The sequence below is a fragment of the Massilia genomosp. 1 genome (genome assembly GCF_011682185.1).
GTDB lineage: Bacteria > Pseudomonadota > Gammaproteobacteria > Burkholderiales > Burkholderiaceae_D > Telluria_A > Telluria_A rubra.
On sequence record NZ_WHJF01000065.1, the window covers coordinates 1 to 40,401 of the forward strand.

The 40,401-nt window shown below is 63.5% G+C and carries 38 protein-coding genes and 1 pseudogene; 23 read left to right on the forward strand and 16 right to left on the reverse strand.

Translation table 11 applies throughout. The features are described from left to right. Positions 1-178: 178 nt before the first annotated feature. Positions 179-349, reverse strand: a complete 171-nt coding sequence (locus F1735_RS21680; protein ID WP_167238883.1) for a hypothetical protein — start codon at positions 347-349, stop codon at positions 179-181. Between the two features lie 269 nt (positions 350-618). On the opposite strand from F1735_RS21680, the gene F1735_RS21685 reads away from it, so the two are divergent. Continuing rightward, positions 619-3,480, forward strand: coding sequence for a class I tRNA ligase family protein (locus F1735_RS21685; RefSeq protein ID WP_167238884.1), 2,862 nt, complete (start codon positions 619-621; stop codon positions 3,478-3,480). Positions 3,481-3,703: 223 nt separating this feature from the next. Here the strand turns inward: F1735_RS21685 and F1735_RS21690 are convergent, their stop codons facing one another. Beyond that, positions 3,704-4,198, reverse strand: a complete 495-nt coding sequence (locus F1735_RS21690) for a GAF domain-containing protein (RefSeq protein ID WP_167238885.1) — start codon at positions 4,196-4,198, stop codon at positions 3,704-3,706. A 226-nt stretch (positions 4,199-4,424) separates the two neighbouring features. On the opposite strand from F1735_RS21690, the gene F1735_RS21695 reads away from it, so the two are divergent. The 7 genes from F1735_RS21695 to F1735_RS21725 all read left to right on the forward strand — a co-directional run bounded on the left by F1735_RS21695 (position 4,425) and on the right by F1735_RS21725 (position 11,443). Then, a complete protein-coding gene (locus F1735_RS21695; protein ID WP_167238886.1) occupies positions 4,425-5,126 on the forward strand; it encodes an NUDIX hydrolase in 702 nt (233 codons plus the stop codon). Between the two features lie 25 nt (positions 5,127-5,151). Then, entirely contained in the window at positions 5,152-6,129 is a 978-nt protein-coding gene (locus F1735_RS21700) for an SPFH domain-containing protein (RefSeq protein WP_167238887.1), read from the forward strand. 7 nt (positions 6,130-6,136) lie between these two features. After that, positions 6,137-7,099 carry an inactive serine/threonine-protein kinase VRK3 gene (locus F1735_RS21705; protein WP_167238888.1) on the forward strand — a complete coding sequence of 321 codons (963 nt, stop codon included), beginning with the start codon at positions 6,137-6,139 and terminating at the stop codon, positions 7,097-7,099. Positions 7,100-7,117: 18 nt separating this feature from the next. Then, complete coding sequence (locus tag F1735_RS21710) at positions 7,118-8,095, forward strand: VWA domain-containing protein (protein WP_167238889.1); 978 nt, start codon at positions 7,118-7,120, stop codon at positions 8,093-8,095. 8 nt (positions 8,096-8,103) lie between these two features. Further along, positions 8,104-9,492, forward strand: a complete 1,389-nt coding sequence (locus F1735_RS21715; RefSeq protein ID WP_167238890.1) for an adenylosuccinate synthetase — start codon at positions 8,104-8,106, stop codon at positions 9,490-9,492. 154 nt (positions 9,493-9,646) lie between these two features. Next, positions 9,647-10,609: an SDR family NAD(P)-dependent oxidoreductase gene (locus F1735_RS21720; RefSeq protein WP_222853051.1), complete on the forward strand. Its 963-nt coding sequence runs from the start codon at positions 9,647-9,649 to the stop codon at positions 10,607-10,609. A gap of 72 nt (positions 10,610-10,681) precedes the next feature. Continuing rightward, a complete protein-coding gene (locus F1735_RS21725; RefSeq protein WP_187364319.1) occupies positions 10,682-11,443 on the forward strand; it encodes a DeoR/GlpR family DNA-binding transcription regulator in 762 nt (253 codons plus the stop codon). A 137-nt stretch (positions 11,444-11,580) separates the two neighbouring features. On the opposite strand, the gene F1735_RS21730 is transcribed toward F1735_RS21725, so the two are convergent. The 5 genes from F1735_RS21730 to F1735_RS21750 all read right to left on the reverse strand — a co-directional run bounded on the left by F1735_RS21730 (position 11,581) and on the right by F1735_RS21750 (position 17,194). Then, on the reverse strand, positions 11,581-12,639 hold the full coding sequence (locus tag F1735_RS21730; RefSeq protein ID WP_167238891.1) for an alpha/beta hydrolase: 1,059 nt from the start codon (positions 12,637-12,639) through the stop codon (positions 11,581-11,583). 94 nt (positions 12,640-12,733) lie between these two features. After that, positions 12,734-13,201: a hypothetical protein gene (locus F1735_RS21735; protein WP_167238892.1), complete on the reverse strand. Its 468-nt coding sequence runs from the start codon at positions 13,199-13,201 to the stop codon at positions 12,734-12,736. A gap of 111 nt (positions 13,202-13,312) precedes the next feature. Beyond that, positions 13,313-13,888, reverse strand: coding sequence for a TerD family protein (locus tag F1735_RS21740; RefSeq protein WP_167238893.1), 576 nt, complete (start codon positions 13,886-13,888; stop codon positions 13,313-13,315). 103 nt (positions 13,889-13,991) lie between these two features. Then, a complete protein-coding gene (locus F1735_RS21745) occupies positions 13,992-16,037 on the reverse strand; it encodes a c-type cytochrome (RefSeq protein ID WP_167238894.1) in 2,046 nt (681 codons plus the stop codon). Between the two features lie 152 nt (positions 16,038-16,189). Continuing rightward, positions 16,190-17,194, reverse strand: a complete 1,005-nt coding sequence (locus F1735_RS21750) for a site-specific integrase (RefSeq protein WP_167238895.1) — start codon at positions 17,192-17,194, stop codon at positions 16,190-16,192. Positions 17,195-17,379: 185 nt separating this feature from the next. Between F1735_RS21750 and F1735_RS21755 the strand changes: the two genes are divergently transcribed. After that, positions 17,380-18,462, forward strand: coding sequence for a DNA-binding protein (locus F1735_RS21755; RefSeq protein ID WP_167238896.1), 1,083 nt, complete (start codon positions 17,380-17,382; stop codon positions 18,460-18,462). Positions 18,463-18,538: 76 nt separating this feature from the next. Here F1735_RS21755 and F1735_RS37905 read toward each other — a convergent pair whose 3' ends face one another. Then, positions 18,539-20,266, reverse strand: coding sequence for a methyl-accepting chemotaxis protein (locus tag F1735_RS37905; RefSeq protein WP_167238897.1), 1,728 nt, complete (start codon positions 20,264-20,266; stop codon positions 18,539-18,541). A 732-nt stretch (positions 20,267-20,998) separates the two neighbouring features. Here F1735_RS37905 and F1735_RS21765 point away from each other — a divergent pair. Then, positions 20,999-21,367: a glyoxalase superfamily protein gene (locus F1735_RS21765; RefSeq protein WP_167238898.1), complete on the forward strand. Its 369-nt coding sequence runs from the start codon at positions 20,999-21,001 to the stop codon at positions 21,365-21,367. Between the two features lie 270 nt (positions 21,368-21,637). Here F1735_RS21765 and F1735_RS21770 read toward each other — a convergent pair whose 3' ends face one another. The 3 genes from F1735_RS21770 to tmpT form a co-directional block, all read right to left on the reverse strand. Continuing rightward, positions 21,638-22,354, reverse strand: coding sequence for a glutathione binding-like protein (locus tag F1735_RS21770; protein WP_167238899.1), 717 nt, complete (start codon positions 22,352-22,354; stop codon positions 21,638-21,640). A gap of 72 nt (positions 22,355-22,426) precedes the next feature. Further along, positions 22,427-23,836 carry an MFS transporter gene (locus tag F1735_RS21775; protein ID WP_373888563.1) on the reverse strand — a complete coding sequence of 470 codons (1,410 nt, stop codon included), beginning with the start codon at positions 23,834-23,836 and terminating at the stop codon, positions 22,427-22,429. Then, on the reverse strand, positions 23,833-24,465 hold the full coding sequence (gene tmpT / locus F1735_RS21780) for a thiopurine S-methyltransferase (RefSeq protein ID WP_167238900.1): 633 nt from the start codon (positions 24,463-24,465) through the stop codon (positions 23,833-23,835). The genes F1735_RS21775 and tmpT overlap by 4 nt, the downstream gene beginning before the upstream one ends. Before the next feature lie 144 nt (positions 24,466-24,609). Here tmpT and F1735_RS21785 point away from each other — a divergent pair, with 144 nt between their 5' ends. From F1735_RS21785 to F1735_RS21800, 4 genes are all read left to right on the forward strand, one after another. Continuing rightward, a complete protein-coding gene (locus F1735_RS21785) occupies positions 24,610-25,509 on the forward strand; it encodes a LysR family transcriptional regulator (protein WP_167238917.1) in 900 nt (299 codons plus the stop codon). Positions 25,510-25,559: 50 nt separating this feature from the next. Then, positions 25,560-26,174, forward strand: coding sequence for a DUF3885 domain-containing protein (locus F1735_RS21790; RefSeq protein ID WP_167238901.1), 615 nt, complete (start codon positions 25,560-25,562; stop codon positions 26,172-26,174). A gap of 84 nt (positions 26,175-26,258) precedes the next feature. Further along, positions 26,259-26,732, forward strand: a complete 474-nt coding sequence (locus tag F1735_RS21795; protein WP_167238902.1) for a MarR family winged helix-turn-helix transcriptional regulator — start codon at positions 26,259-26,261, stop codon at positions 26,730-26,732. Between the two features lie 11 nt (positions 26,733-26,743). Continuing rightward, entirely contained in the window at positions 26,744-27,619 is an 876-nt protein-coding gene (locus F1735_RS21800) for a CPBP family intramembrane glutamic endopeptidase (protein WP_167238903.1), read from the forward strand. A gap of 27 nt (positions 27,620-27,646) precedes the next feature. Here F1735_RS21800 and F1735_RS21805 read toward each other — a convergent pair whose 3' ends face one another. Then, the gene (locus F1735_RS21805) at positions 27,647-28,420 is read right to left on the reverse strand and encodes a hypothetical protein (protein ID WP_167238904.1); all 774 of its coding nucleotides are present in this window, start codon (positions 28,418-28,420) and stop codon (positions 27,647-27,649) included. Between the two features lie 305 nt (positions 28,421-28,725). Here F1735_RS21805 and F1735_RS21810 point away from each other — a divergent pair. Beyond that, positions 28,726-28,839 (forward strand): annotated as a pseudogene (locus F1735_RS21810) (helix-turn-helix domain-containing protein); the annotation flags it as partial. 73 nt (positions 28,840-28,912) lie between these two features. Here the strand turns inward: F1735_RS21810 and F1735_RS21815 are convergent. Continuing rightward, complete coding sequence (locus tag F1735_RS21815; RefSeq protein WP_167238906.1) at positions 28,913-29,350, reverse strand: hypothetical protein; 438 nt, start codon at positions 29,348-29,350, stop codon at positions 28,913-28,915. Then, complete coding sequence (locus F1735_RS21820) at positions 29,338-29,796, reverse strand: hypothetical protein (protein ID WP_167238907.1); 459 nt, start codon at positions 29,794-29,796, stop codon at positions 29,338-29,340. The genes F1735_RS21815 and F1735_RS21820 overlap by 13 nt, the downstream gene beginning before the upstream one ends. A gap of 154 nt (positions 29,797-29,950) precedes the next feature. Between F1735_RS21820 and F1735_RS21825 the strand changes: the two genes are divergently transcribed. Continuing rightward, the gene (locus F1735_RS21825) at positions 29,951-30,358 is read left to right on the forward strand and encodes a cupin domain-containing protein (protein WP_167238908.1); all 408 of its coding nucleotides are present in this window, start codon (positions 29,951-29,953) and stop codon (positions 30,356-30,358) included. Positions 30,359-30,385: 27 nt separating this feature from the next. Further along, on the forward strand, positions 30,386-30,931 hold the full coding sequence (locus F1735_RS21830) for a GNAT family N-acetyltransferase (RefSeq protein WP_373888564.1): 546 nt from the start codon (positions 30,386-30,388) through the stop codon (positions 30,929-30,931). On the opposite strand, the gene F1735_RS21835 is transcribed toward F1735_RS21830, so the two are convergent. Continuing rightward, positions 30,928-31,338 (reverse strand): hypothetical protein, encoded by a 411-nt coding sequence (locus F1735_RS21835; RefSeq protein WP_167238909.1) that lies wholly within the window; start codon positions 31,336-31,338, stop codon positions 30,928-30,930. The genes F1735_RS21830 and F1735_RS21835 overlap by 4 nt on opposite strands. A gap of 192 nt (positions 31,339-31,530) precedes the next feature. Continuing rightward, positions 31,531-32,751 carry a phosphate ABC transporter substrate-binding protein PstS gene (gene pstS / locus F1735_RS21840; RefSeq protein ID WP_373888565.1) on the reverse strand — a complete coding sequence of 407 codons (1,221 nt, stop codon included), beginning with the start codon at positions 32,749-32,751 and terminating at the stop codon, positions 31,531-31,533. An 88-nt stretch (positions 32,752-32,839) separates the two neighbouring features. Between pstS and F1735_RS21845 the strand changes: the two genes are divergently transcribed. The 6 genes from F1735_RS21845 (at position 32,840) to F1735_RS38600 (ending at position 40,280) form a co-directional block, all read left to right on the forward strand. Beyond that, a complete protein-coding gene (locus tag F1735_RS21845) occupies positions 32,840-33,178 on the forward strand; it encodes a hypothetical protein (protein ID WP_167238910.1) in 339 nt (112 codons plus the stop codon). 277 nt (positions 33,179-33,455) lie between these two features. After that, positions 33,456-34,715 (forward strand): TolC family protein, encoded by a 1,260-nt coding sequence (locus F1735_RS21850; RefSeq protein WP_373888566.1) that lies wholly within the window; start codon positions 33,456-33,458, stop codon positions 34,713-34,715. A 3-nt stretch (positions 34,716-34,718) separates the two neighbouring features. Further along, on the forward strand, positions 34,719-36,248 hold the full coding sequence (locus F1735_RS21855; RefSeq protein ID WP_167238911.1) for an efflux RND transporter periplasmic adaptor subunit: 1,530 nt from the start codon (positions 34,719-34,721) through the stop codon (positions 36,246-36,248). 8 nt (positions 36,249-36,256) lie between these two features. Then, positions 36,257-39,382 carry an efflux RND transporter permease subunit gene (locus F1735_RS21860; RefSeq protein ID WP_167238912.1) on the forward strand — a complete coding sequence of 1,042 codons (3,126 nt, stop codon included), beginning with the start codon at positions 36,257-36,259 and terminating at the stop codon, positions 39,380-39,382. A 284-nt stretch (positions 39,383-39,666) separates the two neighbouring features. After that, positions 39,667-40,158, forward strand: coding sequence for a DcrB-related protein (locus F1735_RS21865; RefSeq protein WP_167238913.1), 492 nt, complete (start codon positions 39,667-39,669; stop codon positions 40,156-40,158). Between the two features lie 65 nt (positions 40,159-40,223). Beyond that, a complete protein-coding gene (locus F1735_RS38600; protein WP_445081576.1) occupies positions 40,224-40,280 on the forward strand; it encodes a hypothetical protein in 57 nt (18 codons plus the stop codon). Positions 40,281-40,401 lie beyond the last annotated feature (121 nt).

Below are 40,401 nucleotides of genomic sequence, written 5' to 3' on the forward strand. Positions count from 1 at the left end.
ATCCTTTTCCGCGGCGGAAAGCTTGGAAAGATCTGGAAGGGGGCGCAGTTTTGTCATGATCAGCATCATGGACCGATTTCAAGAAACGAACAACTCTGGCACGTGCTCGCTCAGGCTAAACAGTTACAGAAATTTTTCCTTGATTAGCGCTGATTTTGGCGCAGCGCTGAAAATATTGCTACTCGAAAAGCCGGGCGGGAGCCAGCCAAGCCAAGTTGATGCTCATATTGCAGTCCGGATTTGCCGATCCCGGCAGTCCGGACACCGCCTCGACGTGCAGCGCGTTGTGTTCGCTGGCGGTGCTCGTCTTGATCTTGCTAATGAGCTTGTACACTTGCAGGTCGTACATGTATGCCTTGCATAAAATGTGCAAGTGCAATATATTGAAGCCATGAACCCGCACACCTCCCCTCTCCTTCGCACCCGCCCGGCACGCCACGCCGACGCCGGCCTGCGTGCGGGCGCAGGTGTTGCACGAATTATCCGAGCGGCTGCACGCGTCGCTCGCTTTCGTGTGCCGGTCGTCGAATAAATTTCAAGCGAGCACTTGGCGGCAATTCGCGAAGCGTTCCGCGCAAGTCTCACCGAGCTTTGCTCCCGACTTTATCGGAGCATTCCATGACTACCTCGTTTTCCCCATCGCACGACCACGCCACCGTCGCGCCCGCGGCGCCTACCGCCGTGCCTACCGCCGTGCCTACCGCAGCACCCCAGTACGCACTGCGCCTGAAGCAGCCCGCCTTCTGGAACACGCCCAATCCGGCGATGGAAGAGCGCCTGCTGGCCCACTGGCGCGCCACCGGCCAGCGCCAGCAGGTGGACGCCGAACGCCAGGGCCAGCCGCGCTACTGGCTGCTCGACGGCCCGCCCTACGCCAACGGTAACGCCCACTTCGGCCACCTGCTCAACAAAACGCTCAAGGACGTCCACGTGCGCTACGCCAGCGTGTGCGGGCACACGGTGACCTGGCGCGCAGGCTGGGATTGCCACGGGCTGCCGCTCGAACTGGCGGTCGAAAAACGCCACGGCCCGCAAGCCAAGCAAGATCCTCTGCGCTTCATGCGCCAGTGCCGCGACGAAGCGACGCACTGGAAGGATCTGCAGGCCAGCGCCATGTCGCGCCTGGGCCTGATGGCCGATATGGACCAGCCCTGGCTGACCATGGACCCGGCGCGCGAAGCGGCATCGCTGTCGCTGCTGCTCGAGATGTGGCAGGCCGGCCTGCTGGTCGAACGCCACTCGCCGGTACACTGGTGCCCCGCCTGCCGCAGCGCGCTGGCCGCCAGCGAACTGGAAAAGACCAGCAAGGAGCGCTTGGAGACCTTCTTCAGCGTACCCTTCGCGCCGGCGTCGTGCGAGGCGATGACGCGGCGCGCGCGCGAACAGGGCGCGGCCTGGCCGGACGGCCCGCTGCATCTGCTGTCGTGGACCACCACCCCGTGGACCTTGTGGGCCAATGCCGGCTTCGGCCACCCGCAGGCGGGCGCCTTGAGCGTCGCCACGCTCGCCGGCGGCATGCGGGTGGTGCTGGCCGTGCGGGCGCGCGAGCGCTTGCTGCGCGATTATCCGGCCATGTTCAGCCATGCCGGCCATGAATTCGATGGGGCGCTGGACTTTGCCGGGCTGCGCGGCTTGTCGCTGGCCGCCGTCAGTCCGCTGACTGGCCTCGCGGCCCCCTTGCTGGCGGCGGATTTTGCCAGCGAGAGCGAGGGCTCCGGTTTTGTCCACCTGGCGCCGGCGTTCGGGCCGGACGACTTTGCGCTGCACGAAACCAACGGCGTGCGCCTCGACTGCCACGTGGGCAAGGATGGCCGCCTGATGGACGTCGGCGACGTGCCGATGCCGGCCGCGCTGCAAGGCGCCACGCTGGAAGTGGCGTCGCAGGTCTCGTGCGACCTGCTGGCCCAGGCCGGCCGGCTGGTCCACATGGAGCGCAAGAGCGTCGAAACGACGATGTGCTGGCGCCACAAGAAGGCTGTGTTCTACCGCGCCAGCGGGCAGTGGGCGCTCGACATGCACAAGGGCTTCGATGGCTGCCCCGAGGGCCTGGCGCAACGCGCGCTGGCCGCATTGGACGCCACCGTGTTCCTGCCGGACGAGAAAGCCCGTGCGCCGCTGGCCCTGATGATGTCCACGCGCCGCTTCTGGACCTTGTCGCGCGACCGCCTGTGGGGCGTGCCGCTGCCGTTCTTCCGGCATGCAGCGAGCGGCGAGCTGCATCCCGATACGGCCGCCATGTGGCGCGAACTGGTCGAGCGCGTGCGCACCGGCGGGGTCGAGGCCTGGCAGGCGTTTGCGGCACCGCCCGGCTACACCAAAAGCGCGCAGAGCGTCGATGTCTGGTTCGACGCCGGGGCCGCGTGGCACAGTGCGGCCGAGGAAGGCGGCGCCCAGGCCGACATGGTGGTCGAAGGCCAGGACCAGACGCGCGGCTGGTTTCTATCGTCGTTCCTGCTGCATGCCTTCAAAAGTCCCCTGCCGCCGTTCAAGAAGGTGATGACCCATCGCTTCGTGGTCGATGAACAAGGGATGAAATTTTCCAAGGAAAAGGGCACCGCGCCCGACAGCGGCGCGCTGTTCGCGCAGTCGGGCGCCGATGTCTTTCGCCTGTGGGTGTGCAGCCAGGATGTGGGCGACGAAATGAAGTGGTCCGGCACATCGCTCAAACAGGCGACCCAGGACGCCAAGGACTGGCGCAGCTTCCTGCGCTTTCACCTGGCGAACATGGAAAACCGCGCCGACGCCGCGCGCCCGCCGGCGCTGCGTGAGCTCGACCGGCTGGCATTGCACAAACTGCAGGAGGCGCGCAGCCAATGGCATGCGTGCATGGAGGGCGGGCGTTTCTACCAGGCGCTGAGCTGCCTTGCGCAGTTCCGCCAGTGGGCCAGTTCGGAGTGGTTCGAACTGTCCAAGCGCACCCTGTACTGCGCGAAGGACGGCAGCGCCGACCTGGCGAGCGCGCAGTGGGCGCTGCGCGAATCGTTTTTGCTGTGTACGCAGATGCTGGCGACGGTGATGCCGTTCGCCTGCGAGGAGGCGTACCTGGCCTGGCCCGGCCACCCCAAGGCGTCACTGTTGCTGCACGCGCTGGCCGCACACGATGTGCCGCCCGCCATGGACGCGGCGCTGCGCCAGGCCGAGTCGATGCTGGCCTGGCGCCGCTCGCTGCAAGCGCTGGTCGAACGCGCGCGCGGGCTGGTCGAGAAGGGCACGCCGGTGTGCCTGGCGTTCGGGGCCAGTCCCGACCCGCACAGCGAGGAACAGTTGCGCGCCCTCTTCCCCGGTTGTTTCGTGCTGCCGGACGACCATGCGAATGCGCTCGACGCGTGGGAAGCAGGACCGGCCGGCGATGCGGCGCCGGTCCGCGCCGGCAAGCCCGCCGTGCGCCCGCACCGGTGCGGCCGTTGCCGCGATTATGTGAGGGCGTCACTGGACGATCAAGGCCTGTGCCATCAGTGTACCGTCGAGGTGGTGCGCTAGCGAGGCCCAATGAGGCCCAATGAGGCCCGAGTTGCGCGCCGCCGGCTAAAGAAGTCCGTCAATACAGGTCTTCGCTGATAAGCGGCGAGCAGCGCGTTATCGTGGGCGCTCCATCACCGCTGGAGAGACCCATGACCTACCCACGCACGGCCGGCATTCGCCTGCTCGCCCTGACTGCCGCCTTGACGCTGTCCGCTCATTCCAGCTTGCCACGCTTCTGAAATCAGTGCATGTCGGTCGCGTCGAGGAAGGCCTTGACCATCGCTTCGAGGCCGACGCGGTCTTCTTCGGTAAAGCGGTTCAACAGCGGGCTGTCGATGTCGAACACGCCGTACAGTTGGCCATCCTTGATCAGCGGGATGACGATTTCGGCGTTCGAGGCGCTGTCGCACGCGATATGACCGTCGAACGCATGCACGTCGGCGACCACGATGGTGCGGCGCTCCTGCGCGGAGGTGCCGCACACGCCCCGCCCAAGCGCAATGCGCGCGCACGCCACCTTGCCCTGGAACGGGCCGACCAGCAGTTCCTGGGCGTCGCCCTTTTTGCCCGGACGGAGCAGGTAGAAGCCGGCCCAGTTCAGGTCCGCGATGGCGGAGTACACCAGGGCGGAAAATTGCGCGGCGTTCGCGGTCAGATCGCGCTCGCCTTCGAGGATGCTGCTGACCTGGCGCGCGAGCAGGGAATAGTCGCCTGAGTTGTTGTCGATGTTGTGCATACGGCTGCTTGCATGTGGAGTGAAGGATGGGCCGTATTGTACGCGTAGCCGCGCGCACGCGCTTCCCCAAGCGCATCGGTCCCTTGCGCCGGCCGTCGCCTGCGCACGTTTCCCCCACGTACACCATCTTCGGTCACAAATGCATTTAACACCGTGAAATGAAGCGATCTCAAGGTACATATCAAAAAGTACTTGGATTCATTTTGAAACTAAGTATAATCAAGCCATGCCAGAGAACCTCATACCCCCACCGCAGCACTACCCGAACGACGTCATTTGCACGGTCGATACCGTCCTGCTCACGCTGGCCGACGACGGCTTGTGCGTCGCCCTGCTCAAGCGCGAGCGCGAGCCGTACAAGGGCGTGGCCGCCCTCCCCGGCGGCTATATCCACGCCGACAAGGATATCGACGGCTACGGCGCCGCCCTGCGCGTGCTCAAGACCAAAACCGGCATCGACGTGCCCTATCTGGAACAACTGGCCGCGTTTACCGGCGCGGCGCGCGATCCGCGCGGCTGGTCGGTGTCGCTGACGTATTACGCGCTGGTGCCGCACGCCGTCATCACGGCGGCGGGCCACCCCGGCGTGAAGCTGGTCGGCGTCGACCGCCTGCACACCCTGCCGTTCGACCACGGCGTGATCGTGGCGGCGGCCGTCGAGCGGCTGCGCAGCAAGAGCCAGTATTCGTCGCTGCCGTGCTTTTTGGTCGGTGAGCTGTTTACGCTCCCGCAACTGCAGCGCGTGTACGAAGCGCTGATGGGCGAAGCGCTGAACAAGGTGAGTTTTCGCCGCAAGATGGCCGAACTCGATGTGCTCGAAGCGGCCGAGGGCCAGATGGACACGTCGAGCCCCAGCCGCCCGGCGCAGTTGTACCGGCTGCGCCCGGAATTTCGCGACCGCCTGGGCCTGCTCAAGCGCGGCCTGTAAGCAATCAACCAAGGAGAATACGATCATGGCCATTATCGACAGGGTGAAGTGGGACGGCAGAGCGAGCCAGTTGGCATGGAAGTACCCCTCGCAGGCGTTGTCGACCGGGACGCAGCTGATCGTCAACGAGTCGCAAGTGGCTTTCGTGGTGCGCGACGGCGTGTACGAAGGGCCTTTCGGGGCCGGTCGCCACACCCTCTCGACCAGCAACCTGCCCTTGCTGCGCAAGCTGGTGGGCTTGCCGTTCGGCGGCCAGTCGCCGTTTTCAGCCGAAGTCTGGTTCGTCAACCTGGCCAGCACGCTCGATGTGCGCTGGGGTACGCCCGATCCGGTCCAGCTGCAGGATCCCAAATTCGGGATCATGGTGCCGGTGCGCGCCTTCGGGCAGTACGGCATCCGCATCGACGATCCCAAGCTGTTCCTGATGGCGCTGGTGGGCACCGCGCGCAGCATGGACGCGGCCACCCTGGCCGAGTACTTCCGGGCCATGAACACCACCCGCATCAAGACCGCGATTGCCGGCGCCGTTGGCGAGAGCGGCGTCTCGGTGCTGGACATCTCGACCCGGCTCGATGCGCTTTCGAACACCTTGAAGGGCGCGCTGGCGCCTGACATGGCCCTCTACGGCGTGGCGCTGACCCAATTTCAGATCGAATCGATCAACGTGCCCGAGGCCGATCCGGCCGTGCAAACGCTCAAGGCGGCGCTGGCGCGGCGCGCCGAAATGAATATCGTCGGCTTCGACTACCAGCAGGAGCGCCGTTTCGACGTGCTGCAAACCGCCGCCGGCAATCAGGGCAGCGCCGGGACGGTGCTCGGCGCCGGCATGGGCCTGGCGATGGGCGGCGCGCTTGGCGCCAGCATCGGCCAGATGAGCGAGACCATCGCACCCGCCGCCCACGGCGAGCGCATTGCCCTGCTGCGCGACCTGGCGGCGCTGCGCGAACAAAACATCCTGACCGACGCCGAATTCGACGCCGAGAAAAAACGCATCCTGGCTTGATTCCCTCATGACGCCGCTCACCCTCCTTTGCCCCCAGTGCGGCAGCCCATTGCCCCGGCAGGCGCTGTGGCGCATCGTCACCTGCATTTACTGCGGGGCGGACGTGACGCACAGCGAAGATCTGGTGCATGCCGCCGATTTTCATGCAGCGTACGTACGCTCGCGCGCCGGCGACGCGGCCGCCGATATTGCCTGCGGCGGGCAGCACTACAACACCATCGCCCACCTGGGCGCCGGCGGCAGCGCAACCGTGGCGCTGGCCAACCGCAGCGGCGCCATGCCACGGCGCGTTGTCATCAAGCTCGCCCACGCCGGCGCCCCCGCCGGCCATCTGGCGCGCGAAAAGGCCATCCTCGACCAGTTACAGGCCGACGACCTGCCCGGAGCCGCTTACTTTACCCAGCGCCTGCCGCAAGCGGTGGCCGTGGGCAGCAGCGCCAGCGTACACGGGCAGCCGCGCGAGGTGCTGGTGCTGCGCCACCCCACCGGCTTCTGGGGCAGCCTGGCCGACGTGCGACTGGCCTACGGTCGCGCGATCGACGCGCGCCATGCGGTGTGGATGTGGCGCCGCGTGCTCGAAGTACTGGCCTACGTTCACACCGGCGGCTGGAGCCACGGCCGGCTCTCGCCCGAGCACCTGCTGGTGCATCCGGCCGATCATGGCGTGTTGATCATCGGCTGGTCCGGCGCAACCCGCAGGCACGATCGCGCCGCCCAGGCGCGCGACCTGGTGCAACTGGCCTGGGCCATGCGGGCGATGTTGTCCGACTGGTTCGACCCTGCGGGCGAGCCGGTTTTTTCGGGCGCCACGCCGGCCGCGCTGGTGTGGGTGCTGGAGCGCGCCAGCCAGGACGCCGCATGGTGCGCCTCACTCGGCGCGGAAGGCCTGCGCCGGGCCGTCGGCGACGCGGCGAAAGACGCGTTCGGCCCGGCCAGATTCATCGATTTCAGTCCCACCCCATCCAGCTAAACCAATAAAGGAATCATCATGGGTCAAGGTAATTACTCCCACGCTGCGCACGCAGCCCTGGTCGCCGACCGCGCGTCGGCCTCCCGCTCCGAAGTGTTCACCCAGCGCGGATGCCACGCGCTGATGAACCCCAACGGCCTGAAAATGCGCGAATCGCGCGACAGCGCCGATCATCCCAACTCGCTGGGGATCGTATTCGCGCTCGACGTCACCGGCTCCATGGGCGACATTCCGCAAAGCCTGGCCACCAAAGAGCTGCCGACCTTCATGGCGCTGCTGGGCGCGGTCGGCGTGCCCGATCCGCAACTGCTGTTCATGGCCATTGGCGACGCCACCTCCGATCGTGCGCCGCTGCAGATCGGCCAGTTCGAATCGACCGCGGAACTGATGGACCAGTGGCTCACGTGGAGCTACCTGGAAGGCGGCGGTGGTGGCAGCGGCGAAGAAAGCTACGAGCTGGCCTTCTATATGGTAGCGCAGCACACCGACATCGATTGCTGGGTCAAGCGGCGCAAAAAGGGCTACCTGTTCATCACCGGCGACGAGCTGCCTTACCCGGCGGTGTCGCGCCACCAGATCGGCAGCCTGGTGGGCGACACGCTCGACGAGGACGTGCCGATCGCCGAAGCGATTGCGGCGGCGGCCGAAACGTATCACGTGTTTTTCCTCATTCCCGACCTGGGCCGGCGCGCCCGCTGCGAAAAGCGCTGGCGCGAGCTGCTGGGAGACCATGTGATCTGCATGGAAGAACCGGGCGACGCCTGCGCGGTGGCCGCCGCCATCGTCGGCCTGACCGAGCGCGCCATTGCCGACATGGATACGCTGGTGTCCACCCTGTCCGCCAACGCCATCGAGCCGCAGCGCGTGTCGGCCATCGTGCGCGCCCTGCGTCCGTATGCGGACCTGCTCGATCCGGCCGCCGCCAGCGGCGTGCATGTGCCGGCGGCGGGCACGCCGGCAACGCCGTCGGCGTGGTGGAAACGCATGTTCGCATAAGGATGCCCATGTCTTCGACCCGTCTGGTGTCCCTGCTGGGGCTTGGCTTTGGCGATTGCGGCAAGGGCCTGTTTACCGATTACCTGTGCCGTCAATGGGGCGCGCATACGGTGGTGCGCTTCAATGGCGGCGCCCAGGCCGGCCACAATGTGGTGTTGCCCGACGGGCGGCATCACACCTTCGCGCAGTTCGGCGCGGGCAGCTTCGTGCCGGGGACGGTCACCCTGCTGGCCTTTCCGGTGATCGTGCATCCGGGCGCGCTGCTGGTGGAAGACGCCTACCTGCGCCGGGCGGGCGTGGATGGCGCCTTGCGCCGCATCCTGATCGATGGCCGCTGCCGGGTCACCACGCCGTATCACCAGGCTGCGGGGCGCATGCGTGAATTGCAGCGCGGCGCACAGGCGCACGGCAGTTGCGGCGTGGGCGTGGGCGAGACGGCCGGCCACGGCATCGATCACCCTGACCAGATTATCCATTATGCGGATCTGGTGCGGCCGGCGCTGGCAATGGCAAAACTGGAAGGGATGCGGCGCACGCTACGCACGGATTTTGGCGAGCGCTGCGCGGAACCTGCCAATCAGGATGCCTATGCGGCCGAATTGTCGGTGCTGGACGATGCAGGCATGGCCGCGCGCTGGCTGGAGCAGGTGGCGCAGCTGACGCGCCAGGCGCCGCCGGCCTCGCGCGCGCAGGTCGCGCAGCGGCTGCACTTGCCGGGCTGCGTGCTGTTCGAAGGCGCGCAGGGCGTGCTGCTCGATGAATGGCGTGGTTTTCATCCGCATACGACGTGGAGCAGCATCGGCCCGGCGTCGGTGGAAGCGGTGGCGCTCGACGCGGGCCAGCACGGGCGGATCGAACATCTGGGCATCCTGCGCTCGTACATGACGCGCCATGGAAACGGACCGCTGCCGACGCACGATGCGCGCCTCGATCACCTGCCCGAACCGCACAATGCCTCGGACGGCTGGCAAGGCCGCTTCCGGCGCGGGCATCCCGACGCGCTGTTGCTGCGCTACGCGCTGCGGGTTGCGGGGCCGCTCGACGGCCTGCTGGTGAGCCACCTCGATGTGTTCGGGCGCGAACCGCATCTGCGCTGGTGCGGCGGGTACCAGGACGACGATGCGGCCGGTGACTTGTGTACCCGCGACCCGGTGTCGGGCCGGATCGACGCCATCCTGCCCGGTGCGGCGCACGATCTGGCGCACCAGGAGCGGCTGGGCCACCTGCTGGCGCGCGCCAGGGCGTACTATGCGGGCGAGCCGGTGGCCGATGCGTCAGCATTCGTGGCGCAGCTCGAGGCGCTGACCGGCTTGCCGGTGCTGTTCGGATCGCACGGGCCGACGCACGCCACGATGCGGATCTTGAAGCCGTTGTCAGAACCGCACCCGATGTTATAAAAATATATTCATTTATTGAAATGAGGTTCTTTTGCTTGTATTGTTGAACGATGTTATAAAAATATATTCATTTATTGAAATGAGGTTCTTTTGCTTGTATTGTTGAAAATACAAACCCGCGGTTTGGGCTTAACCTTCAAGCAAAGGCGCCATCTTGTCTACCAACCTACCCGAAGTGAAGCCGGCGATGTTTGCCGCTCCAATGATGCGGCTGTGGAGAAGCTTGAAGAGCTGGCGACAATTCTCGGTTGGCCCGGTCTCGCTGTTCTACCGTTTTGGCCGCCGCGTGCCGGTCTCGAACAACCGCCGCCGCCAGCCGCAGCGCATCAAGGCCGATTGCGCGAGCCCGGTCGCGCCGCCCGACGGCGCCCTGTCAATCCATGCCGCCTACGGGAGCGAACGCGATGCGTCGACCGAAACGGCGCTGATTGTCGGCGTCGGCCCCGGGTATGGTTTCGAACTGGCGCGCCGCTTCGCCGCATCGGGCATGCGCGTGGCGCTGGCCTCGCGCAACGCCGAGCGGCTCGACGACCTGGTCGATGAACTGAGCGCCGCTGGCGGGCAGGTCAACGCCTACGGCTGCGACGCCACCGACGAACGCTCGGTGGCCGCTTTGCTGGCCACGGTGACGGCGGAACTGGGCGCGCCGCACCTGGTGGTCTACGCGGTGCAGGGTTTTTGCCCGGGCACGGTGATGGGTACCGAAGTGCCGGCGTTCGAAGAAAGCTGGCGCCAGAACTGCCTGGGCGGCTTTATCGTGGCGCGGGCGGCGGCCCGGATGATGGTGCCGCTGGGGCGCGGCAGCATCATCCTCACCGGGTCGACTTCGTCGCTGATCGGGCGCGAAGAGCACCTCAACCTGGCAGTCGGCAAATTTGGCCTGCGCGCGCTGGCGCAGGTGCTGGCGCGCGAGGTATGGCCGTCGGGGATTCACGTGGCGCACGTGGTGATCGATGCGGACGTCAAGGATTCGGACGTGTTCGAGGCCGGCTACACCCAAGCCGAGCCACGCCACCTGGCCGACGCGGTATTCGGCCTGCACCGCCAGCCGCGCACCGCGTGGACCAGTGAAATGGACTTCCGTCCATGGAACGAGAAGTTCTGGCAGCATTGCTGACCCAAGCAGCCCGGCATCGGCGCAGCGCCGGAACGAAAACCGGAACGAAACCCAGGCGCCGACAAGGGCCGCCTGCTCGCCGGACGGCGCCGCCAGATCGTGGAACTGGTCGAAGCGCAGGAGCAGGTCACGGTCGAGGAATTGTCGGCCCGCTTCGGTATTTCGGTCGTCACCATCCGCAGCGACCTCAAGGCGCTGGAAGACGTCGGCGCCCTGGTGCGCACCCACGGCGGCGCGCTGCTGCAGCGCGATGGCGACGAGCTGCCGATCAGCGTCAAGGAAAACCAGCACTACGCCGAGAAGAAGCGCATCGCCGCCGCCGCCGCGCGCCTGATCGCCGATGGCGACACCATCATCCTCGATTCGGGCAGCACCACGGCCGAAATCGCCAAGCTCATTCGCGGCATGAAGCTCAGCGCCATCAACGTGATCACCAATGCGCTCAATATCGCGGTCCTTCTGGCCAATGTGCAGCACGTAAACCTGATCATGCTGGGCGGCCAGCTGCGTTCGCGCTCGTATTCGCTGTCCGGCCCCCAGGCCGAAGCCGCGCTCGGGCACTTGCAGGCGGACCGCCTGTTCCTCGGCGTCGACTGCCTCGATCCCGAGATCGGCCTGATGACGCCATATCTGCTTGAAGCGCAGCTCAATGCGAAGATGATGAAGGTGTCGCGCCACGTGGTGGCGGTGGCCGATTCGTCAAAACTGATGCGCCGCACGCTGTCGGTGATCGCGCGCGTCGACGAGATCGACATGCTCATCACCGACCGTGGCGCCGACCAGCACGTGGTCGATACCCTGATCGAAAAAGGCGTCGAGGTCGTGCTGGCCTAGGCGCACGCCTTCGCGCAGCCTGTCACGCATAAGTACGTCCCATTTTCGCCTTCCCTTTGCTCGACAATGAGGCGCCGAAAGGATTCGAAATTGCCTTCTCTTTCGAGTAGGCTGTCCGGTCGCCGATCAGGTCGACCTCAGCCCGGCAGCGCGCTGCAACTGCTCCGCACGAGCGCTCGCGTCTGGCCAACCGTCCAGTAGGCCGGATGGGCTTTCCACGCAGCGCCCTGGCGCGCCGGTTTTCCGTTGACGAACAGGTTCTTTACGTCGTTCAGCAGCGGCAAGGTTGATGCGACATAGGTATGCGACGGAAAATCCTCGGGAATGAAGGACACCACGTTCTCGATATCCTTGATTTCCGCCTGCGGCTTGTCGCCGCATCCGACGCGCGGGTAAAAATGCACGTCCTGGGACAATTGCAGCGCAAAGTCGAACGGTGACAGATACACCGTGGTGCGCTCGGCGACGTTCAGGTAGTTCTGGCCGTAGTGCATAAAGACGTCGCGATCGACGTCCGGTGCGGCGAGGATGATCTGGCCGAACGGTTTCTTTTCGCCGGGAAGGACCTGCATGCGCGAGATGACGCGCAGCAGCGGGCGATTGCCCATGCTGTGCGCAATAATATGGATTTTTCTCCCGCCGGCGCTGGCGCGCACCGTTTTCAAAAACGCTTCGAGGTGAATCTCGCTCGCGTCCGCAGTGGCTTCATCGTGCGTGTATTTACGATAGTTCTTGTTGGCGGCCCACGAGAAAAACATCATGTTATTCGGCGGGACATGCAGGTCGAAACCGAGTTGCGCGGCCCTGAGCGCGGCGTCTTCGAACGAATTGTTATAGCCGTGGATGAAAACCAGCAGGTAGGCGCTTTCGGGATTGCCGGCCGCGCCCAACTGGCTTTTGGCGAGCGCCATGAAACTGTCCTGGCTGTGAAATTCGATATTGCCGTCGGCAATGGCCAGGCGTGTATCGCGCGTGGAGAACACACCTTGCTCACCGAGGGAGCCAGTCAAGCGCCCCTTCGGGATGGTGACGATCACCCGGCCGTAATGCACCCGCGCGGCGCGCTCGTCCAGGTAGGCCGTTTTGGCACTGTTGGGCATGCGCGAGGTGCCGTACAGGACCGGGTACTTGACTTCCTTGTCGGTATAGGCCGCCTTGACTTCGGGGATTGGCGGCGGTCGGTGGGCGTCGGGCATGGCGCAGGACACCAACAACAATGACACGACGATAAGCGCGACAGCTTTCATGGAGGACCTGTTAGTTTGATCAAGTGACGGCGTCAGTCGGTGCTCAGAAACACCCAAGCTCGTTGAACGCCACCTTCGCGCTGGCGCGTTGCTTGCCAGTCCGAGCGGAAATGATGGTTTGGATTTTCGACAAGCCTGCGAAAGTGTAGCGTTTGCAGCGTACCGTATTCCACACGTCCCCGGTGGAGACGTTAACGGCGAAATGCCCCAGCACATTCGATGTGCCCGCTTTGCGGTTACTGTAGACCAAACCGAAGTCGGCATATCCCGGACGGTACAGCGTACCTTCTTCGTCCCCACGCCACGGGCCGTCGATCCACATGCCGGGGTCCGCCATCTTGAATTTTTCGTGGTTCAACACCACAACGAGAACCTGCCTGGCCTGATCCACCGTCAAGCCGGAGGCCTGGATATCGTCCGGATGAAGCGATTGGGCAAGACCCGGCAAACAAAAAGACACGCCGGCAGCAAGCAAGAATACCCGCAGCCGGCTTAAGGTGGACAATCTCATCGCGCTTTTACCATGCCAATCATCTCTTGAAGCGCTTTCGAACCCGCCATCCGCCGGCGCGGCGCTGGCGGGTGCGGTCGCTTGCGGGGCGCAGCACCGCAAGCGACGTCTTTACACGTTGACGCCGAACGAGGCCGCCAGGGGACCGAGGCCGCCGTTGAAGCCCTGGCCGACCGCGCGGAATTTCCAGTCGCCGGAATGACGGTAGATTTCGCCAAAAATCATGGCCGCTTCGGTCGAGCCATCTTCGGACAGGTCGAAACGCGCGATTTCATGATTGTTCGCGGCATTGACGCAGCGGATGAACGCGTTCGACACCATGCCGAAGTTTTGCTTGCGCGCCGGTGCATCGTGGATGGTGACGCACACCGAAATCTTTTCGACATCGGCCGGTACGCGGCTCAGGTCGACAGTGAGGCTCTCGTCGTCGCCATCGCCGTCGCCGGTGCGGTTGTCGCCCGAGTGCACCACGCTGCCATCGACCGATTTGAGGTTGTTATAAAAGATCATGTCGGTATCGGAGCGGACTTTGCCGTCGGATTTCAACATGAAGACGGTGCCGTCGAGGTCGAACTCGACACCGCTGGTCGAGCGGGCATCCCAGCCCAGACCGATTACCATTTTCGTCAGGCCGGGCGCTTCCTTGCTCAGGTTGACGTTGCCACCCTTGGTCAGACTAATTGCCATCTTTAACTCTCCTGTTTTAATGACTACACGAGCCTTCATTATAGGGGCTCGCATGGCATAACACAGGAGGCGCTGGCAAAAAAGGCAAGGGGCGCTGCCGGGCTTACTGCGCCTTGAGGTAATCGAGCAGGTCGAGGCGCTCGTCTTTATTGAGCGGCTGCAGCGTTTGCGCTCCGTTGCCGCGCACCACGGTGCCGTATTCGTGGCCGGCGTTGCTGTTGCCGGGGAGCGCGGTGTCGAACAGGAAGCCGTCGTAGCCGTCGCTGCGCAATCCCACCTTGACCGGATCGAATTCGCGCGAGCCGGTGCGAAACCTGGCCGGCCGGCATTCGGCCGCCTTGTCGCCGGCCGGGCATTGCGCCGGCAGCAGCAGGTCGTACAAGGTCGGCACCGAGCCGTTGTGCAGGTACGGGGACGTGGCCCAGATGCCGTTCAGCGCGCGCCCCTTGTAGGCGCGTAATGACGCATACGGGTCGATGGTGGTGTCGATGGTGTAGTTGCCCTGCTTGTTGGACGGCTTGATCTCGTTGCCGGAATAGGCCTTGAGCATATTGTTCAGCCATTCGGCCCAGCGCTGCACGAAAGACTTGTCGGGGTCGCGTGTCTCGAGCACGCTCATGGTGGCCTTGGTCAGCAGCGCAGCGATCGGGGCTTTTTTGTCGAGCAGGATATTGCCCACGTTCGCGCCCACGTATTCGTTGCGCAAGATGCCGGAGTAGCCGAGGTAGCGGACGCTGTTGTCGGCCATGGTGGCATCGGTGCCCACTTCGTCGAGCCCGGACATGTGGGCGACGATACGGCGCGCCGGCGAGCGGCGATCGATGCTGGCGTGGCAGCTGGCGCAGTGCTGGTTGAACAGGCGCTCGCCGCGCAATACCCGGGCCTGGTCGATCGAGGCGGCGCCGAACACCTCGCGCGGCCACTGCGGCGATTGCAGCGACGCGAGATGGCTTTCGATCAGGCGCAGGTTTTCGATGTTGACGGAGGAGTCGAACTGGATCGCCTTTTGCATCAGCCCTTTGCCAGAGAGCAGGGAGGCGAGGGAAAACGTGTCCTTTTCATGCCAGTCGAGGGTGCCGAAGACGCCGATCACTTCGCCGGCGTTGCGGCCCAGCGGACCGAGGCCGGCGTTGTTGCCCAGGCCGTTCCACTGCACCACGTCGTGCTGGGGCACGTCCCACAAGAAGGGGTAGCTGACGGGGGCGTCGGCGTCGATGAAGAACTCGGCCCGCAGCCAGTCGATGTCGTCTTGGGTGGTGGCCAGGCGCGCGATGACCTGGTCGCGCTGGACCGACGTCAGGGTCTCGCCTACCCCGGCCAGCGCCTCGGCGATCCGGGCCGGGCTGTATTTGTTGCGCAGCACGGCTTCGAGCTGGTAGCGGTTGAGCAGGTGTTCCAGGGTCCGGTTGTAGATGCGGCCGAACGCGTCCAGGCGCGCGTAGCCATACGCGGTCGGGCTATTGTTGATGAGGTTGTAGCTTTGCAGGCGCAGGGTATACACGCCGATGTCGTTGATGACGTCGGCGGCGCTGGCGTAGGCGCCGCGCGCCAGCACCTCCTTGACGAAGCGCTGCTGCACGGCCGGCTGGTCGCGCACCGCCTTCATCGACGCGGTCAGGGCCTGGAGGAAGCCGACCATGTCGGCGCCGCCGGGTCCGCCGTCGATGCGCATTGCCTGGCCGCGGTAATTGATCTGCGCCGTGTGGCAGGCGGCGCAGGTCAGGCCCACGTAGTCCTTGTTCAGATAGCCGTCCTTGACGAAGCCGACCGGCAAGGCGTCGGGATTGGATGGCGTGGCGCGTTGCGGGAGGTAGCGGAAGCGATTCATGTGCTCGCTGGAGCGGAACAGGCCCGTGGTCCCCGGCTGTTCGAGCGCCATGAAAAAGTCGTACGGCAGCAGGTTCGAGCCTTGCGTGGTGGTGTAGAACCACAGGCTGTCCTCGGGCTTCCAGTTCTGGTCGAGATAGGCCACCTTGGTGAAGCTGTCGCCGAACAGGTCGCCGGTGACGAGCGCCGCGCCGCGCCCGGGGTCGGCATCGGACTTTTGCTGGTGGTGGAACAAGGCCACGATGAGCGGCGGCAGGACCAGCACCAGTATCAGCATGAGTACGATGCCAAGCAGCCAGTGTTTGCGTAAGCGGCGAACCATGATCGAGTACCCCCCTGTGCGTGGTGTATGTACTGAGCGACAGCTCATTCATGGTACCCCCGCCAAACGAGCCCGGCAATACTGTCGAATCGACCAGTTCAAGATTTTCCCGGTTTATGCACAGCGCGCCGGCGGCGCCCTGGCGCCAGGTCTTACTTGCGCGGCCTGGCGCGCAGCAAGGTCCCGGCGGCATTGTCTTCGAAACGGCCGGCTTCTTCGATATAGCCCTGCACCGTGCCATCGTGGCGCCAGCCGCCCTGCCGTTTGATGTCGCGGAAATTGGCGCCGGCGCGGTGCGCGCTGGTGGCCATGCCGCGCCGCAGGCTGTGGCTGGACAGGTCGGGCACGTAGTCGAGGCCGGCAAGGCGCGCGCATTGTTCGAGGATGGTGTTGACGCTGCCTTCATGCAGGGCGGCCATGGACACCTCGCCCCATTGGCTGATCGGGCGAAATACCGGGCCGTTCACGATGGCGGCGGCGGCCAGCCAGGTGCGCAGCGCGCTGGCCGGGCAGCAGGCCCCGTCGCCGTAGGGAATCGCCTTGACGATGCCCTCCCCCATCTGGTCGGTCTTCGAGCGCGGCAGGGTAATCGTGATGCCTTCGCTTTGCCAGCCGAGGTGGCTTACCTCAATGGCGACCAGCTCGCTGCGGCGCAAGCCGCCGAAAAATCCGATTTGCAGCAGGGCGTTGTCGCGCGCGGCCTTCAAGCTTGCCAGGCTGGCGAGCTGGCCGACGATGCGTTCCAGGTCTTCGACCGGCAGCGCCTTGGCTTTCTTCTTGGGCTTGCCGTTGGTGCGCGCGATGCCGGCCAGGGTCTTGCGCACCGTGGGCGTGGACGCCGGGTCGGCAAAACCCTGGTGTACATGCCACTGCGACAGCGCAGTCAGGCGCAAGGCCAGGGTGCGCGGGTTGAGCGAGGCGGCAAACGCCAGCAGGTAGCCAATCATGGCCGGCTCGTCGGCCGGCAAGACGCCGCCCCATGCGAGGAAGTGCTTGATGGCCGAGCGGTAGGCGCGGCGCGTGTTGTCGGAGGTGGCAGCGGCCAGGAAGGCGCGGTGCTGCGCGCTCAGTTCGGCATCGAACGGCGTAACGGCGTTACGCGGCGGCGTGACGGCATTGGCGGACAGTGCTGGAACGAGAGCGAATTCATCAGACATGGCGAGACGCGGCAAAACGCGCTTTGTAACGGGTATTACAAAGCATACCACGGCGGGGTGACGGATAGGTCACGATAACATCTCTTATCGCGACCAATACCAGCGAATTTTCCAAGAATATTTTATCGTAATATTGTATGATATTACGTAACACGTAATACGTTATCTTATTCAGGAGTTCCAAAATGGCACGTGCCGGTATCCTCTATTCCCATGTTGCAGCCGCCGCTGCCGGTCTGGCCGCCGATAACAAGAACCCCACGGTGGATACGGTCCGGGAAGCGCTGGGCGGCACCGGCAGCAAAAGCACGATCGCTCCCATGCTCAAGCGCTGGAAGGAAGAGCATCAGCAAACGCCCTCGCCCGCGGGTCCCGGCGTGCCGCCAGGCTTGTTGCAGGCGGTAAAAGGCGTGTATGAGTCGATCAAGACCGATTTTCAGCAGGATCTGGACGTCGAAAAGCTCGCCCACGCCGCCGGGCTGCGCCAGCTGGCCGATGAACTCGAAAAATCGCGCTTGCAACAGGCCGCGCTTGAGCAGCGCGTCAATACACTCGACAGCGAGCTGGCCAGCGCCAACACCACCATCGCGCACATGCACCAGGCCAATCACCTGTTGACGGTCGACCTGGCCGGCGCCCGCAGCGAACAGGCCGGCCTGCAGCAGCGCCTGTCCGACCGCGCTGCGGAAGTGGCCGCGCTCAACGCCCAGCTGACCCAGGCGCGCGCCCAGTTCGACCATTACCACGAGGCCAGCGCCACCCAGCGCGCCGAGGAGCGCCAGGGCTTCGAGCAGCGCGCCGCGCTGGTCGACCGCGAACTGGTGACCTTGCGCCAGCAGTTACTCCACCACAAAGGCCAGGCCGCCCAGTTTGCCGGCCAGCTCAGTCAGGCGGGTAGCGAAAATGCCCGCCTGCATCAAGCCGCCGAAGCGGCGCAGGGCGACGCCGCCCGTGAACGCAGCGCGGCCGAGCGCGCGACGTTCCAGGCCTCGGGCCTCTCGGCCCAGCTCGATAAATTGCAGGCGCAGCACGACGCCATGCAGGCGCAAGTAAATGAAAGCAGGATTGCCCTGGCAGTCAGGGCGCGCGAGTCGGAGATTGTGGCGTCGCGCCTGGCGCAAGCCGACAGCCAGGCGCACGCCGCTGCACAGGAAAAGCAGGCGCTGATGCGTACAGTGACGGTGCTCGAAACCGAGCTGCGCCAGGAGCGGGAACTGGCGCGCCAGCGCGACCTTGCGCCGCCCGCGTCAAGCCAGCCCGGCCCCTGATCGCCGCCCGCAACAGAGGCCATCTCACAACGGGGGAGCGTTCAACGATTGCCACGGCGTGCAGCCGCGGCCGCTGTCAGAACGCTTCCTGGTTGTCGATGACGACCACGGCATTTCCTGCTTGTTTCAAAAGACCCACAGTTGGCGCCGGACCACGCACCGTGCGGGTCGTTGCCGCAACAGGAACGGCAGGAACGTTGCCCAAGACTGCGGACTGATGCGTTGCCGACTGCATCGGCGCGCGTTCAGCGCGATGCTCCTCTGAGATCTTGAACACACTGACCTCGTGTACCAGATTGCTCGCTTGATCCTCCAGCGAACTGGCGGCGGCGGCGGCCTGCTCGACCAGCGCGGCATTTTGCTGTGTTACCTCATCCATTTGACAGATGGCTTGGTTGATCTGCTCGATGCCTAAGGTTTGCTCCCGGCTCGCTGCCGTGATCGCACCCATCATGTCCGTCACGCTCTGAATGCTGCTGACAATGGCGTGCATGGTCGATCCTGCCTGGTCAACCAGCCTGGCGCCAATCTCGACTTTTTCGACAGAGTCTCCAATCAATGTCTTGATTTCCTTGGCAGCGGCGGCCGAGCGTTGCGCCAGGTTGCGCACTTCGCTGGCGACGACCGCGAAACCTCGACCCTGTTCACCGGCCCTGGCCGCCTCGACAGCGGCGTTCAGGGCCAGGATGTTGGTTTGAAATGCGATGCCGTCAATCACGCCGATGATATCGACGATCCTTTTCGACGACGCGTTAATTGCCTCCATGGTGTCGATCACCTGTGAGACGACCACGCCGCCCTTTGACGCAACTTCGGACGCGGACACAGCCAATTGATTGGCTTGGCGCGCATTGTCGGCGTTCTGTTTCACGGTACTGGTGAGCTCTTCCATCGACGACGCAGTCTCTTCCAGCGAGCTGGCCTGTTGTTCCGTGCGCGACGACAGGTCGAGGTTGCCGGCGGCTATCTGGGATGAAGCGGTGGCGATGGTATCGCTCGATTGCCTGACTTCGCCTATCGTTTGCGCCAATTTTGCTTGCATTTCTTTCATCGCATTCAGCAGGCTGTGATGGTCGTTACTCCTTGTGGCAACCGCAACGGTCAAGTCGCCGGCAGCGATACCTCGCACGATCCGAGCGGCGTAGTCGGGTTCGCCGCCGATGTCGCGATAGATGTTACGTATTAGCAAAAAGCCTGCCAAGGCCGCTAACAATATGCCTGATGCGATCGCAATATTCATGCCGTTGCGCAATGCGCGATAACGGGCGCCCGATTGTTCATATTCCTTTTTTGCCACGTCGACCTGAAGCATGCGTAGCCCGTCAATGCCTTCCTTGACAGCGGGAAGCAAGGTTTGGAATTGTTCCTGCAACTGCTTGGCAGCCTCGATTTTTCCTTCTCGCAAGGCGCCGATTGCGGGAAACAAGCCTTCCTTGACCATTTTGCTTCGGTCTGCGGCAAATTTTTTCGCCAGCGCGCTCTCTTCCGGCGTCAGATACGTCGCCATGTACTGGCCCCAGGTCTTGTTGATCTCTTCGGCATTCTTTTCGATGAGATCAGCCTTGGCCTTGATATTCGATGCAATCGGGTCCAGTAGCGCCTGCGCCAACGCCAGCCGGTTCCGCAACAACAGGCTCTCGATTCGCGTGACCTGTTCCAGGGCCACCGTGCGATCCTCGTAGACGGTCTTCAGTCCTTCGTTGGCCTTGTTCATTCCGTACAGGCCCAACAGCCCGACGCCGATGGACAATAGAGCGAGAAAGACGACGACACCGCTTAAGCGTGCCTTGATTGTCATTTTCATTCTTGGCTTCCTGACTAAAAACTATTCGGGTGGATTGTCTTTTGCTACGCAGCCAAGTCTGTCTTGGTCGTCCCTCTATGTCAGGACGACAGAGTACGATGGGCAGAAACCGTGTCAATTCGATTTTTAGGAATAGTCCGGCGCGGATCAGATCAGGCCATGAGAAGTGCCAAGGCCACTTTATTCAAGGGCTAATCGCAACAAGGATGGGGTTGCGTTTGCGATGCGAATCTGGAGCAAATGGAGAACAGAAAATGAAGGTGCAGAAAGGAGGTTATACCGGCAGTTAACCTGGCGCAACCAGTAGTTTCTAACAGGGTGTTGATTCTGACGCACCGGGGGCATCCTGAGAACGCCAACTCGCGTTCGTCGAGGCCCAGCTATCCCAGCTGGGCCTGATCCTTGACGTCGCTGCTTACTTCGTCACCCTGCTTGATCGCATCATGAAGGGCAAAGTAGTACACACGGGCGCGCGATACCTACAGGCGATTGTAGACCTTGATCGGCGCCTGTGGGTCGCTCGATGTTGTGTCGGGTACAATCGACGGCAAACCGCAACGTAAGCGATCGTTGCAACGGGCGTCGCTGGCACCGCCTTTTTCGCCGAACGAACCTGGCATTGTCTTCCCTGACTCATAGCCATGACGCGCAGTGGTAAGTATTCGCGACAACCGTGGGTTTAGCCAATCCGGATGAAAGCGTACAACCATTCAAATCGAAAAGAACCGACCCATGAAAATCCACGGCACCACTCCCATCCTGCGCATCTTCGATGAATCGAAAGCTAAAGAATTCTATGTGGATTTTTTGGGATTCCAGGTCGACTGGGATCACCGCTTCGGGCCAGGCCTGCCGCTCTACCTGCAAGTCTCGCGCGATGGCTGCATCCTTCACCTGTCCGAACATCACGGCGATTGCTGCCCCGGTTCGGCGATGCGGATTGCAGTTGACGGGATCGATGAGCTCCATGCAGAGCTGAGCGCCAAACAGTTCAAGTATGCGCGTCCCACGTTGGAAGATACCTCATGGGGTACCCGCGACATGGCGCTTAAAGACCCATTCGGCAATTGCCTGACATTTACCACCGCAATCAGTACCTGAACTTCAACTCCGCTTTTTGCGCAAGCACCCAGGCCTTCGATCGGCCAGCGGCGTACCCGCTTCGAGCTTGAAACCGCCTGGTTTCAACTGCGCGGCACCTTGCGGCAGCAGCATGAATGATCGCTTGTTTTCAACAGTCAGTGACAGTTGCGGCAGCGGTTTAGCGGAACATTATGGAAAGCACGTTCAACCTTCACGGTAGTTGTCAACAAAGATGTCGCGTCAATCAAGGCGCTACTTTCCATAAACGTTCCACTGCACCTCAGCCCCCTACCGGGCGGACGCATCCCGACTGGGGATCTCCAGCCCTTTCGCCACCGCCGGCCGCGCCACGAAGTGTTCCACCGCGCGCGTCACATGCGGAAAATCGGCGATGCCGACCAGGTCGCCCGCTTCGTAAAAACCGATCAGGTTGCGCACCCACGGCAGAATCGCGATATCGGCGATGGTGTAGGTGTCGCCCATGATCCAGGTGCGCTGCGCCAACCGTTCGTTGAGCACGCCGAGCAGGCGCTTCGATTCGGCCACATAGCGGTCGTGCGGGCGCTTGTCCTCATAGTCCTTGCCGGCGAATTTGTGGAAGAAACCGAGCTGGCCGAACATCGGGCCGATGCCGCCCATCTGGAACATCACCCACTGGATGGTCTCGTAACGTCCAGCCGCGTCAAGCGGCAGGAACTGGCCGGTTTTCTCGGCCAGGTAGATCAGGATCGCGCCCGATTCGAACAGCGCCAGTGGTTTGCCGTCCGGGCCATTCGGATCGATGATCGCCGGGATCTTGTTGTTCGGGTTGAGCGACATGAATTCGGGCGTGAGCTGATCGTTGTGATCGAAGCGCACCAGGTGCGGCTCGTAGGCCAGCGCGGTTTCTTCGAGCATGATCGATACCTTCACGCCATTCGGCGTCGGCAGCGAATACAGCTGGATGCGCTCGGGATGGGCGGCAGGCCATTTTTTGGTAATCGGGAAGGTCGACAGGTCGTTCATAGCTCACTCCTTGAAAGCGGGTCTGGTGACGTCCCTCGTGGGGACATCCGGCCCGACAACATAGCAGAAATTTTATGTTTGCTGTTGTTGCTCCCTCTCCGCTTGCGCCCTGCCCGCTTGCGCCCACTCCGCACGCCAGGCGATCGCCAGCGCCGCCGCCAGCAAGGCGCAAGCGAGCGCGAACGTCCTGTGCATGCCCGCCGCCACCGCCGCGAACGGCGCCGCAACCGTGGCCGTCCCGGCGCCGAACGCGAACACGGCCACCATCAGCGACGCGCCGGTGACCAGCCCCAGGTTGCGCGCCAGGTTCAGCATGCTCGCGACCACCCCGCGCTGCTTGGCGCCCGCCGTGTCCATCAGCGCCGTATTGTTCGCCGCCTGGAACAGCGCATAGCCGATCGTCAGCACCACCAGCGGCGCAACATAGCCCGGCACGCCGCTCGAAACAGGCAGCAGTGCCAGCGGCACGCTCGCGCCCAGCATCAGCGCCAGGCCGGCGATGGCCACGCCTGCCGTGCCGGCGCGCTCGACCAGGCGCCCGGCCGGCACGCCCGACAAGGCGGCCACCAGCGGCCCCGCCGACAGCACCAGGCCGACGCCGGCCGGCGCCAGCCCGAGTGCGCGCGTCAGATAAAACGGCCCCACCACCAGGGTCGCCATCATCACGGTTGCCACCAGCGCCGTGGTGCCCAGGCGCGCGCCGAGCAGCCGGTCGCGCAGCAGCGCCAGCGGGATCAGCGGCGACGCCGCACTCGCGCCGGCCCGCACGAACAGGCAAGCCCCCACGGCCGCGGCCAGCAACAAGGCCAGGTTCGGCGCGCCGAAGCCGCCGCCGACCGTCATGGCCAGCGCATACGCGCCCAGTGTCAGCGCCAGCAACAGCGTGCCGATGGCGTCAAAACCGGTCCGCTCGCCGTCCAGGCGCGCCACATCGGCCGGCAAGCCCCGGTACGCCAGCAGCCACGTCGCGATCCCGAGCGGCGCGGTGATGAAGAACAAGGCGCGCCAGCCGGCCGCGCCGATCAGTACCCCGCCCAGGGTCGGCCCGAGGGCGGTGCCGACGGCGGACATGGTTCCCAGCAGGCCCATGACGCTGCCGCTGCCCCCTTTCGACGCGGCGCCGGCGGCAAAGCTCATGGTCAGCCCCATCATCGCCGCCGCGCCGAGGCCCTGCAACGCGCGCGCGGCGATCAAGCACGGCAGCGTCGGCGCCAGCCCGCACAGGATCGACGCCGCCGTGAACAGCGCAATGCCGGCCAACAGCAGCCGGCGCCGTCCGGTCAGGTCGCCGAGCCGGCCGACCCCGACGATCAGCGTGGTAATGGCCAGCAGGTACGCCAGCACGATCCACTGCACCTGCCCGAAGCGCACGCCGAACGCCTGCGCCAGCGCCGGCAAGCCGACGTTGGCGATGCTGGTGCCGAGCGACGAGAGCAGCATCGACAGCGCCAGCGCCCCCGCCAGCGCGCGCGGCCGCTTCACGTGAGCAGCCATACCGCTTCGCGCGCCGCGAAGCGGCCTTTGAAGCCGCCCGCCACCTCGGTCTTGCCCAGCAGCGTGAGCGCATACGCGTGCCCGTAGCGCTGCCGCACTTCATCGTCGCCGACCGAAAACGGCGGCCCGGCCATGAGCGCCTGCTCGTACTGGTAGCAGATCAGCAGTTGCGGCGCCCGCGCCGCCAGTGCGCCGACGTGGGCCGCATACCGTGCGCGCATCGCTTCCGGCAGCGCGACCAGCGCCGCCCGGTCGTAGACCGCGTCGACCGCGCCGAGCATGCTGGCCGACAGCGCAAACAGGTCGCCCACGAAGATATCGATGCCCGGCGCGCGATAGTGCAGCAGCTGCGCAGCAACGCTGACCTCCGGCGTGACGCCCAGGTCGGCAAACAGCTGGTCGACGGCAAGCTGGCTCAGCTCGACGCCTGCCACGCGATAGCCTTGGGCGAGCAGCCAATGCACGTCCAGCGACTTGCCGCACAGGGGCACGAACACCCGGCTGCCGGGCGCCAGCCCCAGTCGTCCGAGATGCGCCAGCATCAGCGGATTGGCGGCGCCCTCATGGAAACCGATCTCCTTGCTTGCCCACTTGCGATGCCAGAAGTCCCTGTCCATATCGATCATCCCCGGTTAAAGGCGCCGACGGCCGGCACCCAAACCCAGTCTAACCGGCCGCCACGCATGGCGGAAGATGCAGCGTTTGCACTATATTGCTGCACCGGACGCCACACCAGGGCCGAACTGCGCTATCGTAAGCGCATGTCCCTGCCCGACCTGAACCTCTTGATTACCCTCGACGCGCTGCTGGCCGAAGGCAGCGTGGCCGGCGCCGCCCGCCGTTTGCGCCTGAGCCCCTCGGCCATGAGCCGCGCGCTGGCGCGCCTGCGCCAAGCCACCGGCGACCCCTTGCTGGTGCGCGCCGGGCGCGCGCTAGTACACACGCCACGCGCCATCGCCCTGCGCCAGCAGGTCAGCGATCTGGTACATGACGGCGTGGCCGTACTGCGTCCTGTCGACAAGCTCGACCTGGCGCAGCTTGCGCGCACATTCACCATCCGCACCAGGGAAGGGTTTGTGGAAAATTTCGGCGCACAACTCATCAAGCGCGTGCGCGCCGAAGCGCCCGGCGTGTACCTGCGTTTCGTGCCCAAGCCCGACAAGGACAGCACGGGCCTGCGCGACGGCAGCGTCGACCTGGAAACCGGCGTCATCGGCAAGTCGACCGGCCCGGAAGTGCGCACGCAAGCCCTGTTCCGCGACCGTTTCGTGGCCGTCATGCGCGCCGGCCACGCGCTGGCCGCGGGCGCCATCACGCCCGCCAGCTATGCAGGCGGGGAGCACATCGGCGTAGCGCGCCAGGGCGGCGGGAAAGGCCCGCTCGATGACGCCTTGCTCGCGCTGGGCCTGGAACGCGCGATCGTGGCCACGGTGGCCGGCTTCGCGCCCGCGCTGGCGCTGGCCCGCGAAAGCGACCTGATCGCCACCGTCCCGGAACGCCATACCGGCCTGCTGCGCGATGGCATGCACAGTGTCGCCCTGCCCTTTCCGATGCCCGGCTTTACCGTGTCGATGCTGTGGCATCCCCGGCTCGACGCCGATCCGGCCCACCGCTGGCTGCGCGGGCACCTGCGGGCGGTGTGCGGCGCGGAACGGGGCTGAGCGCATCTATCATGCCGGTCACGATACGCTTTCGCACGCACTTGCCAGGCATGCCCCTCAAACAGTACGTCAACACACTCGCGGACGGCCAGCCGTATCGTCACGCCTTGTTTTACAAACTTCCCGGCGGCCTGCGTTTTCGCATGGCCGAAGGGGAGCATTTTGCCCGCGTCCTGGTGGCTGTGCGCAAGGGCGGCATCGTCTGTGAAGATGTATTCGCCGACGCCGACACCATCCTCGTACACCTGCAAAACTACGCGACGCCGAACCGGTTCGACATGCGCTTCACGCTCAAGCAGCTCGCCATGGCCGGCATCGCCATTCCGCATGCGCGCGAAATCTGGGCCGAACCGGTCCCGCGCCCGGATCCGGACGACGATGAGAGCTGGTGCGTCAATGCGCTGTTCGAACTGCCCAAGTCGAGCCTCGCGAGCCTGCTGTGGTGCGCATTTGCCACCGACTTCGGGGAGTTGCGGCCCAACCCGCATTGCCGGGTCTACCTGATCAACCCGGCCTCGGGGCTCATGGTCCATCCCTACGACGACCGGGGAATGGACGTGGTCGGCACCAACCACGAGGCGCTGCGGCAGCTGTACTGCACGCACTACGCCTGGCTGCTCGAGTACGATCTCGAGACGATGGACCGCACCTTCGCCCAACCCTAACGCTTGACTGCCTGCATTTGCCTTGCAAAACAACAAGGCGAAAATATATATAAGCGCTTATATAATTACTGCTAAGATAAGCACATGAAACAAGGACTCGGAACGCAATTGCGACACCTGATCGAACTGCTCGATGGCGCCGTCCTGCAAGCGTATGTGGACGCGGGCCTCGATTACCGGCCGCGCTACACGCCCGTGATGCGGGTCCTGGCGCAGCAGCCCAGCGCGACCATCGGCGAACTGGCCGAACTGGCCGGCATCACGCAGCCGGCGGCGACGCAGACAGTGGCGCTGATGAAGAAGGAAGGCATCCTGCTGGTCGTTGCCGGTGGCGAAGATGGGCGGCAACGCGTGGTGCGCCTGAGCCCGCAGGGCCAGCAACTGCTGCCGCGCCTGCAGGCGTGCTGGCAGGCGACCAGGCGCGCCGCCGACAGCCTCGATGCGGAACTCGACTTTCCCTTGTCGGACTGCCTGGCGCAAGCCATCGCCGTGCTCGGGCAGCGCTCCTTCGGCGCGCGGATTGAGGAAGCCAGCAAAAACACACGTTCACCCACCTGACGAAAGCGATGATGGAACATTCCCTGAGCATGGCGACCGACAAACCAAGCCTGGCGGCGCGCCTGATGGCGCATCCCCTGATCCGCATCGTGCTGGGTATCGTACTGACCTTTGCCGCGGTCCCCGTAATAATGATCGTCGCCTCCAAACTGGTCGATAAGCCGTACCGCATTGTGTGGCCGCAGTTGCTGGCGGGCGTGCTGGTGTGGTTCGGCTACCGCTTCTATGTGCGCCGCATCGAACAGCGCCAGCCCGGCGAACTGGCGCTGCCCGGCATGGCGAAGGAACTCGGCATCGGCCTGCTGATCGGCGCCGGCCTGGTCGCCCTCGTGTTTGCCACGCTGGCGGCGCTGGGCGTGTACCGCGTCGGCGGCGTCAATTCGCCCGGCCTGATGCCGATGCTGGTGCCGCTGGCCGAGTTGGTGCTGGTCGGCATGGCCGAAGAGATGGTATTTCGGGGCATCATCTTCGGCGTGACCGAGCGTTCGCTGGGCAGCAAGGCCGCCATCGTGATCTCGGCGCTGGTGTTCAGCCTGGCTCACCTGCCCAATGACGGCGTGTCGGTGCTGGCGATTGCGGTGATTGCCGCGTATGCCGTCATGCAGGCCACGCTGTACATGAAGACGCGCCGCCTGTGGGTCTGCATCGGCACCCATGTGGCGTGGAATTATTGCGTCAGCCAGGTGTTTTCGTCGACCGTGTCCGGTCACGCCGCTGGCAGCGGACTGCTGCGCGGCGAGCTGGCGGGCAATAGCTTTCTGACCGGCGGCGCCTTTGGTGTCGAAGCCTCGCTGGTGACGCTGGTTCTGATCAGCACTGTTGCGGTGGCGTGCTTGTATTCCGATGCTGCTCGTCGCCCGGCGCTCGCTCCTGCTGCGAACGGCTGACTACGATCAGGCTGGCGCATCGGGCGATTACGGCAAGGGGGTGCATTTGATCAGGTTTCCGCCCATCTTCCTCATCTCGAGAACCTTGGTTTTGCCATCGGCATCAAGGTCAAGGTGAAAGCTGCTGGCATCGTCGGTTTGCCCGATATAAACAAAACGCTCTCCGGGCCACATGATGAGGGTTTCGCTTTTCAGGGTGTTCAAATCAAAACGTGTTGTCCCGATCGTGAAGACGCCGTTGTCCATCCGGTAGTCAGCCCTGGTGACTTTGCGCGTCCTGGTGTGCCGGCATGTCAGCTTGCCCTCTGCATCGAAATAGCCGGCCAGCTGGGAATAAATGGTCCTGGTGCTCGGCGGAACCTTCTCGGCAAGCCGGCATTCGAAACTATTGGGCCTGGTTCCGAACGCGGCTTGCTTGGTGCCGTCTTCCTGCTCAACCATGCCCAACGAGACTGTGGCGGAAGATACGCTCAGCGACATGCGGGGCTCGCCGTTCATTTCCCGCGAACGGCTCACCGAGACGACATTGGCAGGTCTGATGTTGCCGGTGATGCTGCCGGCGCGCAGCGAGCCGTCCGAAGCGATGAGCAGCGGTCCATTTTCCTTCGCTACCGGTTCAGGCGGAATACTCATCGACTCGCACTGTGCGACATAGTTTCCTGCCGCGACGGCGAGAAACGGCGCCCACAGGTCAGTTTCCGGTGCAGTCGACGTGCCCTGGACCGCCGTCCGGGCCGGGTCGATGTCAGTGGATGTGGCATGGGATGCGGTCGAGATCAGCGCGATGGACAGCAACGTCAACAGCGCATGGCGCTGACGGAGCCCGGTCAAGTGCAAAGCGTCAACCTGATTTTGACAATCTGAGTGGACTCTTCTAGAAGTATATTTTCTGTCGGCATTTGGCGTTTCACAGCAAGTTTGCCAGCCTCTTCATGGTGCTGTGAAACGAATAGGACGGCGTTTTGAATACTGCACAGATTTGCCATCGCAAGCCTTGGTGATAAATAGCTAAAGATGCCATCTTATCACTGCTGGACCGTCGATAGCGCCCTACCTCGGCAATATATGGGAGTACACAGGATGAAATCTTCCAGCATAGTGTCGATATGGATATCAATCAAATTATCGCGCTCCGCGTCGCCCACAAATTGTCATTGGAGGCGTTGGCGTCGGTGATCGGTGTCAGCCGCTCCAACATATCGCTGATCGAACGCGGCCAGTTCTTACGCTGCGTGACGACGGTTTAACAACGTTTCCGCGCTTAAAAAGCGCTTTATTGAAATGTCGGCAAGATTAGGGGCAGCCTAATTGACTGCGTGCATCGTCGTCGCTTGCAAGTTCCTTGCCAGTTTTTAAGGAAATGCGCTTTTGAATTTCCAACAATGCTGGAAATGCGTAACGTTCACAAGCTTCGACATCCCAGACATCACCGGTGGAGGTATTGACTGCGTAGTGGCCCTGCGTATTGGTCACGTATATCACGCCGAAATGGTAGTATCCGGAAACTACTGGCTTCCCATCGGTAAGCCAAGGACCGTCAATCCAAAGTTTTGGAGATGCTACCTTATATCGCTCGTGTTTCATCACCACGCGCAGGACCTGCTTCGACTGCGTAAGCGTCAAGCCGGACGGTTTAACGTCCTTTGCAAGGAGAGATTGCGCAAATGCCGGAGACATAGCCAAAAACCCGGCGGCAACTACGGACATCAGTAACGAGCTCAGGAACCGCATTGCATCCTCACTCTCACCATATCGATCGCTAATTCCACCTTTCTTGCCCAGCCATCCATTCCTCCATCTCTCGAATTGCCCGAATTAAAACGGAGTTGAATGAGTTTTTTGCTGAACTCGCCAGCGTCTCTTATGCCGTATACTCCCGGTCCATACTTCTTTGCGAACGACTCCGCCGCCATCCTGAAGCTTCCGAAGGTAGCCACTTTCACCTTCGGATCTTTCAACGCCGTTAGCGAACCGGTTTGGAATTCCGCTGGCGCACGCATCGAGAAAAATCCGTTGCCGTCCTTTGCGAACCGATTTCTCCCGTGCTCACACTCATGCGCGGCGAGGCCAAGAAGGTTTTCGGTCGGGATATGGAGCCTGTCAGCAACAATTTTCGCATCCTTCAGATGTGTGGCGACGAACAGCACAGCATAATCAACATTGCATGCTTTATGCATTTTGACTCCCCAATAAAATTAACTTTATTGCATCATCATATATTAGATTTAGGATTGCGAGCGTCATAATGCTCAATTTGGTAAAGAAAAGGCCAGCGCAGCGCATCGGCGACCGTGCTCGACAAACTGGCCGGGGCGCCTGGCGCGATGGTTCTTGCTGTTCGACGAGCGCGATGCGCAAACCGCTGCGCCCAGGCCCCTGTCGCGTGCGCCTGAGCAGCGCGTGTGGACCGATCCGGCGTCGGGATATCTGCGCCGTACGCTCTCTCCAGCCGCGCCATCCTCGATTCAGCTTGTCGAAGTCACTTTCCCGCCGGGCCAGCGTGTTATCTACGATGCCGCCGTGCGCCGCTCCGGCATGGATCAGCAGATCTGGATGATCGACGGCGTCATGGAAATCAGCGTCGATGACCGCCGCTGGCGCCTGGAGGCGGGCGATTGTCTTGCCATGCAGGCGGATCAATCGTTCGTCTATTTCAATCCGGCCTCATCGGCGGCGCGTTACTTGGTCGCCCTGTCGATCCCCTCATCCAAACCCATCAGGAGAAACGAAGCAGGGTAAGCCCCCGCGCTTCCCGCAATAACCAGCATGCCGATTGACCGTCCCCGCACCGCCTGGCAAAAACAAGGATACGAAATGCACTCTTCTTCACCCATGACAATCACCTTCGAAACGCCGGATCAGCCTGACGTGATCGCCCTCATTGCCGAGCTCGACGCGTACCAGGACAGCCTGTATCCGCCAGAGAGCCGGCATGCGCTGGATCTGGCGTCGCTAAGGCAGCCGAATGTCTTGTTTGCCGTTGCCAGGGATGGAATGGGCGGCGCAATCGGCTGTTGCGCGCTGGTTTTCTGCTCCGGGTTCGGTGAAATCAAACGCCTGTACGTTAACCCGCTCGGGCGCGGCCGCGGCGTTGCCAAAATGCTCCTGGCTCTGCTAGAAGCACGGGCAATCGACGCCAACTGTCAATTGCTCATGCTCGAAACGGGACCGTACCAGCCGGAGGCACTGGCCCTGTATGCCGCTGCCGGGTATCAGCGCTGCGGGCCGTTTGCCGATTATACGAATGACCCGTTGAGTGTGTTCATGCAAAAAAATATCGCTGTTTGCACTATTGACAGGAAAAGCGTCTAAGGACAACCCACGTCACTGCGTGCGTCATCGTCGCTGGCGAGTTTCTTGCCAGTCTTAAGGGCAATGCGTTCTTGAATTGCCATGAGCGCCGGAAAGGAGTAGCGTTCGCAGCTCTCGGTTTGCCAGACATCGCCAGTGAAAATGTTGATTGAATAATGCCCTTGCGTATTGACGATATACACAACACCAAAGCTGTGGTAACCGGGAATGGACGGCATCCCCTCCGTTAACCAGGGGCCGTCAATCCACAAACGCCGATCGTACGTTTTGTAGCGTTCGTGTTTGAGCACCACACGCAAGACCTGTTCGGCCTGCGCTACAGTTAATCCGGAAGGCTTGACGTTCTTTGCATTAAACCCTGCCCCAAAGACCAGCGAGCAGGTCAGCAAGCCGCCAAGAGCGGCCAAGGTCGGGAGTCGAGATATTATTTGCATTGCATCCTTACGCTAACCTTGTCAATGAGGCCTTCCAGAATTGTGTTATGGATTTCCATCCCGACGCTGCCGACACTTCCGCCTGGTGAGATCAGGCGCCACGGACTGTGCATCCAATTTACCCCATGTGGCGGCCCACAGTAATCTCGTGCCCCAAGCGCTGGATTAACGCAAATTAAGCGCCTCGGACAGCGACCACTTGAGCGGCGCGCCGCTGGCGTCGGTGATCGTGGTCAGGTCGCCGAAAATGCGACCCTGCATGCTGTCGGGCAGGCGCACGAAGTTGGCGTTGCCGACAATCGCGTCACCGTGCGCAAAACCCCAGGCGAAGAATTTCAGCGTGGCGATGGTCTTTTCCGGGTTGCTGCTCGCTTGCGAGGCAACAATGAAAGTGCCCGACGTGATCGGCCAGGTGCTCGGGCCGACGCGGTCGGTCAGCATTTCTTCGTATTTGGCTTGGGTAACCCACGGGCTGTTTTGCAGCGCGGCCGTGAAACCTTCCGCGCCCGGCGCGACGACCTTGCCGTCATGGTTTTTCAGGCGCGTAAACGCCAGTTTGTCTTGCACCACGTATTGATAATCAACGTAGGCAATCGCACCCGGCGTCTGCTTGAGCGCGCTGACGGCGCCGGTGCTGCCGTTGACCTGCGTAACGCCGTTCGCCCAGGCGACCGTAAAGTTGCGGCCGTAGGCTTGCTTCCAGGCCGGGCTGACTTTGCTCAGGTAATCACTGAAGTTATAGGTCGTACCGGAACCATCCTGGCGCGCGATGACGCTGATGCCCAGGTCCGGCAATGCCACGCCCGGATTGGCGGCCGTCAGCTTCGGGTCGTTCCATTTGGTAATCTTGCGTGAAAAGATATCGGCCAACAGTTCGCCGGTCAGTTGCACTTCACCGCGCTTGAGACCTGGCAGATTGACGACAGGAACCACGCCCGAGACGGCGCTCGGGAAACAAATCATCTTGCCAGCCTTGAGATCGGCCTGTGATGGCGCGATGTCGGTCGCACCGAACTCGACGGTCTTAGCCTTGACCTGCTTGATGCCTTCGCTCGAGCCGTTGGCCTGGTAATTCAGTTTGAGGTTTTGCGACTTGCCATACACATCGGCAAGTTTGACGTACAGCGGCTGCGCCGCGGACGAACCGGCGCCGCTGATATCGATGGCGTGGGCCGCAAAAGTGGATAAAAGTAATGACAGCGTGACAGTAGTTTTTACATCAGAGAACATAAATTCCAAGGGTCTTAAAGTAATCGGAACCGCGCCGGCTGCAAGGCAGCCAGGAAACGAGCAACCGAAGAGAATAACAGATGTACAACACACCCACAATCCGTGCAAATACGTAGTTTTGCTTAAAATAGCGAAAATTGCTAAGTAAACAGCCACTTATGAGTGTTGCATAAAGAATATCCTGTCCGCATGGAGAACGACCACGCAGCGGGCGCGCCGGCCTCGCTCCTGTTACAATCGCCCGATGCGACGTTTGTTCACTATTTTCATGCTGCTGATCTTCCCGCTCCAGGTGAGCTGGGCGGTTGCGAGCGCGTATTGCGCGCATGAACCTTCGTCGACCATCTCGCATCCCGGCCATCATGAGCATGGCGGCGACGATCACGCCAGCCATGACGACTCGCCGTTCGGCATCGACCAGGATTGTGGCGATTGCCACTTTACCAGCGTCGGCATCACCACCTCCACCAGCGGCGCCATCGCGCCACCGCCCACGGCGTACGCCCACGCGGCCGACGCCGCGCGCCCCGGCACCTTGCGCCCCGTCCGTCCTGAACGTCCCAAGTGGCAAGGCCCTGCCTGATCCGGCTGCCGCTGCCGCACTTCTGATACCAGCTCATCGCTGGACGTCACTGCCGTAATCGACACCTGCACCGCTGGCGCGCCCGGCCGGATTCCCTTGTCTGTTCAACCAGGAGAATTCGATGTACAAACTCGTCTTGCCGTTAGCGATCGCTGCGGCATTGCCTTGCCATGCGCAGGCTCGCACTACAATCTTCGCCAAGGCGCCGGCCGTCGCGGCGCCAGTCCCCGAAAAGGCCGGCTCAGCCGGACTACCGTTGCGCGCGAAATCGACTGCGGTGAATCCGCCCCTTGCGGTACACGTCACTCCCGGCATGCAAGCGCCCCCGCTCGGTGCGCTGATGCGTCCGGCAGCTGATGCGCCCCCTACGCTGGCGCCGCTGTTGCTGGCCGGCGCGTTGGCGCGCGTGCTGCAGGCGAACCCCGATCTGCGCGCCGGCGCGCACGAAATCGAGGCCCAGTCCGGCGCCGTCATGCAGGCTGGCGTCGCCCCCAACCCGGAGCTGTCCACCTTGGTCGAAGACGCGCGCGAACCGACCAGGACCACCACCGTCCAGCTCAACGTTCCGATCGAACTGGGCGGCAAGCGCGCGGCGCGCGTCAACGCCGCGCAGCTCGGGCAAGATGCCGCCGGCGCCGAATTCGCCGTCAAACGCAATGCGGTCCTGGCCTCGGCGCGGGCCGCCTTCTACGACTTGCTCGCCGCGCAGCAACGCCTGCATATCGCCAACGAATCGCTGGCCCTGGCCGATGGCGCGCTCGCCGCAGCGTCCAAACGCGTCCTGGCCGGCAAGAATTCGCCGGTCGACGAGACGCGCGCCCGCATCGCCGCCGCCAGCGTCAAAGTCGACCTGGCGCAGGCCGGCGGCGAGCTGGCCGGTGCAAAAAACCGCCTCGCCGCGCTCTGGGGAGGGACCGGGCGCGACATCGGCCCTGTGGCGGGACAGCTGGACCGCCTGCCGCCGCAACCCGCCCTGCCCCATCTGATGGAGCGACTCGGGGCGGCGCCCGCCTTACAGTTGGCACAGATCGAACTGGCGCGCCGGCAAGCCCTGTCGCAAGTCGAACGCGCCGGTCGCGTGCCCGACCTGACCGTCAGCATCGGCGCCAAGCGCGACGGGCAAGCGGGGCGCAACCAGGCGGTGTTTGGCCTGGCCATTCCCCTGCCCCTGTTCGACCGCAACCAGGGCAAGCTGCACGAAGCGTTGCAACGCAGCGACAAGGCCCGCGTCGAACTTGACGGCGCCCGCGCGCGCCTGGCCAACGAACTGGCTCAGGCGCACGAAGCCCTCGCGGTCGCCCGCGAACAAGCCCAACTGCTGGGCGACGATATCTTGCCCGGTGCGCAAAGCGCCTATGAGGCTGCCCGCACCGGTTTCGAGTACGGCAAGTTCAATTTGCTCGATGTCATCGACGCCCAGCGCACCTTGTTGCAAGCGCGCACCCAGCACCTGCGCGCCCTGGCGGACGCCCATCGCGCCGCCGCCGACATCGACAGTATCCTCGGCGCCCAAGGCGCCACCCAGACAGTGGAGTAATGCATGAAAACCCCTTTGAACAGAAAACAAGTTATCGTCATCATCGTCGCCCTGCTGATCGGCGCCCTGCTCGCGGCGCTGATCGTGACGCGCAAAAACGCACAGCCGCAGCACGACGACCATGAAGAGCAAGGCGGCCATGCCGAAACGGGCCAGGTCGACCACGGCGGCAAGCCGCACCAGGAAGACGCGGTCCCGGCGCGCGGCCCCCACGGCGGCAAGCTGTTCGTCAGCCAGGGCTACGGCCTGGAAGCTACTATCTTCGACCACAGCGCCGGCCCGCAGTTCCGTATTTATACTTACCAGGACGGGAAAGCGCTCGACCCGTCCGCCAGCAAGGTCCAGGTGACGCTCGACCGCCTGGGCCGGCCAGCTCAGGACATGCGTTTCGCACGCGAAGAAGACTACCTGCGCGGCGACGCCGTGGTCGGCGAGCCGCACTCGTTCAAGGTCGGCGTGCTGGCCGAGCACGGCGGCAAGACTTACCGCTTCGCCTACGACCAGGTCGAGGCGCGGGTGACGATGTCGGAAACCCAAGTCGCCCAGAACGGCATCGACATCCACACCGCCGGTCCGGCGCGCATCAAGAGCGTGCTTAAACTCAATGGCGAGATCGCCCTCAACGCCGATCGCACAGTGCATGTGGCCCCGCGCCTGGCCGGTTTGGTCGAGTCGGTCAGCGCCAATGCGGGCCAGACGGTGCGCAAGGGCCAGGTGCTGGCGGTGCTGTCGAGCCAGGCCCTGGCCGGCGAGCGCAGCGCCTTGCTGGCCGCGCAACAGCGCCTGGTGCTGGCGCGCAGCGTGTTCGAGCGCGAGCGAACCTTGTGGCAACAGAAAATCACAGCGGAACAGGATTATCAGCAAGCCCGCGCCGCCATGCAGGAAGCCGAGATCGCCACCCAGGGCGCGCGCCAGAAACTCGACGCGCTCGGCGTCGGCGCCGGCAACCTCAGGCAGCTGGCGCGTTATGAAGTACGGGCCCCGATCGATGGCGTGATCACGCAAAAGACCGTGGCCGCAGGCGAATCGGTGAAGGAAGAAACCAGCTTGTTCGTGGTGGCCGACATGTCCACCGTCTGGGCCGAGCTCTCCGTGAGCGCGCGCGACCTGGAAACCATCCGCCAGGGCCAGAATGCCACCGTGCGCGCGGCCGACGCCAGCGCCAGCGGCGTCATTTCCTATGTCAGCCCCTTGGTGGGCGAGCAAACCCGGGCCGCCAAGGCGCGCGTGGTCTTGCCCAACCTCAAGGGCGTATGGCGTCCCGGACTGCCGGTGACGGTGGACGTGGTTGCCGCCGAGCTCACCGTGCCGGTCGCGGTGCTGCTCGAAGCGGTGCAGAACGTCAATGAATTACCCTCGGTATTCGGCCGTTACGGCGACCATTTCGAAGCGCGCCCGCTGGTGCTTGGGCGCAGCGATGGCGAGTCGGTCGAGGTGCTCAGTGGCCTGCTGGCGGGCGAGAAATATGCCGCCAAGAACAGCTTTTTGATCAAGGCCGACCTCGGCAAAGCCGGCGCCAGCCACGACCATTAAGGACCGCCATGTTTGATACTCTTATCCGTTTTTCCATCGAACGCCGGTCGCTGGTGCTGATGCTGGCCGCTTTCATGGCCGCGCTCGGCATCTATAGTTATCGCCAGTTGCCGATCGATGCCGTGCCCGACATCACCAACGTCCAGGTCCAGGTCAATACGGCCCTGCCCGGCTATTCGCCGCTGGAAGCCGAGCAGCGCATCACCTTCCCGGTCGAAACAGCGATGGCCGGCCTGCCCGGCCTGGAACAGACCCGTTCGCTCTCGCGTTACGGCCTGTCGCAAGTGACCGTGATTTTCAAGGATGGCACCGACATCTATTTCGCCCGTCAGCTGGTCAACGAACGGCTGCAACAGGCGCGCGCCGGCCTGCCCGCCGGCGCCTCGCCGGAGATGGGGCCGATGTCCACCGGCCTGGGCGAGATCTATATGTGGACCGTGGAAGCCAAGCCCGGCGCGCTGAAAACCGACGGCACGCCGTTCGATTCCACCGACCTGCGCCAGATCCAGGACTGGATCGTCAAGCCGCAACTGCGCAATGTGCCGGGCGTAACTGAGATCAACACCATCGGCGGCTACGTGCGCGAAATGCACGTGGCCCCGAATCCCGGCCAGATGGTGGCGCACGGGCTGGCCCTGTCCGACATCGTCGAAGCGCTGGAACGCAACAACAGCAACGTCGGCGCCGGCTATATCGAGCGTGGCGGCGAGCAATACCTGGTGCGCGTGCCGGGCCAGGTCGGATCGGGCGAGGATATCGGCGGCATCATTTTGCGCTCGTCGCAGGGCGTGCCGCTGTACATCCGCGACGTGGCCGAGGTGGGCGTGGGCAAGCAATTGCGCACCGGCGCCGCCTCCGAGAATGGCCAGGAAGTCGTGCTCGGTACGGTCTTCATGCTGATCGGCGAAAACAGCCGGGCCGTCTCGGCCGCCGTGGACAAGAAACTCGGCGAAATCAACAAAACCCTGCCGGCCGGCGTGATCGCGCGCACCGTCTACGACCGTACCGACCTGGTCGACAAGGCGATCGGCACCGTGCGCCAGAACCTGCTCGAAGGCGCGGCGCTGGTGATCATCGTGCTGTTCCTGTTCCTCGGGAACATCCGCGCCGCGCTGATCACCGCGCTGGTCATTCCGCTGGCCATGCTGGCCACCTTCAGCGGCATGGTCGCCAATGGCGTCAGCGCCAACCTGATGAGCCTGGGTGCGCTCGACTTCGGCATCATCATCGATGGCGCCGTGGTGATCGTGGAAAACTGCGTGCGCCGCCTGGCCCACGCCCAGGCCGCCGCCGGCCGCCCTCTCACACGCGACGAGCGCCTGCGCGAAGTGTTCGCCGCCGCCGGCGAAGCGCGCCGCCCGCTGCTGTTCGGCCAGCTCATCATCCTGGTGGTGTACCTGCCGATCTTCGCCTTGACCGGCGTCGAGGGCAAGATGTTCCATCCGATGGCGTTCACGGTCGTGGCCGCGCTGGTGGCGGCAATGGTGCTGTCGGTCACCTTCATTCCGGCGGCCGTGGCGCTCATGATCGGCAACAAGGTCAGCGAGCACGACAGTCGCCTGATGGCCTGGGCGCGCCGCGCCTACCTGCCCCTGCTGCGCCGCGCGAGCGCCAACAAGGCGCCGGTGCTGGTCATCGTCGGCGTGGTCATCGGCCTGTCGGCGCTGCTGGCCACGCGCCTGGGCAGCGAATTCGTGCCCAGCCTGAACGAAGGCGACATCACCATGCACGCGCTGCGCATTCCCGGCACCAGCCTGACCCAGGCGGTCGAGATGCAACTGGCGCTGGAACGCACGATCAAGCAACTGCCCGAGGTCGATACCGTGTTTTCCAAGTTGGGCACGGCGGAAGTGGCGACCGATCCCATGCCGCCCAGCGTGGCCGACACCTTCATCATGCTCAAACCCGAGTCCGAGTGGCCCAGGCCGAAGCGCAGCAAGGAAGAGTTACGTGCTGCGCTGGAACAGGCGGTTGGCAAGGTTCCGGGCAACAACTACGAGTTCACCCAGCCGATCCAGATGCGCTTCAACGAGTTGCTCTCTGGCGTGCGCAGCGACGTGGCGATCAAGGTGTTCGGCGACGACAGCGCCGTCATGGGCCGCAGCGCCGGGCAGATCGCCGCCGTGCTCGAAACCATCCCCGGCGCGGCCGATGTGAAGGTCGAGCAGACCACCGGCTTGCCGATGCTCACCATTCGCATCGACCGCGCCCGCACCGCGCGCGTGGGCGTAAACGTGGGCGACGTGCAGCAGGCGATCGCCACCGCCATCGGCGGGACCGGCGCCGGTTCGCTGTTCGAAGGCGACCGCCGGGTCGACATCGTGGTGCGCCTGCCGGAGAACCTGCGCGCCGACCTGGACGCCATCCGGCGCCTGCCGATCCGGGTGGCGGCGCGCGAGGGCGAGCGGGCGGCCGCCTATGTGCCGCTGGGCGACGTGGCGCAGCTGGACATGGCGCCCGGGCCGAACCAGATCAGCCGCGAAAATGGCAAGCGCCTGGTGGTCGTGACCGCCAATGTGCGCGGGCGCGACATCGGCTCGTTCGTGGCGGACGCGGGCGCGGCCATCGGCCAGCAGGTCAAGATTCCGCCAGGGTACTGGATTACCTGGGGCGGCACCTTCGAGCAGTTGCAATCGGCCACCAGCCGCCTGCAACTGGTGGTGCCGGCCACCCTGGCGCTGGTGTTCATGCTGCTGTTCGTCATGTTCGGCAATATGCGCGATGGCTCGCTGGTGTTTACTGGCGTGCCGTTTGCGCTGACCGGCGGCATCGTGGCGCTGTGGATGCGTGGCATTCCGATGTCGATCTCGGCGGCGGTCGGGTTTATCGCCTTGTCCGGGGTGGCGGTGCTCAATGGCCTGGTGATGATCTCGTTCATTCGCGGCTTGCGGGCGGAAGGCATGCCCTTGGCGCAAGCGGTCGAAACCGGGGCGATGACGCGCTTGCGGCCGGTGCTGATGACGGCGCTGGTGGCCTCGCTGGGCTTCGTGCCGATGGCGCTGGCGACCGGCACCGGGGCCGAAGTGCAGCGACCGCTGGCGACCGTGGTGATCGGCGGGGTGCTGTCGTCGACCTTGCTGACACTGCTGGTGCTGCCGCTGCTGTATCAGTGGGCGCACCGGCGCGATGCGTGAGCGGAGGACGTGGCTCGCATTGATTCGGGGGCAAGGCCAAGTGGGTGGACTCGCTTTTCCTATAGGCAACAAGATAGGTGCTCAAGTACGCGTTTGACGGCGAAAATACCTCCGATCTCGATATGTAGGCTCCAAGTGGCAACACTATTTGGTAAAATTGTAATGTTTTAGCTGTGGATTCGCCGCAATGCACGCTCAATTTAAGGGATACAGAATGAATTTCACGACCATGCACTCAAGCAATTTTATCTCAGGTCAAACGCCAACGGCACCGGAGTGCCCGCATGAGTGAAGCACCCGCTACCCCGATCGAGCGCATCGGCATACATGAAGGAAGCATCGGTTTACCACTTGGATACGAGGACCGGACCGCAAACATTTTCGTTCCTGGAGATCCGCAATTCCAACCGAACTTGAGCATTGCGCGCGATTGGCTGATTGAGGGGGAGACGCTTGCATCCTATGTCGACCGTCAACTAGGCATTCTCAAAGCACGCATCCCGAATCATAAGTTCATAGGTCGTGTTCCCGAACAACTTGGCCAAAACAACCCGGCTTGGATAGGCGAACGAATAGAAGCCCATTATAAAAACGGCGCTCAGATGATACGTCAACGCCAGGCTGCGTTTCTGATCGGGTCAAAACGCGCGCTGATATTTACCATGGCCAGCCCTCACCCGTTCAACGACAAACTTGAGGCGCTTTGGCGTGGCTGGCTTGACAGTTTCGTACCGTTTGAAGATACGCCAGATGGGTCTTCCGCCGCTGTCGTTTAAGCAAGACTAACCCCTTAACTGCTGCGCCTGTAGCACAGTTCTGACCGCCAACGACATTGGAGCCTATGTTTGAAGCCGCCCGAGTTACCGACCCAATTTCCCACACCAGCGCGCTGGCCTGAATTTTGCACAAAAAAGGGCAAGAATGCCGTAAGTGATTGATAGAATGGGAGTTATCTAAAAACCTACCCTATCAGCACGAACACACCTTGCCCGACATGAATTCTACCCCAGAGCAGCTCC

What these genes read in the sequence shown, in the direction of transcription:
- F1735_RS21680 (WP_167238883.1), bottom strand. Translation starts at nt 349, where the DNA reads ATGTACGACCTGCAAGTGTACAAGCTCATTAGCAAGATCAAGACGAGC.
- F1735_RS21685 (WP_167238884.1), top strand. Translation starts at nt 619, where the DNA reads ATGACTACCTCGTTTTCCCCATCGCACGACCACGCCACCGTCGCGCCC.
- F1735_RS21690 (WP_167238885.1), bottom strand. Translation starts at nt 4,198, where the DNA reads ATGCACAACATCGACAACAACTCAGGCGACTATTCCCTGCTCGCGCGC.
- F1735_RS21695 (WP_167238886.1), top strand. Translation starts at nt 4,425, where the DNA reads ATGCCAGAGAACCTCATACCCCCACCGCAGCACTACCCGAACGACGTC.
- F1735_RS21700 (WP_167238887.1), top strand. Translation starts at nt 5,152, where the DNA reads ATGGCCATTATCGACAGGGTGAAGTGGGACGGCAGAGCGAGCCAGTTG.
- F1735_RS21705 (WP_167238888.1), top strand. Translation starts at nt 6,137, where the DNA reads ATGACGCCGCTCACCCTCCTTTGCCCCCAGTGCGGCAGCCCATTGCCC.
- F1735_RS21710 (WP_167238889.1), top strand. Translation starts at nt 7,118, where the DNA reads ATGGGTCAAGGTAATTACTCCCACGCTGCGCACGCAGCCCTGGTCGCC.
- F1735_RS21715 (WP_167238890.1), top strand. Translation starts at nt 8,104, where the DNA reads ATGTCTTCGACCCGTCTGGTGTCCCTGCTGGGGCTTGGCTTTGGCGAT.
- F1735_RS21730 (WP_167238891.1), bottom strand. Translation starts at nt 12,639, where the DNA reads ATGCCCGACGCCCACCGACCGCCGCCAATCCCCGAAGTCAAGGCGGCC.
- F1735_RS21735 (WP_167238892.1), bottom strand. Translation starts at nt 13,201, where the DNA reads ATGAGATTGTCCACCTTAAGCCGGCTGCGGGTATTCTTGCTTGCTGCC.
- F1735_RS21740 (WP_167238893.1), bottom strand. Translation starts at nt 13,888, where the DNA reads ATGGCAATTAGTCTGACCAAGGGTGGCAACGTCAACCTGAGCAAGGAA.
- F1735_RS21745 (WP_167238894.1), bottom strand. Translation starts at nt 16,037, where the DNA reads ATGGTTCGCCGCTTACGCAAACACTGGCTGCTTGGCATCGTACTCATG.
- F1735_RS21750 (WP_167238895.1), bottom strand. Translation starts at nt 17,194, where the DNA reads ATGTCTGATGAATTCGCTCTCGTTCCAGCACTGTCCGCCAATGCCGTC.
- F1735_RS21755 (WP_167238896.1), top strand. Translation starts at nt 17,380, where the DNA reads ATGGCACGTGCCGGTATCCTCTATTCCCATGTTGCAGCCGCCGCTGCC.
- F1735_RS37905 (WP_167238897.1), bottom strand. Translation starts at nt 20,266, where the DNA reads ATGAAAATGACAATCAAGGCACGCTTAAGCGGTGTCGTCGTCTTTCTC.
- F1735_RS21765 (WP_167238898.1), top strand. Translation starts at nt 20,999, where the DNA reads ATGAAAATCCACGGCACCACTCCCATCCTGCGCATCTTCGATGAATCG.
- F1735_RS21770 (WP_167238899.1), bottom strand. Translation starts at nt 22,354, where the DNA reads ATGAACGACCTGTCGACCTTCCCGATTACCAAAAAATGGCCTGCCGCC.
- tmpT (WP_167238900.1), bottom strand. Translation starts at nt 24,465, where the DNA reads ATGGACAGGGACTTCTGGCATCGCAAGTGGGCAAGCAAGGAGATCGGT.
- F1735_RS21785 (WP_167238917.1), top strand. Translation starts at nt 24,610, where the DNA reads ATGTCCCTGCCCGACCTGAACCTCTTGATTACCCTCGACGCGCTGCTG.
- F1735_RS21790 (WP_167238901.1), top strand. Translation starts at nt 25,560, where the DNA reads ATGCCCCTCAAACAGTACGTCAACACACTCGCGGACGGCCAGCCGTAT.
- F1735_RS21795 (WP_167238902.1), top strand. Translation starts at nt 26,259, where the DNA reads ATGAAACAAGGACTCGGAACGCAATTGCGACACCTGATCGAACTGCTC.
- F1735_RS21800 (WP_167238903.1), top strand. Translation starts at nt 26,744, where the DNA reads ATGGAACATTCCCTGAGCATGGCGACCGACAAACCAAGCCTGGCGGCG.
- F1735_RS21815 (WP_167238906.1), bottom strand. Translation starts at nt 29,350, where the DNA reads ATGCGGTTCCTGAGCTCGTTACTGATGTCCGTAGTTGCCGCCGGGTTT.
- F1735_RS21820 (WP_167238907.1), bottom strand. Translation starts at nt 29,796, where the DNA reads ATGCATAAAGCATGCAATGTTGATTATGCTGTGCTGTTCGTCGCCACA.
- F1735_RS21830 (WP_373888564.1), top strand. Translation starts at nt 30,386, where the DNA reads ATGCCGATTGACCGTCCCCGCACCGCCTGGCAAAAACAAGGATACGAA.
- F1735_RS21845 (WP_167238910.1), top strand. Translation starts at nt 32,840, where the DNA reads ATGCGACGTTTGTTCACTATTTTCATGCTGCTGATCTTCCCGCTCCAG.
- F1735_RS21855 (WP_167238911.1), top strand. Translation starts at nt 34,719, where the DNA reads ATGAAAACCCCTTTGAACAGAAAACAAGTTATCGTCATCATCGTCGCC.
- F1735_RS21860 (WP_167238912.1), top strand. Translation starts at nt 36,257, where the DNA reads ATGTTTGATACTCTTATCCGTTTTTCCATCGAACGCCGGTCGCTGGTG.
- F1735_RS21865 (WP_167238913.1), top strand. Translation starts at nt 39,667, where the DNA reads ATGAGTGAAGCACCCGCTACCCCGATCGAGCGCATCGGCATACATGAA.